This is a genomic window from Cellvibrio sp. (genome assembly GCF_039207905.1).
In the GTDB taxonomy this organism is placed as follows: domain Bacteria; phylum Pseudomonadota; class Gammaproteobacteria; order Pseudomonadales; family Cellvibrionaceae; genus Cellvibrio.
The window spans coordinates 1-57,671 of sequence record NZ_JBCECX010000003.1 but is presented as its reverse complement, the minus strand read 5'-3'; the positions used below and the strand labels follow the sequence as shown (position 1 = coordinate 57,671).

The window sequence follows — 57,671 nt, the reverse complement described above, 5'->3', positions numbered from 1 at the left end:
ATACGATTTAAAAAACGAATACTGCCCCACATACGATTTAGCTGAGGTTGGATATGCTCCATTTTTCCTGCAAGTGTAGAAGCACTAAGAACTATGAGTTTATTTTGTGAATTTAGTCCAACAAACACTTTGTTACTGAGCTCGACACCATCTTTATTGAAAGTTGATACCTGTTCATAACCGTTTAATTCTCCGTAACTAACGTATGCTAATTCCCGAAATTTAATAAACACATTCGGGTTGATTCGTTTTTGAACGTTTAAAATTGTAAAATAAGCTGTTTTATGAAAATGAGTTTTACGTTGTTCTGCATGATGTTTGCTATATCGAACTTGTATAACTGATGGCGGGTAATAATATTCCGGTGACTCCATCACAAACACATCGTAGTATTTTTCATCCAATGAAAACCATGTCCACTCTGGATTAGACTCAACACCAATTTGAAACCCCGAAGGGAGCCATAAGTTCTGGAGCTGCCGGTTTTGCTTTAACACCTCACCAAATGCTGGTGTAGAACAGCACAAAATCAAAAAAGCGGCAAATTGCAACACACGAGCATTCATATGTAACTTCCTGTTTCAGCAAGAATAGGTAGGATAAAAATCACCGCCATCGATAAGTAGCCCCATTTGCTATGGGTTTTACCAACAGCTACACCATAGTTAAATTTGCTGAAAACCCAATGAAACAACCATACCAACAGATAGCACAGTAATAACCGACCTATAATGTTTCCTATTAAAAATTCCATACCTAACCTCGTTACTGTCCAGCACGAATTTCAACGCGTCGATTCAATGATCGACCATACTCAGTACTATTTTTTGCTACGGGAAATTGCTCACCTAAAAACTTAATATTGAACTGGGAGGATGCAACTCCCAGCTCTTGGGACAAATACTCCAACACATTAACAGCCCGCTCTTTCGCTAACTTTTCATTCAAACTAGTTACACCTACATCATCGGAAAAGCCTATTATGGTTAACTTTTTACCTTCTGCGGCTAGAGCAGGTTTCAAAGCGTTCAAAGAAGCCTTTTGATCTTCACTCAAAGTGGAGCTTCCACTTTGAAATAACACGGTATGTAATGGAGATTCCTGAACATTATCTATTTGTGTAACCATCACTCTCGGTTGTTCACTAAATTCATTAATATAGATAGCAATCACTGATTTCCGCCCTACTGTTTTCTCTCTTTCAGCAAGGACATAAAACTGGTGGCTTTCATCACCCTCTATCAACCTGCCAAGATAAAGCTTCCAACCAGGAACCTCTCCGCATTTTGTTCTCTCACATGAGAAAATCACTTTATATTTGTTAATCTGCAATTGATTTAAAAGATTCTCATGGAGCTGTTCAGCAGAATAACTCTCTTCGTAATCATACGTACGTTGTAACAATTTCCCCTTAAAAGTATTAACTTTTGGAGCAAAATAGCCTTCATTACCGTCACTGTCTGTACGATATTCAATAGGCGCCGCGATTACATCCTGAGATACATGGTGCTTTTCAACCTTATTGAATAGCTGCCCCTGAAAATAAATGTCATTTGCAAATATTGCATGGGAGTAGAAAAACATACTGGCCAGAAACATAGCATTGGTAAAAATTTTCGTTTTTTTATTCATAGTAAAACCGTATTCCATAAATACTAATTCAGGTTTATACACCTAGCTGGTCGCCCAAGCGTCTCATCGCCTTGACAACGAACAGGAGATTGCATTCTCACGACGGTATCAGAAGATATCGGGATATAAAGCGTCCTGACTGCCTTCCCATCTTTGCTTAGCAAAGCATTTGCATCTGTCCTTGCTTTACATACACTCCAATGTGGATGGGTGTTCCCTCCAAGATCTGCATAAAGCGATGCCCATGTTTTCTTCCATTGATATAACGCAAAACTACCAAATGGAACAATAAGTGGAGCGCACCAATATGCTCGTATTTTAAGAAGATTGGCATCCTGTATATTCATTTGAACACTTTCACCAGCCACCACAACATTCTTTTGCCATGACAAAGTTTCCGTAGGTACATAACTTTCAAGAGCGGCATTAGAAATTTGTTTATAACGCATTTCACCGCGAGTCCGACAACGAGTTCGATCAAAACCGTTGGAGACGGTTTGCAAATCCTGCTCACACCCATCTTGCAATTCATACATAGTGGAACTAAATGCAGCAAAAACACTTCGATTCGGCGATAGTACTTCAATTTTAATTCCAGACTTCAAACCAAGAGTATGACCGGTGAGTGGGTCTATAGCATTATCGGAGTATGCCTTCGCAAGTGAATCGTAATAAACCCCTTCAGTGGCAGCACTTTTTTGGTAAAGTGGAACCAATCCTTCAACAAGCTTTTTATTCATAGAAGTTATGTAAGCATGGTTTAAAGCACCTTCGCGGGCAGCGCGAAAGACTGCATCATTAAATACCGCCTTATCGCGATATAAAAAGGCCATTTGAACAGCTCCCAGTGTTAATAACACCAAAACCGGCCATAAAATAATTTGCTCAACTATGGCTTGCCCTACCTGACTTCTAATCCTCAGCACACCTAAGACTCCTTGACACTAATAACTTTAGCTAGCTTTTCGTAGAGCATATTAAGCTGTTCATATTGATCATCCTTAATATCGACTTGGGACGTTCCTGTTTCGAGAACTTTCATTGCTTGTTTAATACGGGCTAATGCAAGATTATTCCAGCACCGTGTTTCTTTTTGATCTATATCTATACACTTTTCATACATTCGAACAGACGCATCCAAATATCCGGTGCGAACATAAATATTGCCCAACTTCATCCAAACCTCAGAAACATTAGGAGATAACTTACTCAGCTTCAAATAGCTTGCTTCTGCCTCTGACAGCAAACCTTTTTGATAGTAGTCCTCTGCCTGTTTGAATAACTGAACTGTCTCGCCACCACCTTTCGGAGCGGTCGCACAAGAAAGTAAAAATATGGATAAAAATATCATTAACACTTTCATTTGATGTCTCGCATGAATAATTGGCACCCAACAACTATACCGATAATATCTATACGACCTGCAGGCAACTCAAGTACAGCATTAGCATTTCGATTAAATGCCACCCTCCAGGGTTGTATATTTCGCACAACCTTTGTAACCACTAAATGCTTGTTAACAAATACAACGTCAATTGCATAACACATAAAGAATGTATGTATTGAGCTGCACTTCGTAATAAATAAACCTGAATCTTCAGTCAGTTCTTTCGTGAAAAGCAAACCAATAGCTCTACTCAGAAAATGACCTGCAATTCTACTATTAGCAACTGGCACTGATTTATCATCAATAACTATAAAAATATTTTTAGAGATCATGAAGAAGCTTCATTACGATAGGGAAAGCTAGAATTAAAAATGTCATTGGAAAAATAAAAGCAACCAATGGAAAAATAAGCTTTACCGGTGCCTCCATTGCCAGCTTTTCTGCTTTTTGAAATCTTTCTACGCGACGCTGGTCAGCCTGAACTTTCAAAGCTGTGCCTATACTTGCCCCAGTCTTCTCAGCCTGAATGACAGTGGTGGAAAATGCATTAATTTCTCGAATATCCAGTCGATCAGCCATACTGCGAATTGCATCTACCCTAGACATACCTGCCCTGATATCGCGAATGACTTTGCTAAATTCAGCTTTCAGAGGACCATCAGGGCCTTTATCTACAGCTTGGTGTATGGCGCCTGTAAAATTCATTCCCGCTTGTACAGCCATAGTTAAAAAGTCAAGATACACCGGTAGAGCTCTAACAATGGCCAATTCTCTGCTCTTTTTTCTATCGTTAAGCTTCATTGTGGGCAGATAGAAGCCCAAAATGGCACCCAGAAGAAAATAAAACCAACTAAAATCTTCCAGCAAAAGCATTAACAGCAAAACAATAATGCTCCACAAAATGGAACTCACTATTCTCAAACCAACATATTGCTCAGGTGTCATCAAGTAAATGAGGCCGCTCTGTTTTAATTTTTTATTATAATTTTCAAGCATATCGACCGGAATAACTTCCCCCACATAGTGAGAAAAAAACCTTACCATAGGCCAGATCTTGCTCAACAAACCAGGTAACGGGTCCATGTATTCGCGCTTTTCAGCTGGCAACTCGCTTCTAATCCCATCGATTGATAGGAAATACAGGATGCCTGCGAAGAAAATACACAAAACTACAAAAATTTTTATATAGATATCCATTTTTTAAACATCTATTGAAACAATTTTTTTGATGAAGAAATAACCCAAATAAAGAAACAGGCAAAACAAAAAGCACACTACCCATCCAATAGGGTCAGTAAATAATCTTCCCATAGCTTCTGGCTCCATTTGATAAAGAACCACTGTCAAAAAAACAGGTAATAATGACATCACCCATCCTTGAGCTTTCCCTTGAGCAGTTAGCGACTTTATCTTTCCGTCCATTTCAATTTTTCTACGCAAAGTATCAGCCAAACGATATAAGACCTCAGCCAAACTTCCTCCGATCTCGCGATTAATTTTCATCCCGGCAACAACAAGACTAAGCTCCTGAAGCGGCATTCTCTTCGCAAGGTTATCCAAAGCTTGGCTGTAATCTACGCCCATACGCAGTTCTTTCAAAAACAGTCCAAATTCCTGCGTTATTGGCCCTCTGGACTCTGCAACGACAACCTCAAGGGCAACACTTAAGTTAGTCCCAGCTTTCATCATTGATGAAATTGACATTAATGCGTCAGGCAAATCCAGCAAAAAGCGATTTTCCCTTTTATTTTTTATATATGTCAGCAACTTTCGCGGGGACAAACTAACAACCACCGCCACTGCGGCAGCTAACCAAAGCACCCCGGAAACAATGTATGTAATACAAAAAGCTACAAAAATAATAAGCAAATTTAAAGCAAAAAGCTTTTTTGGATCAAAAAATATAAAAATTTCCGATAAGCTTTGACCAGCAACAGATGTAAATTTGTTCTCATATTTATTAGCAGCCTTGAATAAATATGAAAACAGCAAATAAAATACAAACGCCGCCACCAAAAATACGAAAACAACTATAAAGAGATGCCCATTCATTTAAAAGCTGCCACTATCAAAGATACTCATGTCAACTTCAATTCCACGTGCACGCAAACTTTCATAAAATTCTGGAACAACACCGGTTGACATAAAGTGGCCAGTCACTTTTCCATTAAAATCGTACCCTGTTTGTTTAAATTTAAAAATTTCAGCCAATTGAACAACATCACCTTCGATACCGGTAACTTCAGCAATGCTTGTTACTTTCCTGCTACCACAAGCAAAACGTGTTTGCTGGACAATAATATTGACTGCCGATGATATCTGTTCACGAATTGCTCTGACGGGCAAATCCATTCCCGACATCAATACCAGTACTTCAACACGAGAAATGCAATCGCGAGGAGAATTGGCATGTATTGTAGTTAGGGATCCATCATGTCCCGTATTCATTGCTTGGAGCATGTCCAGAGCCTCACCACTCCGACATTCCCCAACTACTATTCGGTCAGGTCTCATACGTAAACAGTTTTTCACTAAATCCCTAATGGTAACCTCACCCTTTCCTTCCTGATTTACAGGTCTTGCCTCCAACGAAACAAGATTGGGTTGATATAACCGAAGCTCCGCCGCATCCTCTACAGTAACAATTCTTTCATCCGAAGGAATAAAATTGGATAATACGTTTAGCAAAGTAGTTTTACCTGAGCCAGTTCCACCTGATATCACTAAGTTCTGCTTTCTAACAATTGCCGTTTTTAAAAAATGAACCATTGGCTCACTAATTGAATCGAACCTTACGAGATCTTCAGATCCCAATCTATTCTTCATAAATTTTCGAATAGTAATTGAAGGGCCTTTCAGTGCTAACGGCGGTATAACAGCATTAACTCGGGAACCATCTTTCAGACGTCCATCCACCATCGGAGAACTTTCATCAATTCGACGACCGAGGGGCGATACAATGCGCTCAATCGCACTTAATACGGCTTTGTCATCCGTAAAGGTGATATCTGATTTTCTAAGCTTCCCTGACTTTTCAAAAAATATTTCATTGCTGGCATTCACCATTATTTCACTGACGCTTTCATCATCTAGTAGATCCTCCAATGGTCCTAAACCAACGGCCTCCGCCAATACCTGCTTGGCTACAATTCCCTTGTCTAAAATATCCGGTAAATCGGTGTAATTATTCAGAATCTCTTTAATAGCATCTGCCGTAAATGAACGAAGCTCCTGGTCGGACATCGAACCAACATTAACCCTACGAAGATCCATTACCGAGAGTAAAGATTTATGCACTCTGCTCCGACACTCTTCGCTCAATCTCTTTTTATATTCGCTAGTTTCGTTACTTTCATCGGATGAAGAAAAATCATCATCCATGGCTTGCTTAATAATTGAGGCATCCGGCATATCAGCTGAGAATTGATTAAGCTGTGGATTTTGTATCGCATGAGATATATCCGAAATCACCCGGGTAATTGATATCTGATAATCTCCAATCTCAATCAAATCGTTTTCATTCAATCTAGTTGGTTCGGCAATTCTTATTTTATTGATCAAAACTCTGCCATTACTTTTGGGGGCGATAAAAACTTTATCTCCAGTTGTATTAATTTCAGCATGAAGCCTATCAACTCGCCATCCATGAAGATTGATTACACAATTTTCTGATTTGCCAATAGTTAAAGGTTCAACTCCCCAATCAAAGCTATTGAGCACTGTTCCAGACTTGGTCGCTACTGAAAATCGAGGCATATATCTTTACTCCATCAATGCGTTATGAATTTTTGTTTTCTCATAACGTTTGGCAAATTCGTCGCTTATGTCAAGCAATGCTCGATTCTTCAGGCCTTTTGCATCGATAACTATTGGAGTTACGCTAATAATAAGCTCGCGAGAGCCAACTCGATCGCCTGTTTTTGTAAATAACTTTTTAATTCCAGGTATGTCCCCAAGTAGCGGAACTTTACTCTCATTATTACTAATCTCTGAATATGCCAAACCAGATATGACTAAAGTATCACCGCTTAACAGATTGATACGGGTTTCAGTATTTCTTGTTGTTAACCCTGGAACATCAAGGACTTCATTTGCAAAATCAATCGAACTGACCTCGGTGTAAACTGCAGTATCAATCACACCCTCATTGTCTATGGTCGGAGTAACATTCAAGCGTACTCCATACTCTTTAAAAGAAACTGTCATCTGTCCGTTTACATCTCTGTAGGGAATAGGAAATTCACCGCCAGAATGAAAGTCAGCAGTCTCACCACTTTTTACACTTAACTTCGGTGTAGCCAAAATGCTAGCGTCGCCATTCTCTACTAATAAATTGATTCTTGATGTGAATGCAGAAGTGAATCCACCATATGAATAGAAACTTGAATCATTTGATGGCCAACCCTCGATAAAATTATCGAGTAGATCCCCAGAATTGGGGTCATCCAAATAGCCACCGCCAGTAATACTGGGATCAAATGCTTTGTGAACAGCAAATACAGGACCGTTAATAACTTTTTGCCAATCAATACCCAATTCTTTCGCTGCAGATGAGTTCACCTCTATAATTCTTACATCCAGTCTGACTAAAGGAGCTTTATCGAATTGCCTTAGCTTTGCGATGTTCAAAGACCCCGGGAAAAACCCGATTACAGCGGCGGCGGTTGCTTCATCACTTTTATTAATTAATCCGGAAAATACTAATCTATTATCAATTTCCTGAACCTTAAGACCTGGAATTGAGGTAATCAGTTTTTGAGCACTTCTCAATTGAGTAGATATACTGACTGCAATTACTCTAACTGATAGTTTTTGTTGCCGTTCACCCTTCATCCATATATGAACGTCCGACACACCCTGCTCCCCCGCTGTAAGCAGTAGCTCACCGTTTTCAAGCGGTCGATACTGAATAACCTTATCGTTTCCAACAGCAATTCGCTCAATGTCTTTCGCCGGAAAAATATAAACATCCCCCGTATGCAAGGTAATGAACTTTTCAGCACCAGCCCAAGCAAGGGAATTTGAGATCATTAACGCCAGTATAAAAATAATACTTTTTTTCATTGTTATTTCCCAAAAAAACCATCTAAATAATTAAAGATCTACTTGGAGCTTTCACTATATTTAACAAATTTTCTATCTTTTAATTTTTGCTCAGATTCTGAATTAGCGTTTAAAAGAGTTAGCGTTTCTATAAGCACACCATCTTTGGATTTCCCCGCAGAAAAAACGCTAATGCCAGACGTCCCTACATCCATTCCATTCTTGGCTGCATATTTAGGACGAGTGCTATCATCCGAACGCTTCAACGCATATACAAAGATTCCCTTTTCTTTCGAAAGCAAAACCTTCGCATAGTCTTCTGTTTTCACACCTATAGTTACAGATGCATAACCGTCATACCCTTGTCCGACATAATCGGCAACCGTAGCGGTACCTGTCGCAAGAGCCTGTACATTTTCAAGCACCACATTAACTTCTGTTTCTTTATTTGCACCCTCCTTTAATAGCAGAAGGTCAAAAAAATCCCCTGGAACAAGCATATTTTCATTTGAATCCAGAGCACTCACTTTTAAACTTATTGCCCTCTCACCGGGCTTTAATAGCTCAGAGAATTTTTCAACTGCGCTCAAGCCTTGTAGCTGAGATCTAACAATTGTTTTTCCTTGGGTGATCGGGCTTTTAACTGTCATACCTACAACGTTATCAAAATCATCTGAAGTAAGAGCTCCGTCCGGGACATATTCCGCCGGTACTGGCCTGAGGGATACTGTGGCCGTTGATATAAGATCACCAACTTCCATATTCGCATTCGGCACCAATATCTGTCTGTAATTATTCTTTTCTTCGATTGCAGCGACAATTTCCTTTTCTTTATGGTCCATATATTTACTGACGCTATATGCTGCCAATATAGATAGAATCACAGCAACGGCCAATAAAATAATATTTCTATACTTTTGCATTCACTAAACTCATTATTCTTTAGATTGGAATAGATAAAGCATATAAAAATGCTTGATAGCTTCTTTTAAAGGCTTCGTACAAATACTCAACAAGACTTACCCCTTCAAAGGGAACATAAAACATGGCAAACATTAAAACAGCAACGCCTACGATATATTCCACCATGGCAGAACCTGAACCTTTCCGATAATTCATCTAAACTCCACTATTCTCGCGTCTCAACAGCAACTATATTTACCTTGTCATTTTCCGGTGAGATTGAAACATTCATTTCCCTACTTGCACGAACAAACATTAAAGCAATGCCTCGATTATCAGGCTGCAATTGTTCTGTTTGCTCAAACCATCCTTTGCGTTTCATCGTAGACCTGTAAAAACTCACCACTGATTTATAAGGTGCGTCAGATGTAGCCACGATAGTTCTGGATTTTTTCTGTCCATCTACAGCCTCTATGTCATTGATAAACTCCGTCCCAACCATAGCAGGGAAATCCTTTCCTAACTCAAATGCAGAACTTACCTCTCTCAACAACCTGCTAACAGCAAAATTACCTTTTACACTTTGACCTGATTCTGCTTTTTTAAGTTGAACGGTAATCATAAATTCACGATCTACTCGACTAATGACACAGCCCCCCTCTGCTTCTGTAATTTGAAACCCCGGTGCTCCGGGATTCAAACCTTCAGCTGGTAACTGCCAGTTACGTTGATAAAACTCCTTCACATTTTCGTATTCTGCTATGGCAGTAAATTCCCATATTTTCATAGGAACACCATTAAACTTCATTGTTTCAGCAATTACCTTTACATATGCATCATCAGGAAATAGCTCCCTAGGCCAATCCATATCTTTAGCCGATACGAGAGGGGCATTAACTAATAACACCAACAGTAGAAATATTTTATTAATCGCACTCACCATCAGCCCCTACCAAGCGTTGACATGGCACTCTATCTTCTTCAACTATTCCCGGTTCCAAACGGCTAACCTCTGGATGAAAAAAACCGATAGTAGCTCTGAACGCCTCAAATGTAGGTGTGTTCAGTGCCTCTGTAAGCAACGTTTTCTTTACTCTATCATCTACAAATTCAGGATTAGGGGCCGCCCAGGATTCCGCCAAAATTGCAGCCTTACCGTTAAACTCCAAATCTTTTCCGCCGCCCAAAGCATCAGAAAGCTCTTTTTTCAGAATACGAGGGATTGCAATGGCGTGTTTCAGATCAACCTCATAAACACCTTTTTCATTTAAACCAATCTTATCCACGGCCTCATTTACTTTTTCAGAAAGACCTCCAGCCGGCTTATGATCATCGATAGTTAAATGAGCCAACTCACCACCAGAGTAGGTTTTTAACAGCGCCGTTCTAACCTCTTCATTCCATATATATAAATTTGCGTCCAGTTCTGGCTTTGATAAAGAAGCACTCTTATCGGTTACTGAATTTATTGGCAAAGATGATTTACCATAAACTCTTACAGCGATTTCATTGTTAATTTCGGCGGTAGACTTTGAAACATAATTAGAACTTGAACCCTCTCTCCACACCGTTCGCTCCCATACTGCATATCGTGTTGCTTCGTGTGTTTTATGCTTCAAGTCACCCAGCTTTGCCAAATAATTAAGTCCAAGAAAAATTGGCACCAATACGAATACTGTTGCAACAATAAATGAAGCCATTCCCTGACCAGATTGTTTATACAAATTTTTCATATTTTCAGACTCTTAACCTTCAAAGCCATTTCATTCATTATCAAATATTAATTAGTATTTCTTTGAAATAGCTTGAAGCTTAATTTTTTCTGTATCAGATACTTTTTCCAATTTTGCTCGCCAATATGGATTGTACGCATTTGCATACTCCCTTATGCTGGATGGCCTGGACACATTTGGTGCATCATTTCGACGGAAAAAATAGGATGTTGCAGCCGCGAAGGAAGCAATATTGCCACCTTCCAATCCACCATATTTTTCAATGTCGAGAGAGCCTGTATTGACACCAATTTCTTTAGTCGTCTTTAACTTCTCTTCAGATTTGGAAAGAACCAATTTTATTCCTGGACCTTTGGTTAGCAATCCATCTACAGCAAGATCATAAAAAGCTCTTAACCCGAGATAATTACCAACTTCACTAGCATCAGAGTATTCGCTTGAGGCAGTTCTTGATGCTGTTCTGTTTCGATCCCAACTATTTCTGTAATTGATTGCACTACGATGCTCGTCAAATTCGATGTCTTCTTCAGAACGGGCGTTCTTCGCGGCTCCCCATCCAATCGGAGATATTTCACGCCAACTTCGCCAACCACAACCACTAAAGCTGCACCGCCAATTGCGCGTATGTACTGATAAGGTATCCATAGCAACCCAACTTCCGTATTGTGCGTTCGATTCCTCTCCCACAAGTGAGGTTCCGCCTCCCCTACGCAACTCTGCTTTAAATACAAGAAGATCTACTGCAGGTATGCCGGGAATATCATCATCGCGCCGCTGAACGAAACCATCCACGGAACTCATGGTAATAGCGCGAAAATTATCCATCCGAGCCTTATTACGATTATACTTTTTTGTACCGCCCGACCTTTTTCTGACGACTTCAGGATCAAAACGGCTAGTAAAACTATTGTGCTTACTGACAAACTCACCCATTAAATAAACATCGCCCAGTGAAATTGAAGTATCAACATCAGGATCATTTTTATTAACAATATCTTTAAGAGTTTCATCAGCAACCACTAAAGTCGCAGCATGCATAAGATGTTGCGACTCGCCCAAAAGGGTGATGACAACATCCAATCCAGTAGCCATCGCTTGCATTGCTGGCTCAAGCACTTCTTTAACACCGGCAACCGCCTCGCTAATTGCTGACGTAATAGCGCCAACAACAGGAATCCAACTTGTGACAGTCGCAATATTTTCAGTAGTAATATCGAGAAATCTAATCCATGACACAACACTAACAGCCTGTGCAATAGCAACCTGATTAGCTACCATCGCCCGATTTGTGTAGGCTTTGAAATTAAGGTCTTTAGCTTCCACCATTGCAACGCTATAAGCAGCAGCATCAACGGTATTCTGAAGGCGGGTTTTTTCGTTGACGATTTGGAAGGAATTAAACGCGTAAGCCACGGCCAGTGATATAACACCAATAAAGGCTACCAAATAAACAATCGCTTGACCTTTTTGATATTTTTTAAAAATCATGTATTAACCATCCGTAGCGCACATAAAATTCACCACTAAACGGGGAATTTTTTAGTGGTGAATAAATTTATAAAAAATGGAATTATTTAGACGTTGTAGTGTTTCCACCGTTGTAAGAACCCAAATTCTTCTCTTCCCCTTCTTTTTCTGCTGCATCAGCGGCATTTCCAGCTTCTTTTATCGCGTCGCCACCGTCTTTGCCACCGAGCTCCATAGCCATACCGCCCATTTGATTCCGCGCAGTTTCACCAAAAAATTTGAAAACGCCAATTGCTGCAATAGCAATCAACGCAACAATGATGATGTATTCAGTCATACCCTGACCGAGTACTCTTTTTTTAAAAGATAAACTTTTCATAAAAACTCCTATGTAAAATTGCTTCCTCACCTACAGGTATTAGGAAGAGATGAGTTACTCTATATTGAAGGCAGTAAATTATTACGGGCAGGCAAATCTTGAGAAGGGAAGTTTCATTCGACTCCTTTCGAATTGCAGCGAAGACAATTATCCATACAAAAGTTTTCATTTCATTACTTTATTTATAACTTTTACTTATTTTGTATACGGCGTCTCAATTAACTTCAATTGACAAGGTTGTCAATTGAAGTTAGAACAAAGGGTGTATTCGTTTTTTATATTTAAAAACCTTTACCTTTTTATTGAGAGAATAATGCAGCATTTATTTTTCACAATTATTAGATTATTTGAGGCTAAATATTTATGACTTGGGCACCGCACGTAACCGTCGCGACCATTATTGAGCGCGACAACCGTTTTTTGATGGTTTATGAAGAAGCCGATGGAAAAAAAGTTTACAACCAGCCTGCTGGTCATTTAGACCCTAACGAAACATTGAAAGATGCTGCCGTGCGCGAAACACTGGAAGAAACCGGTTGGACTGTATCCTTGACCGGAGTTGTTGGCGTTAACCTCTATACCGCACCGAGTAATGGCATCACCTATTTGCGCACCACTTTTATCGCTGAAGCGCTGAGTCATGACCAAACGCGCAAACTGGATACCGGGATTATTGAAGCAGTTTGGCTGACCTATGACGAGCTGGTCGCCCGCAAAGACCAATTGCGCAGTCCTATGACATTGCAAATCATCGAAGAATACCGCGCCGGACGCCGCTTTCCGCTCAATGTTGTGGGCGATACTGCTGGCTAAGGTGGCAGTGATGGGCTGGGGCGGGTAAAATGCCCGCCTTTCCCTTTTCCCAGCAGTTGTTCCTTATGTCAGATGCTATTCCCGCCCCCGCCCCCGCCTCAGGTATAGGCTCGGGCCCAAAAGTGATCGTTGGAATGTCCGGCGGTGTTGATTCCTCAGTTTCTGCCCTCTTGCTCAAACAGCAGGGTTATCAGGTCGAAGGCCTGTTTATGAAGAACTGGGATGAAGACGACGGCACTGAATACTGCACTGCCAAGGCCGATTTGGCCGATGCTGAAATGGTCTGCGAGCGCATTGGTATCAAACTACATACCGCCAACTTCGCCTCCGAATACTGGGATAACGTCTTCGAGCACTTCCTTGAGGAGTACAAAGCCGGACGCACACCAAATCCGGACATCCTCTGCAATCGCGAAATCAAATTCAAAGTATTCATGGAGTACGCGCGTATGCTGGGCGGCGAATTGATCGCTACCGGCCATTATGTGCGCCGCGCCGACCGCGATGGTCACGCACATCTATTAAAGGGGCTAGATCCAAACAAAGACCAAAGCTACTTCTTACATGCGGTCGGCGAAGCTGAATTTGCGAAATCCCTGTTTCCTGTGGGCGAGCTGGAAAAGCCCGAGGTGCGCCGGATTGCGGAAGAACACGGTCTGATCACTCACAACAAGAAGGACAGCACCGGAATTTGTTTTATCGGTGAGCGCCGCTTTAAAGACTTCCTGCAACAATACCTGCCCGCTCAACCGGGCCAGATCCAAACCCCCGATGGCAAGGTGATCGGCGAGCACATGGGCCTTATGTATCACACCATCGGCCAACGCCAGGGGTTGGGAATTGGCGGTGTAAAAGGTGCCAATGAAGAACCCTGGTTTGTTGTGCAAAAAGACTTAATCCGCAATGTGCTGGTAGTAGTACAGGGTACTGATCACCCTCTTCTTTACACCAATCATCTAATCGCCCAACAGGCCCATTGGATTAACGGCACTCCGCCCTCATCTACCTTTACCTGTACCGCCAAAACCCGCTATCGCCAACCCGACCAGGTGTGCACGGTAAATGTGCTGGCTGACGGTATTCTGGACGTGAGCTTCGCTGAACCACAACGCGCAGTGACGCCCGGCCAGTCAGTGGTGTTTTATAGTGATGATGTCTGTCTCGGTGGCGCGGTTATCGAATCCACCGACAACCGTTAATCCGTTGATAAGCCCTATTTCAAGTAGCTGAGAGATTTCGCGTGAGCAAAAACTGGCAAGATATTACCGTCGCCCTTGCAGGCGTATTTCAAGCGGCCGCGATGGTCGAACAGGTTGCAAAAACCGGCCATGTCCCGCCCGATGCTTATAAATGCAGCATAGAAAGCATGCTCGACCTGAGCCCGGAAAGCACGCTGGCGGTCTACGGCGGCAATTTGGAGAACTTGCGGACCGGCCTGGAAGTAATGCGCGAGTTGTTACGCCCTAACTCCCAAAAACATCGCGATGCACTGCGCTATGGTTTGGGTGTTTTGCATTTACAGAAAAAACTGGCAGGCCGCCGCGATATGCTCGGCGTAATCGGCAGCCGTCTGGAACAAGTCGCGCAGCAGGCGCAACACTTTTCATCCACGCACGAAAACGTCATCGCCAACCTTGGCACCCTGTATAGCGAAACACTCAGCACTTTCCGTTTTCGCATTCAAGTAAACGGCGACTACAATTACCTGCAGCAACAGCGCATCGCCAACCAGATCCGCGCCCTGCTGCTCGCATCGGTTCGCTCAGCCATCCTGTGGCGCCAAGTCGGCGGCAACCGCTTACAGCTATTGTTTTATCGCAAACACATTGCAGAACAAGTCGATAATTTATTACGCCGCATCTAACTGATTGGCGGTTTGACTCGCACAGAATTCGTATTTTATTTTTTAATCTTTAATCGAGAACCACAATGGATAACACCTTTAACACCCTATCCGCTCTTAATGCTGTTTCGCCAGTTGATGGTCGTTACGGCAGCAAAACAATTGCACTGCGCAGCATCTTCAGCGAATTTGGCTTGATCCGTTTTCGCGTAGAAGTTGAAGTGCGCTGGCTGCAGCAACTGAGCCGTCACGCGGGCGTACCTGAAGTACCTGCATTCAGCGCAGCAACTAACAAAGTGCTCGATGACATAGTGACCAGCTTTAATGAAGCTGATGCACAAGCCATCAAAAATATCGAGCGCACTACCAACCACGATGTTAAAGCGGTTGAGTATTTCCTCAAAAATAAATTTACTGGCAATGCCGAACTCGAAGCGGTATTGGAGTTTGTACACTTCGCTTGTACCTCAGAAGATATTAACAACCTTTCACACGCACTTATGTTGCGTGAAGGCCGCAAAGTTTTCCTGAAAGATGCAGAAGCCATTGTCGATGGCATTGCCAAGCTCGCACACGATTACGCGGAAGACTCCATGCTCTCGCGCACCCACGGCCAAACCGCATCGCCTACCACTGTAGGTAAAGAAATGGCTAACGTAGCGGCACGCTTGCGTCGCCAATTAAAAGCCGTTAAAGAAGTTGAATTGCTCGGTAAAATCAACGGCGCCGTAGGTAACTACAACGCACACTTATCTGCTTATCCCGATGTCGATTGGCAAACCAACGCTAAAGAATTTGTTGGAAGCCTGGGCCTGAGCTGGAACCCCTACACCACCCAAATTGAACCGCACGATTACATCGCCGAATTGTTTGATGCAATCGCACGCTTCAACACCATCGTGATCGATTTTGACCGCGACATTTGGGGTTACATCTCCCTGGGCTACTTCAAACAAAAAACTATTGCGGGCGAAGTAGGTTCATCCACCATGCCGCACAAAGTTAACCCGATTGATTTTGAAAACTCGGAAGGCAACCTCGGTATCGCCAACGCTATTTTCACTCACCTCGCACAAAAACTGCCGATCTCTCGCTGGCAGCGCGACCTGACCGACTCAACCGTATTGCGCAACATGGGCGTTGGTTTTGGTTACGGCATGATTGCTTATGCATCAACCCTGAAAGGCATGGGCAAATTGGAAATCAACCGCGCGCGCCTTGCAGAAGATTTGAATAACTCATGGGAAGTATTGGCCGAGCCAATCCAAACCATTATGCGCCGCTACAACGTTGCTGAACCCTACGAGAAACTAAAAGCGCTGACCCGCGGCCAAACCATCAACCGCGAAGTGTTAGCTGCATTCGTAGAGACATTGGATATCCCAGAGCACGCCAAACAAACCATGCGCGATTTAACTCCCGCCAATTACATTGGTAATGCGGTAGATCAAGCCAAAGCGATCTAAACCGTGCAAAAATAAAAGGGCTCTTCAAGAGCCCTTTCTTATTTTGACTCCCACTTTTTCCAGGTAATAAAAATGACCGCACCACTCACTCATCTCGGCGATATGCCAATCGAAGAATTTCTGCGCGATTACTGGCAGAAAAAACCATTGCTTATTCGCAATGCATTTCCCGGTTTTGAATCGCCACTGTCACCCGACGAACTGGCCGGCTTGGCATTAGAGGAGGAAGTTGAGTCGCGCATTGTGTTAGAGAAAGGTGCAACTCCTTGGGAATTGCGCAATGGCCCATTTGACGAGAAAACATTTGAAAAGCTGCCAGAAACCCACTGGACGTTGTTAGTACAAGCGGCTGACCAATTTGTACCGGAAGTAAACCAAATGCTGGATGCATTTCGTTTTATTCCCAATTGGCGCCTCGACGATATCATGATCAGCTACGCACCGGATCAAGGTGGTGTCGGCCCACACTTTGATTATTACGATGTTTTTTTGCTGCAAGGTTTGGGTAAGCGCCATTGGAAACTAGGCCAAATGTGCGACAACAATTCGCCGCGCGTTGAAGGCACTCGCTTGAAAATCCTGAGCGAATTTCACACCACAGATGAGTGGGTAGTTGAACCCGGCGATATGCTGTATATCCCACCGGGAATCGCTCACTGGGGTAATGCCCAAGGCGATGATTGTATGACCTACTCGATTGGTTTCCGTGCACCGAGCCACGCCGATATCATTTCGGAAGTCGGGCAAGAAGTCGCACTGTCGGTAGTCGACGATTTGCGCTTTAGCGATCCAGATTTAAAACTGCAAAACAATCCCGGCGAAATTGGTGTTGAGGCAATCGCGCAAGTGCAGAAAATTTTGCAGCAACACTTAACACCTGAAAATATTGCCCGTTGGTTCGGCAAGTTTATGACGGAGCGTAAATATCTCGACCATAGCGAAGAAGAGCCACTCGATATAGATGCAGACGAATGGCAATCAGCGCTGGCCGATGGCGAATTGCTTTGGCGTCACCCTTCCGCACGCCTTGCCTTTCATAGCGATGCAAACGGCACCTTATTGTTTGCTGATGGCGAAGCTATTTGCTGCTCGCGTGAATTGGCAGAATTAGTCTGTAAAGAAGTTGAGATCAGTTGGCGTGAACTGAAAGGATTGGTGCAAGAGCCACACAACCGCGCCGCGATAACGCAACTAATAAATCAGGAAACATTATTAGTCGATGAGTAAAAGAATGCTTCATACAATCCATCACGCTAACTGGCAAGATCACCAAGCTGATTTGATAAAAATCCGCGCCGAAGTGTTCATGCTGGAACAAGATGTTTCTGCAGCCGATGAATGGGATGGATTGGATGAGCAAGCACTGCATTTTTTGGTGTTATCACCCACTAATGACGCTTTGGGTTGTGCACGCATGTTGCACGAAGTCATCAATGGCAAGCCCTTCTGCCATGTCGGCCGCGTTGCTATCCTCAAGCCATTTCGCGGTTTGGGTCTGGGGCATGAACTGATAGCATTTATTATCAAACATTGCAAAAAAGCCGCGCCAGAGAGCGGAATCTATTTACATGCACAAACTGACCGTCGCAGTTTCTACGAAGCTTTAGGATTTGTCGCTGAAGGCGAGGTATTTATGGATGCTGGCATTCCGCATATTAGTATGACGTTGATGCAAAAGGAGACCTAGAATGGCTGAACAATCATCTGTGAGCAGTGACCTATGGCTGCTTGATGGCGTCACTGATTTTCGCACCTACAGCGAACAACTGGTTGTACAAAGTCGACGTTCAATTGCGATACTCACCCGCGATCTTGATGCGCTTTTATATGCAACGCCAGAATTCGTCCAACACCTCTCAGACTTTGTGCGCAGCAGCCGCAATGCACAAGTGCAAATTCTCATCAAAAATACCAAACCTGCAATTGAGAGCGGACATACACTGGTTCGTCTTGCACAACGACTCTCCTCTAAAATTCTTGTCCGTAAAATGACGGTTGAACCCAACAATAAAGATATGGGCTACATACTGGGGGACACAGACAAGCTACTTTATAAAAATGATGATGCCGTTCATCGTGGTTTTTTTAACGGCGCAGCGGCAAGTGAAATCAAGTCCTTACGTGAGGAATTTAATTACCTCTGGCAATACGGCGAACTTGAGCCGGAGTTTCAGTTGTTGCATATCTAAAGTCGACAACCCCAACCAAAACGCTTACCAAGCAGCACAACACGTAAAAAAAGCGGTTTTTACCGGAAAAGACGCGTGTTTTTTGTTGCTGATTACTTTTTTATCCTATATATATAGCGTCAATCCGCGTTTAGGGCTGTTTGAGCCTATAAATGCAGGGCTTTTGTTATTAAAGTTGTACGGGTTTTGTCAGGATCAACCAGACTCTGCAATTCACGCTGGTACTTAGATTATTAGTACTGAGGTTATCGCTACACGAGCGTCTTTGTTCAAAAGATAAACATACACACTCTTCATCAATATATAAAAGGAAATCAATATGGCCGCTGCCAAGAAACCTGCTGCTCCAAAAGCTGCTCCTGCTAAAAAAGCACCTGCTGCTAAAGCTGCCCCTAAAGCCGCACCAAAAGCTGCTGCTAAAAAAGCGCCAGCTCCAAAAGCCGCTGCTAAAAAGGCACCTGTTGCTAAAGCTGCTCCAGCAGTTGTTAAAGCAATTACCGAACGTCAAAACAAAACCCAAATGCTGCAACAAATTGCTGATGCAACCGAGCTGAGCAAAAAGCAAGTTCAAGCAGTATTGGACGAATTGACCAACGTAATCGAAGGCCATATCAAGAAGAAAGGCATCGGCGAATTCGTATTGCCTGGTCTGCTGAAAATCACCACCGTGAAAAAGCCAGCGACCAAAGCGCGCAAAGGTATCAATCCTTTCACTAAAGAAGAAGTTACCTTCAAAGCTAAACCAGCGAGCACTTCAGTAAAAGTACGTCCGCTGAAAAAACTGAAAGAATTCGCAGTGTAAGTTGCGATTTACTTTTCCATAAAAAAACCCCGCTCTGCGGGGTTTTTTTATTGCTGGCTCAGTTATTTACAGAACGCGAAACCCTTCACCAACCAATGCATTTTGCAAGCGCTTGATGCGCTCGGCAAACTCATCAGCACCATATTCTTTACCTGGCAACTTACCCCATATTGGCTGAGGCCAAGCGGGATCATCAGTAAAGCGCGCAATGTGATGGACATGCAGCTGGCGCACCACGTTGCCAAGTGCCGCCACGTTCATTTTGTCCGCATCAAACACACTGGTCATGACTTCCGACAGGCGGCAAGACTCACGAATTAATTGCAGCTGCTCCTCTTCGCTCAGATGGTGGATTTCAAATATATCCTCCCGCTTGGGCACCAAAATGCACCAGGGATAATTAGCATCCCGACTCAACAGTAGAAGAGACAAATCGAATTCACCGATAACGATGGAATCCTGCGCAAGACGAGGGTGAAGTTCAAACATAGTTGCCTTCCTTTTATTTAACAGGCTTTTATTCAACAAACTTTTATTTAGCAAGATGGGCGTCGGACCACCCGAGGCGCTATACCAATATCGCCAACCGCCGTAGAATAAGCGGCTTTGAAACCCATTATAGCCACCAAGAAGTCATAACTATGCGTTCCAGTCGATTTTTAATTGCCACTCTTAAAGAAACACCTTCCGATGCGGAAGTGATCAGCCATCAGCTGATGCTCCGTGCGGGCATGATCCGCAAAATGGCTTCTGGCCTTTACAACTGGCTGCCGCTGGGTTTACGCGTCCTGCGCAAAGTTGAAAAGATTGTACGTGAAGAGATGAACAAATCCGGCGCAATGGAAGTATTGATGCCGGTAGTACAACCTGCCGAGTTGTGGGAAGAGTCTGGCCGCTGGCAACAATATGGCCCGGAATTACTGCGCATGAATGATCGCCACGACCGCCCTTTCTGCCTCGGCCCAACCCACGAGGAAGTCATTACCGATTTGATTCGCAATGAGATCAGAAGTTACAAACAATTACCGGCGAATTTTTATCAGATCCAAACCAAATTCCGCGATGAGATACGTCCACGTTTCGGCGTAATGCGCTCGCGCGAATTTATTATGAAGGACGCCTACTCCTTCCATACCAGCACCGAATCTCTGCAAGAGACCTATGACGTAATGCATGCAACCTACTGCAGCATTTTCACTCGTTTGGGCTTGCAGTTCCGTCCGGTATTGGCCGATACCGGCTCGATTGGCGGTGCCTTCTCCCACGAGTTCCACGTACTAGCCGAGAGCGGCGAAGATGATATCGCCTTCAGCAGCGCCAGCGATTACGCCGCTAACATCGAAAAAGCAGAAGCTCTGCCGCCATCAACACCGCGCGCTGCAGCGCAGCACGTTATGCAGGAAGTAGCGACCCCCGGCAAACACAGTATCGATGAGGTTAGCGAGTTCCTGAAAGTTAGCCCACAGCAAACTGTAAAAACCCTGATTGTGCTGGGTCAAGTACGTGAAGACAAAACCCAGCCATTGGTGGCACTGGTGTTGCGTGGTGACCATGAGCTGAATGAGATCAAAGCCGAGAAATTAACCGGTATTGCATCACCTCTGACACTTGCTCCTGAGGCACGGATCAAAGCAGAACTGGGCGTTGGTATTGGTTCAATCGGCCCCGTCGGCTTGAAGATTGCCGTGATTGTCGATCACTCGGCAGCGCATCTTTCCGATTTTGTCTGTGGCGCGAATAAAGATGGCTTCCACCTGACCGGTGTAAATTGGGACCGCGATGCAGCAGCTCCTTTGGTAGCCGATATTCGCAATGTAGTGAGCGGCGACCCAAGCCCTTGCGGTAACGGCACCCTGGAAATCAAACGCGGTATTGAGGTTGGCCATATTTTCCAACTGGGCACCAAGTATTCCGAAGCCATGAAAGCCAAAGTGCTGGATGTAAATGGCAAAGAGCAAACCATGATTATGGGTTGTTACGGAATTGGTGTAACCCGTGTGGTTGCGTCAGCAATTGAGCAGAACTTTGATGACAACGGCATTATCTGGGCTGATTCAATCGCACCCTTCCACATTGCCATTGTGCCGATCAACATGAATAAATCTCCTGCTGTAGCAGCCAAGTGCGAAGAGCTGTATGCACAGTTGCAAGAAGCCGGTTTTGACGTGTTGTTTATGGATGAGGATAAAGCGCGCTTGGGCACCATGCTGGCCGATACCGATCTGATGGGCATTCCGCATCGCATCGTTGTTGGCGACCGTGGATTGGAAGCTGGCAGCATTGAATACAAAGGCCGTCGCGATGCTGAAAAGCAGGAAATCCCGGTAACCGATATTGTAAATTTCCTCAAAGCCAACGTTAAAGCCTAACCAATCCTATTGCGGCTCTCGGATATACGCGAGAGCCGCAACTCGCCCTCCTCGCTATTCTCTGTATAACTCTCTTTCTGTACTGTTATCGACCATCCCCGCAGTCTGGCTCAATGAAATTTTGCACGACAAAATAAAAGTCGAGCTGCATTCTTTATTGATGTTCCGTCTCTCGCTCGCTAAAACTGGAATGAGTTCTAGTTCTATGCTGGAAACACACGCAAACTTAAGATCAAAACTAATCGCTGTAAAAAAGAATTATTTCCGCACCGAGTTCACATAAAACCCTGATTTTTCGTTCCACTTCATAAAGTGGCAAGTGTTTAAAAAAATCGTACCTGCTCGTAAAAATTCCCACTTTATTTATTAACTGGCACCTTTTAAAAGCTGTGATGCAGGTTACAACGGCTGTTTTTCAATGAATGTTAAGTTTGCACCACTGCCCAGTGTGATTTTGCATTTCACGCAGGCATTGGGTCAATTTCTCCGATCAATGGGCGATCGGGAAATTGAATTCACTTCGCATTGATCGCACTCATCACATAATAATTGAGAGGAAATGCAATGAACTTTGATCGCGCCAACTTTACCCAATTCAAAAAATCTGCCAGAAAATTCTTACTGGTAGGCCTAACCAGCTGTGCACTTACCAACGTTGCGCAAGCGGCAACTGTAGACCTGTTGATACTCTACGATAACTACACTAAAAACTATTTCCAGGGCGACCCGCAAACGGCAATGAACAGCTGGGTTAACCAAATGAATGCAGCCTATGCCGACAGCCAGATTGATGTGCAATTGCGTTTGGTAGGTGTACGCGAAATGGAGCAAGCCGGTGCCGATATGGGCGCAGTGCTGGGCAACCTGCGTTTGAATAACGCTGCGATTGCTTTGCGTGATCAACTGGGCGCTGACTTTGTATCGCAGCTTCACCAAAAAGGCGCTTGTGGCGTTGGCTATGTCGCCGTTGATAAAAACTGGACCTGGAACGTCACCGCACCAAACTGCGGCCCAATCGTGATGGCGCATGAACTGGGTCACAACATGGGCCTGAACCATTCACGTAAACAAGGTGACACATCCGGTGCACGTTTCCGTTATGGCGTTGGCTACGGTGTGCAAAACGTGTTTGTGGATATCATGGCTTATGAAGGTGTGTTTAACACCACCCGTGTAAACCGATTCTCTAACCCAAATCTCACTTGCCGCGGTCTGCCGTGCGGTATTCCTGTAGGTCAAGGTGAAGAAGCTTACGGTGCACTCGCCATCCACAATGTGCGCGATGAAATCGCAGGCTTCCGTCCAACGGCCGGTGCGTCTGGCCCTGTTAAAGTTGCACAGCATTGCGACTACGGTGGCTATAACGTAGGTCTCGGCGTTGGCAGCTACAACTTGAGCCAATTGCAATCACGCGGAATTGTTAACGATGATATTTCGTCATTGCGTGTGCAAGCAGGTTACAGCGTGACGCTTTATCAAAATGATAATTTCACCGGCAACTCAATCACTAAAACGGCTGACGACAACTGCTTGGTTAACGAAGGTTTTAACGATACGGCCAGTTCGATTGTTGTATCCACTACCAGCAGCGGTTTTAACACTCTGATCCAGGCAGAAAATTATTTCGCCAATAACGGTGTACAAACTGAAGCTACTACCGATACCGGCGGCGGCTTGAACGTCGGCTGGATTGAGACGAATGATTGGATGGCCTACAACAACATCACTATTCCAACCAGCGGGACTTACACCATTGAGTATCGCGTTGCGAGTCCAAGTGGTGGTCGCTTATCAGCTGATTTAAACGGCGGTGGAATTCTTCTTGGTGAGTTAGCGATTCCATCAACCGGCGGCTGGCAAAATTGGACTACGATCAGCCACACCGTAAATATCAGTGCTGGCACCTACAACTTCGGTGTATTTGCAAAAGCAGGTGGCTGGAACTTGAACTGGATTCGAATCAGACGTTAATTAGCTGTAGTAATCGCACGCAAGGACGCGGCGCTTTTTAATCCAAAATAATAACCAGAGATACATCCTATGCAAACTCAACGACTCTTTTGGTTGAAAGCTTTGGGGCTCAGCGGCATTGTTCTTGTTGGTGTTTATTTTTTCACGCGCCCGGCAATAGACGTTGAAACATCGCAACAACCAGTGCAAACCACAGACAATAAAAGCATCGAATCCACAACCGCAAATAACAACATGGATGCACGAGACATTACTACAACAGAATCGAAAGCTGAGGAATCAACAGATACATTCACCAGCACACCGGAATTAGATGAGCGCATTGCCACCATCAAGCAGCGCAGACCAAATCTGGATTTCTCGCCGCAAGACGTTGCCGCCGCAGTTAGTCGCACGACCAGTTGGGCACCTACCGACGAAGTTCCCCGTGAGCTACCACTGGAGCAAGAAGAGTTTTCTGACGGGCGCCAATTTATTGATCTGGATACATTAAAAATTGAAACACTGGTACCAGGCGATCAAGTGAATGTGCGCGTTGATCAAAATGGAAAAGACTATAAAGTCACCATTGATAAAGTAGAAAAACACGATTACAACAGCATTAGCTGGCACGGCCACATCCAAGGTGATGACGGGCAAAAATACAGTGTGAGCTTTACGCGCGGCGAGCAACTTACCGTTGGCGGATTGGATACTCCTGATGGGCACTACGTGTTGCAAGCTCATGGAAATAAAGGCTGGGTTGCTTCCAGTCAATTACTATTCAAAGCAGACACATCTGTAAGCGATGCCATTCATCCTGCAGATGTCGATCCTAATTATGCAAAAAATCAGGATCGACACTCACACAATCATTAATGTAAATTGCCAATTCAATATTATTGAATTGGCAAAAATTCATCTGCACTTAAAGCTCGCGGACTAATTTTCACTTTCGCAATATCACCATTAAACCAATGTATCTGGTTCATTCGCGCACCAATTGAAGTTTTCGCATTGCTGGCGATAGGTAAATAATCCACCTGCCCCACCAACTCCCGTTTGCCATTCACATAAGATACAAATTCGCGCTTTTTATAGGTAATCGCGGCATGAGCCCACTGTCCAATTGGATGCACTTTTGTAGGATCGATTAACGTAAGCTGGGATTGTTCCGATTTTATATACGCATCCAGATACCATTGTTTTTTATCGTTCAAGCGCAACTCAATGGTAAGACGACGATTGGGGTTATCCGCAGACTCTATGTGAAAAAAGCGCGGCTCCACATTATTGGGATAAGCATCAGCAGGATTAAAGATAATCTCAATAGTAAATTCCGTTGCATCGCCCAACGGATTTGCATCCACCAACAACCGATCACCGTCTCCGTCAAAACGAACTACAGATCCTATTTCCGTTTTGACTAACTGCGGCTCACCTAAAATAGTGACCGGATGACCAGCGATCTGTTGAGTGGAATTAAGCACCCACAGAGCGGATTGCGAATCAGGATTGCTAACACTACTGCACGCAAGCAGACATAACGAAAAAAAACCTAGCGCAAAAAATTTCATACCATTTTCAGCAACAGAAGTTGCCGCCTCTTTTATTATCGATGAAGCAAACAGAAAAGGTACGACCGAATGGTTGGAATTACCGATATTTTAGCTTGGCATCTTAACTGACTTAATATCTTGTCAATTTTTATAATGTAAAAAGTTACGCACCTTTATAACTACAGGGTTACTATAGGTGCGTATTGAACTTAATCATCTTCACCACTGTAGCTCGCCTGCTCTTTCGTCAGATTTCTAGCCACATCACCAGGGGAACCGGTATTACGTGCGAGTAAACTGTAGGCGACTGGCACAAGGAATAAAGTCAAAACCGTTGCCACCAACACGCCAGAAATCACTACCACACCAATCACAAATCGTGTTTCAGCACCGGCGCCAGATGAAACAACTAATGGAATCGCTCCAGCTACCGCTGTCAAACTGGTCATAAGAATTGGGCGCAAACGGGCAGATGATGCCTCCAATAACGCCTCGGTAAACTCAATTCCCCTATCGCGCAACTGGTTGGCAAACTCGACAATCAAAATACCATTTTTAGCCGCGAGCCCAATCAACATGATTAATCCGATTTGCGAATACAGATTAAAACTACTCCCCGTTATATAGAGCCCAATCATGCCTCCCAACATTGCCAGCGGCACCGTTAGCATAATCACAAAGGGATGCACGTAACTTTCGAATTGCGCAGCCAATACCAGAAAGGTAATCAGGATACCCAGCAAAAAGATAAACATGACTGAGCTGCCGGCAGTTTGGAAATCGCGCGACAAACCTTTGTAATCAACAACCGCCGTACCGGGCAAGTGTTCACGCACCAATCCGTTTAAATGATCAAGAGCTTCACCTAGAGCAAGGTCATCCGCGAGGTTAGCTTCTATAGTCAACGAACGCATGCGGTTGTATCGATTGAGTTTGCTAGCATCAGCAATCTCTTTCAGCGTTACAAGATTAGCGAGAGGAATTAATTCCCCACTGCGCCCAGAGCGCACATACATATTTTGCAAACTGGTAGTAGTGCGCTGCTCATCGCGCTCACCTTGCATAATGATGTCGTACTCTTCACCGTCATCAATGTAGGTTGTCGCGCGTCGCGAACCGAGCATTGCCTCCAAGGTACGGCCGATGTTACTCACACTCACACCCAAATCTGCAGCGCGATTCGTATCGATGACGACTTCAACTTGTGGCTTGGTTTCTTTGTAATCCCAATCAATACCAATTAGCCCCGGATTATCCTGCTCAAGTTTTTCCAATAAAATATCACGCCATTGCGCAAGCTCTTCGTAAGTTCCGCCACCCAACACAAATTGCACCGGTTTCTGTGCTTGCGAACCAAAACCCTGCCGCATAACAACCGCAGTAGTCACACCGGGTAAATCTTTTAGGTCAGCACGAACATCATCCATGACTTCAAAAGAGTTGCGCCTCAAACTCCAGTCATTCATTACGACAATTACCATCCCGCTATTGAAACTTTCGGTAGTGCCAAATGAGCGTGGAGCGCGAACCATCATGCGCGAGATTTCGCCATTATGGACATACTTCATCAACCGATTTTCAATCTCGGTCATGTACTCTTCCATATAGGCATAGCTGGCACCTTCAGGGCCATTCACCATCACTTGAAAGTTGCCACGGTCTTCCGGCGGAGCATATTCAGATGGAATCAGTTGTGCGAGAAAAAACGCGCCCAGCAATAAAATCGCAAATGTTGCGATTAACACTTTAGCGCGCCCCAAACACCAACGAATACCCTCTTTGTAACTGACACGCATGCGCGCCATGCCACGATTTACTTTTTCAATAAAACCGTTTTTATTATCACTTTCTACTAGAATCTTGGAGGCCAGCATCGGTGACAGAGTTAGTGCGATCAATGCTGAAAATCCAACTGCTGCCGCCATGGTGATGGCAAACTCGGAAAACAATCGCCCAATATCACCTTTCAAAAATACAATCGGAACAAAAATAGCAATCAACACCAAGGTGGTTGCGATTACCGCAAACCCCACTTCGCGCGTGCCATCAAACGCGGCGAGCAATGGTTTTTTCCCTTTCTCTTCCATATGCCGCATGATGTTTTCCAACACTACAATTGCATCATCCACCACCAAACCAATTGCCAGAACTAACGCGAGCAAGGTCAACATATTTACCGAAAAATCCATTGCAGCAAGTACGGTGAAAGTCGCGATGATCGATACAGGCACAGCCACTGCAGGCACGAGCATTGCGCGCAAGCTGCCGAGGAAAACGTAAATCACCAACACCACGAGAACAATTGCAATGGCGAGCGTGATATAAACTTCGTGAATAGCGCGCTCTACAAAAACCGAACTGTCAAAGCTGTCTTCAATTTGCATTCCCTTTGGCAAAATTTCTTTGATCTTATCGCGTTCAACTTTTGCGCCACGCGCGACATCAATGGTATTAGCCGTTGATTGTTTGACGATGCCGATCCCGACTTGGGTAATGCCATTACCACGGAATAAATTTCGATCCTCCTCCGTACCTTTTTCCACTTTGGAAATGTCACCTAGCCGGATAAGATGTCCATCATCGCCGCGCTTCACCACCAGCTGATTAAATTGGTCAACCGTGCGATAGGTTCGCGCCATACGCACTGTAAATTGGCGCTCAAGGGATTCAATACTTCCTGCAGGTAGCTCAACGTTTTCGGCGCGCAGCGCCGCCTCAACATCATTAACGGTAAGATTGCGCGCTGCGAGTTCACGCCGGTCGAGCCAGACACGCATTGCGTAGCGCTGCTCGCCACCAATGCGTACGCGGGCAATTCCATCAATTACCGAAAACCGGTCAACAAGATAACGCTGGGCGTAGTCTGTAAGCTCCGGCACCGTCATGTTTTCGCCGGTTAAATTGAACCAGAGGATCACATCCTCATCGGAGCTAACTTTTTGCACTTCGGGCGGATCGGCTTCGTCTGGCAAATTATCGAGCGCGCCATTTACGCGATCGCGAATATCATTTGCAGCGGAATCCATATCGTGGCCGGTATCAAATTGCACCACGATATTGGATATACCATTTTCAGCAGATGATTCGATAAAACGAATTCCCTCAACACCAGAGATTCGATCTTCGAGGACTTTGGTAATACGGGTTTCAACAATACTCGCTGCAGCACCCGGATAAACTGTACGGATGGATACAACCGGTGGATCGATATTGGGATATTCACGCAACGTCAGGCGATCAAATGCAACCAGACCAAATGCGATAAGCAGAAGCGAGATAACCGATGCAAACACCGGTCGCTTGATAGATATATCAGAGAGTTTCATTTACGAATTATCCTCACTGCTTTTTCTTGGGTAACAGATCGGATAAATGGGTTGCTTCACCTACATGTTCAGCAATAGGCTTTTCTTCAGCGAGAATATTGATGCGTTGACCAGCGCGCACTTTTTGCAAACCGTGCACGACTACTTTATCACCAACGGCTACTCCACTTTTTACTTCAACAGCACCAGCAAGGCGCTCGCCAATCTGGATTTGTTTGCGTTCAACAACAAAACCATCTTTTTCCTTTTTAACCAGAAAAATAAAGTTATTACTACCCAACGGCACCAACGCAGATTCAGAAATTAAAACGGCATCGCGCGCACCCGCTTTCAAATCAACTTGCATCAACATGCCCTGCTTTAACTCATGGCTTTTATTATCCAGCAGCGCGCGGACTTTGATTGAACGAGTTACTTCGTCTATTTGGTTATCAATACTGTAAACCTCACCCTCAAACACCTTGCCGCCCAAGTCACCGCTTTGGGTAACAATTGGCAAACCGACTGTAAGACTTCTCAAATAAACGGCAGGCACAGTGAAATCCAATTTCATTTTGCTATCGTCATTCAAGGTTGTAATTGGATCGCCTGGCGATACCAAAGCTCCCACACTGACATTGCGCAACCCCACCACACCATTAAACGGTGCGAGGATAACAAGATCTTTCAAGCGAGATTCAGTCGCGTAATAACGGGCACGCGCCGCTTCGTATTCACGCACGCGCTGATCCAATAAAGATTCAGAAGCTGCGCCGTTTTTTACCAAAGCCGAGACACGATCTAATTGTTTTTTTGCTTCATCCGCAGTGAAGCGAGCTTCTTGCAGCAATGCAGATTCTTCGCGACTGGTGGTCTCCACCAATACGTCATCTTTTTTGACTCGCTGACCGTCTTCAAAATTAATACGCGTCACTTTCTTGGTTACGTTTGAAGTGAGCGTAATGGATTCATTGGCCCGCAAAGTGCCGAGGGCTTCTATCGTTGTTGTCAGATTTTTCACGCTTGCGGCCTGAACGATAACATCGACGGCAGCATTTGCTGGCGCTTGAGCGCAAGCATTGGATACGAAGACAAGCGCACACAGACCGCTCAATAGATGGCGGGGTAAATTCATGGAGATCTCCCTGGATTATTTTTCGCTTCGTTATAGTTGACTAATTCTGAAGCCTTGAATGATTACCGCAAGTTGTATTACTGCATATTATGACGAATGAACTGGCCTGCAGAATAAGGTCGCGATACAACAATAACGTGACTTTAACACTTGTTTACAAAATCAAACCTTTGGGATCAATAGTGGAAATAAAGTGCAAGTTAACGCCGGAGCTTGCTGCTCCGGCTTGAGATTTATTTTTCTTCGGGTGTAAACGAAATCGAGGCAGAGTTAATGCAATAACGTAGCCCGGTTGGTGCAGGGCCATCGGTAAATACATGCCCCAAGTGGCAATCGCATTTGCGGCATACCACCTCGGTGCGAAGCATGCCGTGACTGGTATCCATATGTTCGCGGATTACCCCTTTACTTGCAGGGGCATAAAAGCTGGGCCAGCCGCAGCCTGCATCGAATTTGGTATCGGCATCAAACAGGAGTTCGCCACAGCAGCGGCAGCGATAATCGCCCGCGCTAAACTCTTGCCAATATTCACCGGTAAAGGGGCGTTCAGTGCCCTTTTCGCGGCAAATCCGGTACTGCTCCGGGGTTAATTTTTCCCGCCATTCGGCGTCGGTCAGGTTTTCGTTATCAGCCATAAGGATTTCCTTGACAGATCAACTAGTTAAGGTCGATTATTCGAGTGTTTTTCAACCGCAATCACGCGTTACCGCAATCAAGGCATCTTACTGCAAATGAACCCGATTAAGAAATCCGACAAACTCGCTGGAGTTTGTTATGACATTCGCGGCCCGGTATTGGAGCACGCTAACCGCCTCGAAGAAGAAGGCCACCGAATTCTGAAGCTGAATATTGGCAACCCTGCCCCATTTGGTTTCTCGGCGCCGGATGAAATCATCCAGGACGTCATCCATAACCTCGCCAATGCCGAAGGTTATACCGCATCCAAAGGTCTTTTTGCCGCGCGTAAAGCGATCATGCACGAATGCCAACGACTGCAAATCCCCGGCGTTGAAATTGAAGATATTATTCTCGGCAACGGCGCCAGCGAATTGATCGTGATGGCGATGCAAGCATTGCTGAACAACGGCGATGAAATTCTTGTGCCTGCACCCGACTATCCGCTCTGGACCGCAGCCGTCAATCTGGCTGGCGGTAAAGCCCGTCACTACTTGTGTGATGAGCAGGCTGACTGGTTCCCGGATCTCGCTGATATTGAAAGCAAAATTACCGATAAAACTCGCGGTATCGTGGTGATCAATCCAAACAATCCCACCGGTGCGGTTTACAGTCAGGAATTGTTGGAAGCCATTGTTGAATTGGCGCGCCGTCATAACCTGATTATTTTTGCCGACGAGATCTACAGCAAAATCCTGTATGACGATGCCGAGTTTATCCCCATGGGCAAACTGGCGCAGGACGTACTTTGTGTGAGCTTCAATGGTCTGTCCAAAGCCTATCGCTTGGCGGGCTTTCGTTCCGGCTGGATGGTCATCAGCGGAGCCAAACATCGCGCACGCAGTTACATCGAAGGCTTGGAAATGCTCTCTTCCATGCGTTTGTGTGCGAACGTGCCGGCGATGTATGCCGTGCAAACAGCACTGGGTGGGTATCAAAGCATTAATGAACTGATTATTCCCGGCGGCCGTTTGCGCGACCAACGTGATACAGCATTAAAAGCTATTGCAGAGATCCCCGGCCTGTCGTGCGTAAAACCCAAAGGCGCTTTGTACCTGTTCCCCAAACTCGATTTGAACATGTACAAAATTAAAGATGACCAACAAATGATCCTGGATTTCTTACTGCAGGAGAAAGTGTTACTGGTTCAAGGGACGGCATTTAACTGGCCAGATAAAGATCACTTCCGTATTGTGTTTTTACCGCGCGAAGATGATCTGACCAAAGCAATCACTCGTTTCGGTGATTTCTTATCGCGCTACTCGCAATAATTTTTACGCAGTGGCGATAGCAAAAATAAAAAACCAGCCTTGTGCTGGTTTTTTTATACGCACGTTAAGAGGCAACAGCTATAAATTCCTTCGACGAAATAACGGTTTGGGTTCGATAACCGAGCGACCATAAGTAACACTCAAACCACGCAGTCCTTTAAGTGCATCTTCAACCGACTTGTCTTCACGTACCGCAAAACTATCAAACCCGCATTGGCGCATATGGCTCAACTGATCGCGCAACACATCACCAACCGCACGCAACTCGCCAGCCCACCCCATACGCACGCGCAGCATGTATGCTTGAGTATAACCTCGACCATCGCGGAAACTTGGAAATTGAATCGCAATTAAAGGCAACACACTCAACCAAGGGTACAATAAAGTTTCATCGTCATCAGGCGATAAATAAATTCCATCTGCGCTGGACTCCCGCCCCGCTAACACTTCTACTGATTGTCGTTGTTGCCATAAAGATAATGGCAAAATCACAGAATCCTTATCAACTGCTGTCTCTTCAGCTTCATCGTTAATTAATTGCCATCTATCATTCGTGACAATTTTTGCATCGCCATCGGCTACCGAAATAACGGACTTCATATAGTCGCCCCACTCGTACCGGGATAAATTTTTTCACGAAAAGGTTCTGCACCTATGCGTTGGTAAGTATCGACAAATAATTCTTCCGGTTCACGATAGCGGGTATAAATATCAATAATCTTTCCAATCACCGCAGGAACTTCATCAGCACCGAATGATGGGCCAATTACTTTACCTAACGCACTTTTTTTACCTTGCGCGCCACCAAGGGTGATCTGATAAAACTCGCTACCATTTTTATCGACACCAAGAATTCCGATATTGCCGATATGGTGATGCCCGCAGGCGTTCATACAGCCCGAAATATTCACGCTTAATTCGCCAAGGTCATGCACGAAATCGAGATCATCAAAGCGCTGCTGGATTGCTTGCGCGATAGGAATCGATTTAGCGTTTGCAAGCGAACAATAATCACCGCCGGGGCAAGCAATAATATCGGTGAGCAAACCGATATTCGGTGTTGCCAAACCACAGGCAACAGCCTTTTGCCAAAGTGAATACAAATCACTTTTACGTATGTCAGGCAGTACAATATTTTGCTCATGGGCAATGCGTATTTCACCAAATCCGTACTCATCAGCCCACTCTGCAACCGCATCCATTTGCGCAGAAGTTACATCACCGGGCGGCATATCAACACCGGGTTTTGTCGATAAAGCAACCGCAGCGTAACCAGGAATCTTATGTGCAAAAACATTGCGCGAAACCCAGCGCGCGAAATCATCATCCATGTAAAGATGAGTGTGATAATCCAGATCTTGTTCAGGTAGATTAAGATAATTGGGACGAGAAAAAGCTGCCTGCACTCGCTCATACTCTGCGAAGGTTAACTCAGCAGGCCCGGCTTTAATCTGCGTCCACTCTTGCTCAACTTCCTGCTTAAACGCATCGATACCAAGCGCTTTGACCAGAATTTTTATGCGTGCCTTGTATTTGTTGTCGCGGCGGCCGTAGCGATTATAAACTCGCAAAACCGCCTCAACATACGACAACAAATGTTGCCAGGGTAAGTCTTCGCAGATTTGCTGCCCAAGAATAGGCGTACGCCCCAAACCACCGCCCACTAACACTCGCAGTAGCATCTCACCCGACGACCCCGGATAAAGATACAAACCTATGTCATGCATTTGGATTGCTGCACGATCCTGCTCCGCAGAACAAATCGCAATTTTGAATTTTCGCGGCAGAAATAAAAATTCCGGATTGACGGTTGACCACTGTCGTAAAATTTCTGCTAACGGGCGCGGATCAATCATTTCATCTGCAGCAACACCGGCAAAAGCTTCAGTCGTAATATTGCGCACACAATTGCCTGAGGTTTGGATCGCATGCATTTCTACATCCGCCAATCGCTGCAAAATATCGGGGACTTGTTCGAGCTCAATCCAGTTAAATTGGATATTCTGCCGTGTAGTGAAATGGCCATAGCTGCGATCATAATCACGGCCGATAGCAGCAAGCGTTCGGAGTTGTAGGCTGGATAATGTTCCGTAGGGAATAGCGACGCGCAACATGTAAGCATGCTTCTGGTAATAAAGCCCATTTTGCAAGCGCAACGGCAGAAACTCTTCTTCACTCAATTCGCCGCTGATCCGCCGCGCAACCTGATCGCGAAACTGCTCTACTCGCTCGCGAACTAGCGCGTGATCATAAACATCGTATTGATACATAAGATATCACCACACTTACCCGTTAGAAATTCATGGATAAATTATGTGGCTCTGCATCTGTATTAAACAGATTCAGATGGATCATAAAAAAGCAGATCAGTTAATGCGAAAGGCTGCTATCACAAGGGGATAGCAGCCAAGCAAAATGGGCATCAGATGAATTGTGCGGCGGGAACTTTGTATACCAACAGCTTTAATTGTTGTTCTGGATCTACATCGGGGAAATCAGAATGGCCAGCGAGGCGTTCGATAAATTCTGCCTGCGGGCATTGCTCGGCAAATTGTTGTTTTAGAAAACCTTCTGGCAATTCCGGCGCATTCAAGCAGGCCAAAACCAGACCACCATCAGGCATCAACTCCGGCAAGCGGCGAATAACCTTGGCGTAATCTTTATCGGCAACAAAGCTACCCTTTTGGTAAGAGGGCGGATCGATAATTACCAAATCATAGGGCCCCGGCTTTTTGACCCGACTCCAGGATTTCAGGATATTTTCGGCAACATACTCACTTTTATTCTTCGCCAAATTATTTAGCAGGTGATTAGCCCTACCAAGGTTTAGCGCAGCACTACTCATATCGACATTAACTACTTTCTCCGCTCCAGCCGCTATAGCAACTACGGAAAAAGCACAGGTATATGCAAACAGGTTGAGCACTCGCTTGCCTACGGCATGTTGCTCGAGCCAAACCCGGCCAGATTCAATATCCAAAAAGAAGCCCGAGTTTTGCTGTTGTGCCAAATGCAAATTAAACAGAGATTTTCCACGGCGGGCATACATAGAATCAGGCAATGTGCCCCAAATAATTTCACTTGGCGCACCGGGTAAGTAACGACGCTGAACAACCATTACTGTTGCCGTGGATTTAAAGAGCGGCTCGGCCTGCAAGATCAACTCATCCAACCAGGATGCGGGGGGTTCAAAAAAAAGCGTTACCAAAATAGCCGGCTGGAAAAAGTCAACCGTGACAAAATCCAACCCTGGAAAAGTACGGCCACGACCATGAAACACGCGATGGCTATCAATTTCACTTTGGGTTTGGATTTTTTGGGCAAGCAACGCAAGACGATCAACAATAACCTGCATTAGCGCTCGCCTTCTGCTGAATAACCTACGGGATACATAATAGTTTCGCGATAGCCGGTAATCACCGGCCGATATCCACCGAATGCGATATCTAGTTCAGGATCATTAGTATCGACTAAAAGCGGCCGACCATTGAGTGCTAGAATTTTTCCGCGTGCGGCAATGATATGAATATTGTCTTTACCGACACGTCGCAAAATCGACGGAGTAAATTGTTGGTTGCCGCGACCAAGAATATGACCTTGACCACCAATGGCGGTAATAATCATTTTTACCGGACCAGAAAAATTATCCAGTTGCGCAAGGATTTGCGCAGCGCTGACATCAGCAGCAATTAATTCATTGTTCAATAATAAATCTACACCCAACAAGCTGCCTTCCAAACCCAGCTCCTGCAAAAAAAGATGAGTTGTGGAACCCGGCCCAACCAAATAAAGAGTATCGGGCTGCAATTGGTCAATCATTTCCTGAGCAACATCCAACTGCGCTAACTCATCGCGCTCAGTACCCGCATTTTTAACTTGCTGCAAGAATTGAGAATCTTCAGGAACCAATAAGGTACCGTAGAAACGGGCGCGCACCTGCCCATTGCGAAAAGCATCTTCATCAATGTCTTTTACATCGCGTTCGACAACATTAACCAAAGAGCCGGTTAATAATTGCTTGAGAATTTCCCCGGCTGCTTCTGGCGCATTGGCATAAACACCTGAGTGCATTTTTACACCACAAGGTACACCTAATACCGGTTGGGTTTTACCAACCACATCAGCAATTAAACGGGCGGTGCCATCACCACCAGCAAATAATATTAGATCTACATTTTGTTGCATTATCAATCTGGCTGCTGCGCAAGTATCCTGGGCATTACTGGGTTGTTGCTCTGCTTCGCCAATCACGTGAGTGATAAATCCTGCTGCGCGTGAACTGGCCTCACCCATATCACCAGCAAAGCAAAATGTCTCAACCTGATCTTTAAAATTACTGATAATTTGTAGCGTGCGCTCAATGCGTTGTAGTGCGCGCGGCTCTGCTCCGCGAGCAATTGCTTCGCTGCGAATTACGTCGCCATCAGAGCCTTTTAATCCAACGCTGCCGCCAAGGCCGGCATAAGGGTTAACGATTAAACCAAGTTTAAACACAGTGAAACCCTAATACTTTCAACCATTCTTTATCTGCATCGCTAATGCTTTCCAGATGTACTTGATAGTTATGAAATTCGCGGCGCTTCGGATAGTGTTTACGCAAGCCATCAAAACCTTCACCAAAAATAACGTTACCAGCAAGCGCTTGCGCAGCTTGGGCGCGCAAGCGGGCATCATCGGCGGCAATATCGTAAACCTGTTTGATCAGCGATTTGACGATCTGGAAAATATCGCCCGCATGAAGAGTATTTTCATCAACGCGCAATTCATTATTAGATAACGGCGGCACCAACGCGCCCAGTGAAGAGATTGGTGATTGATCAAGGTGGTTACAAAGCGCTTGATAAATCATCTCTGTGCCGTTTAATTTTCCATCGTAGCTGTAACCTGCGATATGCGGGCTGCCCAGTAATACTTTGTCGAGTAACTCAAGGGAAATATCCGGCTCGGGTTCCCACACATCCAGTACGATATTTAAATCCTGGCGCTCATTCAAAACATCCAGCAAGGCCTGATTATTGATAACCGCTCCGCGGCCACAATTAAGTAACACTGCTCCGCTTTTTAACTGCAGTAATTCTTTTCGCCCCAGCAAGTGAAAACTTGGATGTGGGCCAGTCGTAACCAGCGGAGTATGCATACTGATAATGTCGCAGGCTAATACCTCATCAAGAGAAACAAGATCAGGATTTTGCGCGGGTGTTAGATTAGGGTCGTAGCAACGCACATCAACGCCCTGCGCTTTGAGCCGCTTGTACAGCAAACCACCCACATTACCGCAGCCGATAATGCCAAACTTCACCGGTAACCAATTGATATCCAGATGGCAAAGCGCTGCATATACATACTCGACCACCGAATTGGCATTGCAACCCGGCGCGCTCGACCAGCGGATGTTATTGCCATCAAGGTAGTTCTGATCCAGATGATCAACCCCAATCGTACAAGTCCCGACAAACTTCACCTTACTTCCGGCCAGCAATAAGGGATTTACTTTGGTTACTGAACGCACAATAAGGGCATCGGCGTCGCGAACATCCGCAGCGGTCATATTGCGGCCGGGCAGACACACAACATCGCCCATATGACCGAAAAACTCATTTACCAGTGGGATATTCTCATCCGCAACAATTCTCATAAACGCTCGCTTAGTCCCGAAAAGGCTCCTATAGATTGAATCTGCGATAAAACTTGTCGTCAGAGAAACCTATGGAATAAAAAAGTTGCCCATAGCAGTTGTGCTTTGGATATTTAGCATATACTTTATATAGTGATGGTGACGTTAAAACCATTGTTCGGCAGCTGACTTCTGAATCAGGCCTGCCTCACTTTAGGGGGTGGTATTATGAAGACCTCGCACACTGGCCACAACATGGATAATGTGGTTGATCTCTTCACCAGGAAAACCTATTCAGCCCTTCATGATGAGCGCTTTATCCGTCTTGCACCAGAATTAGACGGACTGGAAATGCTCTACTCCAACGATACCAGCTCCGAAAAACTCTACAGCCTTAAAATCCTTTGCTGGGGCCTGCGTGCCAATGGCGAAGTGGTGGGATTAGTCCCATGGCTAAACGATATAGTCCCCTGCCCCGACCTATGTGACCCGCTGAATGGCCACTGGGAGGGATATTATGATCCAGGTATTGATGAGCTCTTCTTCGAGGCACCTATGCATAAGGTGATCGAACTGGAAACTGCCGCCGAGTATTACGAAGTTTTGTGCGAGAGCGGCGACGATGTGATCCAGGAGCTACCCGATACGATTGGTACTCACGCAGTATTAGCAGTGCCCGATAGCAAGCGCTTGTCGCTGGTTGAAGTGGTTAGCTGGAGCCTGCATTTTGACGGCAGCGTCTATGCGATGATCAGCGATCCGGCCAAAGTGGTCAGCACCCCGGTTTTACCCGGTGATGATTCTTTGTACGAGGCGCAAGCCAGTGAATCGTTCCGCTATTTTTTCCAACATCAGATTGCGAACAAAATTAAAGCAGAAGATCCGGAAGCCATGGCTGCAATCTCGCTACTGGTAGATGGCATACAGTAATTTTATCCGAGTATTCCGCTCAACAATAACGCCGCATTAGCGGCGTTATTTTTTTGCTCAAAATAAAATCAAATTTATAACTAAACGTAGCAAAAAATAAATTCCTAGCTTTTACGAATATAATAAAAGTAGTGAGTGTCCGCCTGCTTTTGCTCGATCAACTCATGACCAAGAAATAGACAAAATTTAGGAATATCCCGCACGGTAGAAGGATCTGTCGCAATCACTTCAATTACATTTCCGCTAACAGCTTCACGCATAATTTTGTGTAGCATCATGACTGGTTCCGGGCAAAGCAGGCCGGAAGCATCCAAACTTTTATCAATTGTTACATTCATAGTTTTAAATCGTCTATAAACTTTTCTACAAATAGCCAACTGGTTGCTATTCTTAGGTCAATGGAAAAATGTCCAGGAGAGTATTTAACCACCGAGGAACATTATTCAATGTCCCGGAAAATATTAAGCGATTATATGCCCACCGATTTTTTTAGTCGCCAAGCACTGGAGCTTACATTTCGCCTATTGCGAAATAATCATCCACTGCTTGCGCATGCTGTTAAACAAACTATCGATAATACTGCAACTGTATCCTATGAAGATTTGCAGTCTGCCTACACTGGCGAAATGCTGCTCAACTCAGAAGTGCTGGCCTCATTAAAAGCGCACACGATTGGAAAAATTGTATCTGTACTTACAACGATTGGTGAAGATGCATTAAAGCAAACTGATTTGCCGCCCAGCCATATGGTACTAATGCGCACACTCATTGAAGACTGGGTACTACTTACTGAATGGGTTTTAGATCACACAGCGGCCGATCAAAATGATCGCACCTCCTACCATTAGTAATTCACAAACAACCTATTAATACATCCAACAACCAATCGAATTATTAATTTAACTATTGGCTTAAAACCAATAGTTAAATTATTCGTTGTATCTATTTTTTTAAGAAACGCGCAGATGCCCCGTCACTTCTTCCCTATCGTGATACAACTGCTTGAATTGAATCTCAACTTTAAAGCCAGCCTTTTCCAACGCTAAACGAATGCGTTCTTCGCATTTTTTCACTTCCAGATAGCGCTGCTTCATTGGCAGTTTTAAATTAAATATGGCTTCGCGGCAATTAGCTTTGGTAAACCACTGGATGATCATGCTGGTTACGCGCGCGGGCTTATCAACAATATCGCACACCAACCATTGCACCGGCTTTTTGGGTTCGTATAAAAAACCATCGGTCAAAATATGCAGTACCTGACCAGTCTCAAGTAGATTCTTATCCATAGGACCATTATCTACTGCCTCAACATACATACCCCGTTGCACCAACTGCCATGTCCAGCCGCCTGGTGCAGCGCCTAGATCTACTGCACGCATACCGGATGCTAAACGCTTATCCCAGTCATCCGCTGGAATAAAGTGATGCCAAGCCTCTTCCAATTTAAGAGTTGCACGGCTAGGCGCTTCTTTCGGTAAACGCAATCGAGCAATTCCCATCGGCCAAGGTGATGAGTTGTAATTGGGAATAAAGCCCAAATAAGCTTGTGTGCCTGAAACAAAAACCAGATGCAAACGCATGTGGCTGCTTGGTTGAAATAATTTATTTGCCTTGAGTGCTTTCTCAAATGGCGCAGTAAATTTTTTACTCAAACCCGAGAGTTCTTTGCCTTCGTTGGTGTCGATAGTTTCAATGATCAACTCTCTTGTGCGCGGTAATGCTTCTGCTGCAGCAAGCAGTGGGGTTACGCGATCCGTTACCGGTAAATCATCAATCAAGCCTGCACTTACAAACCACTGGCGGGCAAAAATAAGTTTGCTAAACCGCAGCTGCTTGGTGATTAAATCTGCACCGTTTGGCTCATGAGTAATAAATATCACATAAGCGCTGTTATCTTTGGTTTTGCTATAACCGTAAATACCCAATTCACCGGCCAAGTCGGTAATTTCTGCCGCACACTCTTTTTCAAAACCGGCACGACAATGTAAAAATAAATGATTCACAGTTTTCTCATTAGGCTAATTAATCTTTAACATAACGAAGCATTATTGCTCCAGAAGTTCCGCATCGCGACGCGATAAAATACTGACCGACTCAGTAGCGGTATCAAACACCACTACAATTTCACGGCGTTTAAGTTGCTGTTTAATTTGTTCAACTTTAGTACTGAGCGATATTTCTTCCATACCGTAATCGGTACCCTCACGGGTAATAAACTCTTCAATCAATCCCTGCAATGCATCGCTCGATAATTGTTCAAAAGGAATAATCATCTACTTTATTTCTACCTGTATCCAAGGGAAGCTTGCTATGGCGCAATAGCTGTCTTGTCCAGTTGCGACAAGCAGGGTAATCTTTGCCTGATTATCACGCCTATCCAGCAGTACATTTACCCAACAATAAGGAATCAACGTGAATACACAACTGGTTTTAACCGTCCTCTGCGATGATCGCCCCGGCGTTGTTGAGCAGCTTGCACAGACGATTAGTGAACACCATGGCAACTGGCTAGAGAGCCGTATGGCGCAACTCGCCGGTAAGTTTGCTGGAATCCTTCAGGTTGCTGTCGCAGATGCCCACCAGAACGAATTACACACCGCCCTGAATGAGCTGGCGAGCAAGGGCTTCAAAATCGTTGTCGAGAACGCGGTTAGCACCAATAAACCGGAATGCCGCGAATTTAGCTTTAGCGTCGTAGGTAATGACAGGCCGGGAATTGTACGGGAAATAGCCCAAGCCTTTGCTGTCCGCCATATTAACATGGGTGAGCTGGAAACGGCGTGTTCGAGTATGCCTTGGTCCGGGGAGCCCCTGTTCGAGGCAACCGGTATTATTGAGGTACCCAAATCAGTCGATATGAATGAACTCTACGACTATCTGGATAAAATTGCCGATGAGCTGGCGGTGGATATCAGGCTGGAATCGTCAACTGAAAAGCCTTATGCATAATTACCGACTATCAAATAATCAGTCATATAAAAAATAAGTAGCTTAAGGCTGCTTATTTTTTTCCAGTAACTTCGCATCAAACTTTTCCAGCTCGATATTAATTGCCTTGGTTGAAATATTTACTTCATAAAATGAAAAGGTTAATGACACCACCAACAATAACAGACTCACAGCAAACAAAAACTGCCCTGTCAGATGCCAACCCAACAGTAACGAAAACATCGACATAGTGCATAACACAAATGAAAGCACACCATAAGCCTGCATCTGGCGGATAACCTGCACACGCAAACGTAAATTTTCTATCTGGCGAACAACCACATTTTTTGAATGCGCATCTTCCAAATTACTCAATTGACGGATGACATTCGTCAGTACCACAAAACGATTGGTGTAAGCCAGCATCAATAATGAAATTGCAGGGAATAATAAACTCGGGGTGGTGATGGTCATTTCCATGGGAATATTTTCTTTCTAACAGACTATAAAATTAAAACTGCTCACGCCAATAAATAACCCGGTCGTGTCCACGGTATTGACCGAATCCGAAGCGGGCGACAGGCAACATAGTATCATCATTAAGAGTTGAAGATTGATTCCAGTTGAATTGCAACCACGGATAGTTCGTTAGATTAACCCTGACTTCAAACGTTCCCGTTGCCCCATTCGTGGGTGCAGTGAAAAAATGCTTGGCATCCCCAGCAGAGAAGCCAATATCTGTTGTGCTCATCGAATTATAAGTACCAATACTTGTACCTGTAACTATACCGTCGGTGGTAACGGTAACTGATCGGTTCGCATCTGTTGCTATAGTGCCTTTTGGATAAGTAATCGCAGAACGTGCTATTGTGGTACAGCCGTCCAGCAAGTTATTAGTAAAGATTGTTCCGTTCCAAAACTCAGTAATAAATGTGACCGGCAGATTCATTGACGATGAGCCAAAGGCATCGTCCAACCGCAAGCGACCATACAATATGTTCAGTGGCGATGAAGAAAATAAAATAGCCGTGTTGGATAACATATCTTTAGGACTATTTGAAACAGCTCCGGTAGGATCAGCATAACTACCCGTCGGTACTGTCATTGCAGAAACACCGATGCGCGCACTGCTAAAAGGGCCATCCGGAATATGAGGAGTGAGTTTATTGCGCGAAAACTTCGCTGTTAAATCTTCACTATATACACCTGTATCCCAACGCCCCACTGTTACATCCAATCGATCCTGCAAGTTGGTGTTATTTGCATTATTTTCCACTGCGTAAACTGGACGAGCCATCTTCGGCGTACCGCCAGCGCCGTCTGCTTCATAATAAACTTTGGGGCTCACCAAGGTTTTATTATCGTAATTCAGCGTTCGCTCGCCGCCCAGCGCCTCCGCAATAATATTAGGTTTGATTTTAATACCCGGCTGATCCATGTAAGTAAATGATGAACATGTATTTGTATAAGTAGAACTGGCAGCATTTATCCTGAAGTGATGAGGATAGAATCGGCCAATAGTTTCACTGGTAATTAAATTTGGAATATCTCCCCCACCAATATAATCAGCATCTGAAAGCTTGGGAGCAATAGTGATGCTACCAACCTCATTCCATTTAATAGCAGAGTTTACATATGCACCAGAAGGTGTTGATGATGCAGCAACAAATGATCCCTGGGCCACCAATTCAGGTTTCACTCCCCCGGTAGGATGAATCAAGTCTTTTACATTCAACACCAGATCATTAGCCTGCGATGTTTTTTCTTGCCCAAAATTAGGCGTCGGGTTTCCATAATAATTACGCGCTTGCACGGTGACTTTGAATGGCTCGCCCGCTGCAATAAATCCCACACCAGACGTCGTGGTTTTAGGATTAACTTTATTGCTAGCATCAGTTACCGCTGAAACAAAAAGATTGTGTGGTTTCACCACAAATTTTTCACTGCCTCCGGTTAATGTAATAGCAGGATTATTACCCGATGCAAGCAGACTAAGGCGCGCATAGAGTTGCACTTCCCCTGCATCACTATACTCAATAGATACGTTTGCAATACCTTGACTATCAAATGTCAGGTTTGCAGGCTGGTAGCTCAAGCTGGTGGCGTTATCGTTATTGGACGCGACGTTCACCCCTGCCAATTTCATAGTTTGGCCTGAGATACAACTAACAGGATTGCGGCAGGTGTAAGCAAGGTCTACTGCACGAGTTCCTATTACTTGCGCAGCACAAGCACCCGTCTCAGGATTGGTACGAATAGCCCGCAAAATTGATGAGCCAGCCATTCCTGAAATTTGCGTAGGGATAGTGCTATTAAATGGCGCGCTTCCGTAAAATTTAATCGCAGTATCTGCAAATGTAATTGAACTGGTGCCAGTTGCCGAACCATCATTTGCATTAAGCGTCAGCGTACCTGGTGTTGTTTGTTGCAGTATTTTTACAAAAGATGTTTGGGAACCATCAAAAGTAAACTCATTGCCCCCCAACCATACACCTGTTGTTGGTGTAGTTCCCAAAGTAACCTTGGTACCACTTACAGGTGCAAATGGATTACCGGACGAATCCAACGCTGTAACGGTAATTTGCTCTCCGGCGCAGGTCACACCGGAACCGCTATGAGAGAATGAATACCCTGCAGGACGAGTAATACAACCATACAACCCAGCACCCGACACAGGAGTCGTACCTTTTGGAATTGTGACAAATGCAGATGATCCTGGTAGCTGCCAGCGCAGCTGTATTACCGCGAAACCACTATTTTCGTAGAACTCCAACCGAATAGGATAGACACTACCCGCCATTAGATTTACAACACCACTGGTATGTGTTGTGACTGAATGATCATTCCATTCATTGATAACGGCTTCGTCATTAACATACAAACGCACACCATCATCTGAATCAGTTTGAAAACGATAAGCACCTGTTTGTGTAACCTGTAAATAACCATTCCAACGTACGGAAAACCCTTCAGCAGGAATACCTGTTGGCCCAGGAACACCCGTTCCCCAATCGAAATTTATAGGCCCGTCCAGTCGCGTGTTGGTAGGCTGACCAGTAAGACTAGTATTAGTGAAATATTCGCCCGTAATACCTGCCGCAAGCGATGTTGGGCATGAACGCACAGGAGGCGTGTATATGGATTTACATTCATACAAACCTGCGCCCAATGTAGGTAAAGGACCCGTCGGTATCGCGACATAAGTCGTGGTTCCGGGGCGTAACCAACGCAAGCGCACTTCCGCAGAACCACCGCGCTCGTAATACTCCATCATGATCGATACCACCTGCCCCGCAGTCAATGTAATATCTGCAGTGGTGTCTGTAGTACTGGAGTGGTCATTCCAACGGCTAATAACCTGATTTCCATTGACATACAAACGAATACCATCGTCCGAAACAGTCTGAAAACGATAGATTCCAGATTGAGTCACGCGGACAAAACCACTCCATCGCACAGAAAAATTATCAACTCCAATACCAGTTGGACCTGGTGCAGCTGTGCCCCAATTAAAATCAATCGGTGCATCTACTCTTGTTGCAGTCGCAGGTTCGGCCAGATTGATGTTATTGAAATAATTTCCGGTGATACCACTAGAATATCCAGCTGGACAAGACGCTGTAAGAGAACCACCGCATGCATTCGCCGGTGTAGAGCCAGGAGTACAAGTCCCATACACCGCAGAATTACCATTTACATTTACTGTGGAATAGTTAGGTGCAGTCAAATTTCCATAAACTGTTGAATTATCCAAGGTAATAGGTCCACTGCTGCTATTAATCGTGATTGCAGATGTTGAGCTTCCCAATACGCTTCCATTTTGGATATTGACCATGCTAGCGCCACTAATACTACCGCTAGTCATAGTAACGCCAGACAACGTAACTTGATTGTAAGCTGTCATAGTAAAACTGCCGGCGATGATTCCACCGGTGATTGTCATTCCTGATTGAGCAGTAGCACCACCGCTCAAATCTGTATTCGTAGTAGTAATAGTGTTGCTAGAGCTAGTTACTCGTCCGCTGACGCTGCCATCGGTAAGAACAATATTCCCGCCGGTTGTTATAGCCCCCACCACATTGGTATTTGCTAACGTAATGACACTACTACCACCAGTGAGTGAACCGTAGATAGTATTAGCACCACTAGATGTAATAGTTCCGTAGCTGGAAGTCAGATTAATATTTGCGGTGGATGTGCCCACGGTACTGTTATTTAAAGCGAAACCGTTAGCCGCAACGATAGTGATATTGACACTGGAACGCAGGATATCACCACTCGCCAAGGTCACACGACCATCACCAGTACAAGTATAGGTAGTGCCAGACACACTCCAACTGGTATTACAGGGAGGATAAGTACCACTCGTTAAAGTATAAGTGGCAGCGTTTGCGACGGGAAGAAAGTATAAAGTGCAAATAACTATCGTCACACTGAGAAAAAAGTAGCGTGAAAAAAAATCAGCTCCAATAAGGCGCAATGCAGATACCATGATTACTCCTGATGAGCACCAACTTCAATTGTGCGTTCTGAGATAAACTCATTTTGACCGCACTGCCCTACACTGGTAATTCGATAAAATGTGGACACATTGGTTACATCTGCAGCAGCTACACAACGAACCTGGGCAGTACAACTCCGCAAACCATTTATTGTGTTTAAATTAAAGGTTTCATTTAAATTTGTGCAACGAGTGGTAACGCTGGCACGAGTGATATCCGTATTAAAAAATAGCCGTTGCATACCCCTTTGGGCACCACTTTCCGCCGCGTAAAACGCTTGCACGTTGGTATATTCCTGAATACTGGTATTTTGCGTCTGTATTGCTGTGCGCGAGATGGTTAAGGCCAACACGCCCATGACCACAATAATAAACAGCGCAAGTGGCATTAAAAATCCGCGCTGCGAATTAGTACTTTTTTTGTCAGGGAACATTGCGAATATTGACTCCCTGAGTATATTTAACAATTTCCTTATTGGCAGAAAAGTTTAGCGAAATCCCCACCCGGCTATTTCTGTTCTCTGCACCACTTTGAAGAGTAAATGGATCAGCTAAGGTCACATTGCGAGCAAGAACGGTGTAAGTGCTACCTGTAGCAAAAGTGTCTACATTGATAGCTATGTTTTCATAAGCGCGTAATTCAGTTCCAATCACACAAAATGCCTGCGACGTACTTACCAAATAAAAACGCCTGCTAATAGAATTTCTGTCCCACACTTTTGTCGAAAATGTCACCCGCCCATTATTAAATCCGGAAAACATAGCCTTGCTTCCTGTAGCCACCCCATATATATCTGCTGCACCCATAGCGCCAATTGTAATGAAGTCGGGTGTGCCCGTGACAATAACGGGCGAAGCTGCCACTCCCGATGACCCCGGAGCACCATTGGCTGTGTCTGGTACAGGTTCCAAATAAAAACCACCGGCCATCACTGGAACAAATTGAATGCAATTGCCGCTGTTAACAATACGCGCAGAATAAGGCAAGGATATTCGTAATTCTCTAGTCATACGTTCAATAGCCAAGCGTGCTGTATTGACCAATAACGCCCGCGATTGTGTACTTTGATAAGAATCTGTCACCCGCACCACAAAGCCAGTGCCAATTGAGGCCAGAACTGACAAAATCACAATAATGGCAATGAGCTCTACCAAGGTAAACCCGGCAGTTTTCCTGAAGTTTCGCGCAATAAAAAAGTATCTTTCCTCACGCAAACTATGCATTAGAAATTCGCTCGCTCGGATGCAAGAACTATCGTATCCCCAGTGGGAGCTTTGACCGTTACAGTAATCACTTTAATATTGCTGTTCGTCACTACAGTGACACTACGTACATAATTTGGATAAGGATTATCCGTACGATTATGGTAATCATCTACATCGTTATAATCGTCGTCTGTAAGATTATTGCATGCAGGAGCCGAACCCAATCCACAAGCAGGAATCCCTCCGGCAGGCGTCATAGCATCATATTGAAGCGCGATGATTTCATCGAGTTTTGATTGCGCAGCTTCTAGCGCACGGACACGAATAATTGGGTCTGCATTTCGAATGGTGGCTTGACGATAAACATTTACTAATGCAACTAATGCAACACTTACTACAACAATAAAAACAATCATTTCAATCAGACTGACACCGCGTTGAAACAATGTTCTTTTTAATCGTCCGTTAATTTGCAAAAGCATAGCCGCTACCTTCCAGACGCACAGAGGCTGTCACACCTGCACTATTACCAGAACCAGTAACCATAATATTTTGTGGAGTAGTCCTACCCAACTTGTCATAACTAAGTATCACAGCAGGAGTGAGCGTTGCGCCACGGGGCATAGCAATACTGTAAATGATCTTGGTGGATGCACCAGTTCCAATAACATTTTCTGTTACAGATATTTGACCTGCGGAAATTTGCAAACGAATTACGCGATTTTGCCCAGTGCGAGCCATAGCAGTTTGTTGCGCAAAAAACAAAGCCGCGATGAGGTCATCGCGGCCTGATTGGACTGCTGAAACACGAACTGAATCTAGACGAGAGAACAAGGCAACCGAAAGGATGCCGAGTAAAATCATAACAGCAATAAGTTCAATAAGAGTAAAGCCCCATGATCGAACATTCATAACATTGCATAGTGCATTTTTAATTAAGGAAGGGTAACACCATAGCCAACAAAATTAGCAAACACTGTTGTATCGGCTATAAGTTGTACTCTGCAAGTAGATGATCCATATTCAGCAGCAATACCAGTTGCCGGTGTTATGGGGGTTCCTGTACCAGTTACAATCTGATACCTATTATTTAGTCCACCATCCAGAGTATTCGCAACATCTTGGCATGTCGCAACAGCCACGCCAGCCGTGGGGGCAGTCAAACCAGCATCTCTCGCAATATTATTTGCATGGTTAAGTGCCGCAGCGGATGCCAATCCACCAGCTATTCCCTCTACCGCTGATTGGCGAGCAGCAGCTTGCAAGTTAATGTAACGAGGCAATGCTGTAGCCGCCAAAATCCCAAGAATCACGATAACAGCAATTAACTCGATTAAGGTAAAACCAGATTGTTGTTTCATAGGGCAGACTCCAAATCAACGAATAAACAGGAACATCTTCATAGTGACAGCATAAGCTCACATTGATATTTGTGATCTACTGCAAATGCTTTAATTACCGAAATATAGTCAACAGCAACAAAATTGCCAGTTTATTAAAAAATAAAATTATGATGAATTAAGGACTGAGTGGTGAAAACAACAATCGGCCAGTTACGGGGTAATAATCAAAATAAGCGTCGTCGACTATTAAACCATATCGACAGTGATCGTAATGCGCGAACGCACGATATTCCGTTTTTCCATCAGAAAACTGGCCTTGGATTATTGGGGCCGGATTTTGAAGAAAGGTAACCCATAAAAATGAACAGTCCTCATCCGTCGGTCTAAACTGGTCTTCGGGAATACTAGTCGAGAGCGGCCACCCTTGATCTGACATATAAACAAGCTTTTCACCGACCAAAAGGCTTTGATGCAGTATGGGAGCACCCACTTGGGAAACCAAAAACTCAGCCCGCATGTTAGCGGCAGCAGTCATAAAATGGTGCGATATAATTTCAAGGCGTAAAGCCCGAGCGTCTTTAATCATTAAGCTATAACGATCAATAGCAATAAGCGCAATCAATCCGACAACAATTGCAACTATAAAGATCTCAAATCTGTTCCGGTAATATCCTTGGATCAAATTGACCTCACTTTTGAATGCTATACATATCCCACATAGGCAGAAAAATACCCAACGCCAGCACCGTTACAAATGCAGCCATTATTACGATCATGATAGGCTCAATACGATCACTTAACTGCTTTACATCGTATTCAACTTCGCTCTCATAGAACATTGCGACCTCAGCAAGAAGCGTGTCTATCTGTCCGCTCTCCTCTCCAACCGCAATCATCTGTAACACAAGAGGTGTAAACATGCCGCTGACTGAATGTGTTTGATAAAGCCCTTCACCTCTCTCAATACCCGCTCGAATTGCACGAATTTTGTCACCCAAATAGGGATTATCTATCGCACGGGCACAAAGTTCCAAGGTAGTAGAAATAGGTAGACCCGCATGAAACATCAAGCCAAAAGATCGCGCATACCTGGCCAATGAGGCGCGTTCAATAATGTCACCAATAATAATGAGCTTTAATTTCTTTCTTCCCCAAAATCGACCTCCTTCGGGAGTATTTATATAGTGATAAATCCATGCGCTTAAACATGCGACTGCAGCAAATAAATACATCCAATAATTGACGAAAAAATCAGAAATACCGATAAGAATTCGCGTCGGCAAGGGTAGCTGTGCACCAAATTGGGAAAACATACCTGCAAACGCAGGAATGACTTTAATATTAACCACACAAAGAGCAATGGAGATTGCAATCAGTACAAAAGTTGGATAGCGCAACGCCGTTTTAATACTTTTCATTGTGTTTAAGTCACGCTCCATATACTCACTGAGTTGCTTAAACACCAAATCCAGACGACCAGAATTCTCGCCAACACTAACTAAGCTAATAAATAAATTATTAAATATCTTCGGATGAGCGCGCATTGCATTAGAGAGTTCCACACCAGCTTCAAGTCTCTCAATAATGTCAGTCAATGCTTTTTGGAAGGTATGATTACGTAAAGATGCAGACAATCCACGCAGGCCTTTGACTAGCGGAATACCCGCACGACTAATAGTATGCATTTGACGGCAAAACATAATCAGCTCGGTAGACTCTATCCGCCCTCGATCCGTAGAACGCTTTAACCTTTCGGACAAACTTAGTTTTTCAATAAACTCTTTTACGTCAACAGGCGTTAAACCTCGCCCCAACAATTGATTAACGGCAGCATCCTGGCTGGATGCATCCAGTTGCCCGGTAATTAAACGGCCTTCAGAGTTGCGTCCTTTAAATTCATAAATTGCCATAATCAATATTTACTCAACATTATCGCAATGTATTAAATCTCATCAATTTGAGCAGAGATGCTCATAACTTCTTCAAGTGTAGTAAGCCCATCTACCGCATAACCTAACGCGGCTTCACTTAATGTGACGTAATTTGGAACCTCACTGGCAGCACGGGTAAAACCATTTATATCATTCATACGTAACGCCTCGGCCATTGCTTGGTTTAATTCCAGCATTTCAAAAATACCTATGCGTCCACGATAACCGGTGTTATGGCAGTGCGGGCAACCCGATCCCTGTTTAAATGTGACATTACTAAAATCGCGCCCCTTACCGATGGTTGCTAACAATTGCTGCTCATTAGCATTGGGGGTATAAGGTAAAATACAGCTGGTACAAATACGGCGAATCAGGCGTTGTGCAACAATCGCTTTTAGCGCAGTCGCAACCAAATAACCATCAACACCGATGTCAATTAATCGAAGAGCAGATGTAACGGCATCATTGGTGTGAAGTGTAGATAACACCATGTGACCTGTCATAGATGCACGCAACGCAATTTCTGCAGATTCAGCATCGCGAATCTCCCCTACCAACAAAATATCCGGGTCTTGCCGCAAGGTAGCGCGCAGAACGTTGGCAAAATTTAAACCAATTTTTTCGTGCAACTGCACTTGGCTTATCCGTGGTAAACGATATTCAACCGGGTCTTCCACAGTAATAATTTTCTTTTCCGGTTTGTTCAGTTCAGAAAGCGCACCATATAAAGTAGTTGTTTTACCCGATCCGGTCGGGCCTGTAACCAATACCAACCCATGCGGACGAGTAATGACTTTACGGAAACGATCAATTAAATGTGGCGGCATACCAACGTTGCTTAAAGGACGAACACCATCTGTTTGATCAAGTAACCGCATAACAACCGATTCACCAAACTGCACCGGCATAGTTGAAATACGCACATCGATATTATGATGTTTTACTTTTAGGTTGAAACGCCCATCCTGAGGCAAGCGCTTTTCAGAAATATCCATTCCAGACATTAGCTTCAAACGCACCACCACTGCAGAGGCGATACGTTTTTCGTTCATTACTTGCTCTAGCAAAACGCCATCGATGCGATTGCGAATTCGCAGCACTTTTTCATCTGGCTCGATATGAATATCAGATGCCTTGGTATTAATAGCCTCTTCAAATATTTTCTGTAATAGCTTTACTACCGGAGCTTCATTATCAGTCGCATCGACCGCAAAATCAGCGAGATCCAATGCCGACTCTTGAAGTTCCTCATCCAACTCACCGGCAAGAGTGGCAATTTCACTCGCACGGGTGTAAGCAATATCAAGAATATCTAACAACTCAGATTCGCGAACCACAGCAGGTTTAATATTTTTTTGTAGTATGCGCTGCAATTCATCCAAACAAAAAATATCTGTAGGATCAGCCATTCCCAGCAGCAAACCATCGAAGTCTTCACGCAACAACATCACACGATAACGGCGCGCACTTGTTTCCGGAAGTTTTTGTACTAACTGGCGATCAAAACGAAACTGTTTTAACTCCACAAAAGGAATTTCAAGCTGGGCAGACAATAAACTCAATAAGGCATTTTCTTCAACATAGCCTAGTTCCACTAAAGTAGCACCAAGCTTGCGGCCTGTTTGTTTTTGCTCCTGCAAGGCATGCTGAAGCTGGGCTTCAGAGATCATATTCTTTTCGACTAGCAGATCGCCGATACGAATACGTTTTTGCGAAAAAGAATTCATCATAATATCAACCGATTATTACTGCTGAAGCGCCAAGGCTTGTAATGCAACAAGTCGTTTCTCTATATAACTGCGAACTTCGGGTTGCAACTCATATTGTGCAACACGCTGATATGCCTGCCGTGCAGTTTGAAATTGATTTAATGCATCTTGCGATAACGCCAATCCCAGCCAATAAGTAGATTTTTCACCAAAGGTGCTTATCAACCGATGGTAATGATTGGCCGCCTCCAAATACCTGCCAGTTTGCTGGTAAAGCCCTGCGAGCAATGAACGATAATTTTCATCGTTATCTGCCTCAGCCAAATGCATTTCCAGCAGGTCAATCGCTTGCACGGGCTGTTGCTTAATCAGCGCTACTTTTGCCAAATAAAATGCGCGCTCATATGGATACAAATAATCAGCTGCGGATAAGTAGTGCTCAATTCTTCCTACATCCTCACGAGCAGAGTAAATATCCAAAAGCGTTTTGAGTGACGCTCGTGGCTGTTTAGCGTCAATTAAAAATTGTTGCAGCAGGACAACTGCCTGCTCCCCTTTACCTTGTGCGAGCAATTGCTCAGCCGATTGAGCAGTTTGTTTATCTTGCGAACCAACATTCGGAGCAATATTTAATTGTGGTTCTGCCTTTTTTTGTGCGAGGTTTTCAGCCAGCTGCGAATCAGAGTCAGTTTCAATAAAAGGATCTTGAATACTCAAAGATGCAGTATCAACAATTGATGGACCTACAAATGAATCCTCATCTTCAGATCCTGTTGCAGCTAAATCACTCGCAATAGGCTCTCCTTGATAGGGAACTGCCATTGGCTCTTGGGCAACCTGATACGTAGATTCGTGAGTTATCACCGACGACAATTGATTGATAGCAGTTTCTAAAGCAATAAGCCGATCATTAAGATTAGGTTCTTCTGAAAAATGCTGTTGAGTAGTAACGCTACTATCTTTATTAGCTAACTCAGTTTTGGGTTGGACCTTTTCAGAAGTTGTATATTCAACATCTCCAGACGAAGCAACAGAGTTTGTTGATCCAGAAGCTTCGTCTATAGAATTTGGGTTGCTATCATTAACACCAACATCTGTTGCAAAGAATGCCCCCTTAAGAGCAAACAATAAAACCAGCACCACAATAAAAACCAAGAGACTGGGCAAGAATCTGTTAGGTATCGATTTGGCGATCCGTGTTTCATTGAAGAGATAACGTTGCTCACCTTCCCGCTCATTAACTGTTTCGCTAGCGCTTTGCTCATTTGGAATTTTTTGGTGCTGAGACAAGTCCCGCAACATATCATTGAGAAGGCTCATTAAACACTCCCCAACAGACCAGGAGCAGTCACAATGATGGCGGCAGCACTGGCAGCCAACATCGGCCATAACCAATAATCACGACGAGCTAACCAACGCCCCAGAGAACGGCTTTCAGCGGTATCCATAATAGCGCGAACCATATGTGCTCGATTTACGTGATCAGCACCTTGACCATAGGCAGCCAAGGTAGCCTTATGCGCAATAACATTAATCAAACGCGGTACGCCACCCGATGCTTTATATAACAATCGAATGGCCGAACGGGAGAACAATGAAGCTCCTCGATACCCCGCTGAACTCAAACGATAGGCCAGATAATCCGGTAAACTGGATTTAGAAATAGTTTGTAGATATTCAGAGAAAACAATTCTCTGTTTTAACTGCCGCAAATCAGGACGAGCCAATAAATCATCCAACTCCGGTTGACCAAATAGAACCACCTGTAACAGCTTGCTTTTTTCAGTCTCCAGATTGGTCAATAAGCGTAAGGCCTCAATCGTCTCCCGAGGCATCGCCTGAGCTTCGTCAACAATCAATACTACTTGTCGTTTTTGTTGTGCCAACTCAACCAGACGCATGTTGATTTCTTTCAACAATTGGTAAGAGGGAATTTCCGGAGAATAGTGGATACCGATTTCCTCAGCCAAAAACCACTTAAGCTCTTCCGGAGTCAGATAAGGATTAGGAATGTACGCAGTGATGAAATTATCACCCAAGCTTGCCAGTAGCTTTCGGCTAAGCAATGTTTTTCCCGTACCGACTTCTCCCACCACTTTAATAAAACCTTCGCTGTGACGCAGCGCCAACAGCAAAGTACTCAGCACTTCACGATGAGTTTGGCTGTTAAAATAAAACTGTGTATCAGGGGTCAGTGAAAATGGATGCTCCTTCAATCCAAAATGTTGGCGATACATGGAAACCTCACCTGTAAACACAATACGTGTTCACGTTTTATGCCAGCGATATATTCAATATTCGCAAAAAAATCTCGAGTTTTATTTGCTGCGGTATTCATTCCCCAACTGTTGCATTGTGCTTTGCGCCTCTTCCAATTGAGCGGCCCAAGTATTGTCATCAACTACAATCGGGCGCAGCAAAATAACAAGCTCTGTTTTGGAACGAGTTTTGTTTTTAGTTCTGAATAATGCATTTACCAAAGGAATATCACCCAACACAGGGCGCTTTCCATCTACGTTATTACTGGACTCTGTCATTAATCCGCCCAGCACAATAACTTGCCCATTTGCGGCTTTAACGATGCTGTCAGATTCACGCACACCGCGCAACGCCAAGGGCAATGCAAACGCCTCATTACCGACGGTAAAGACTTTTTGTTGATCAGTAACCTCACTAACAATCGGGTGAATATGGAGAATTACTTCCCCCTTATCAGAAATTTGCGGAGTAACATCGAGTGAGATCCCACTAAAAAAGGAAGATAGTTCTATATTAGGAGTACTGGTAACAGACGCTGCATTGGAGGTGGTATTACTGGAAATTCCGGTCACAAAATATTCATCAGACCCTACACGAATAACCGCTTTCTGATTGTTAACCGTTGATACCCTGGGACTGGAAAGCACCTGAACAGTACCTTGAGTTTCCAACAAAGATAACAATTTAGTTATATCAGTTACTTGAATCAAGCCTGCTATGGTACCGGCTATTTTTTCACGTGCTGGTACCTGCACTGATTGAATAACTCCATTGGCATCAGTGTAAGTGTAAGTTCTGGTCAAATTTCTGAATTCCCCCACAGGAGCAGTACCATCCGTGTTCAGCATAAAACCATCTTGCAAATTTTTTGTAGCTGAGATCTGACCACTGATTGCATTCCAATTAACACCAGCTTCAAAACCTTCATTCAGTCGAACCTCAATGATTTTCGCCTCAAGAATAACTTGACGCTTTACACTCAATTCCGAGCGATCCAAAAAGTCGCGTACTGCGCTCAACTCATAGGGCATAGCCTTTACAACAATCATTCCGGCTTGCGGGGTGACAATAACAGAACGATTTTCAGTTGCACCACCAATAATCGAGACAATGGTTTTTTCCAGAGAGGTCCAAAAATCTGTGCGATTTAAAGTTTGTACACGCGAGCCTGGTGACAACGGTGAACCACCCGCCCCTCCTTTTTGTTCCTCTGCGCTTTGAATCATACCCAACAAATTTGCGTTTTCATCGCTGGTATTATTCCCACCACCACCGCCACCTGAATTACTGCCAGAACCGGATTGTTGCCCCCGCCCAATCATCACACTGGTATCTGAAACACCCACACGCTGCACGTCAAGGTAATTAATTTGAAATACCTCTGTGCGCACTGCATTAGCATAAATAGTGTAAATATTGCGATCCTTACGGAATTCGTAACCATAAATATCACGTGTAACACGCAACACATCTTCAACTGTCACGTTCTTTAAATCTAAAGTAACCTCGCCGCTAACATCAGGATGAACAACAACGTTTACACCGGTTCCATTCACCAAGCCAAGAAAAAAATCCCGAGCAGCTACATTGCTCACAGACACATCGAAACGCTCGCTACTTTTTAGTGTATTTGTTGTATTACCCGATGGCGCCGGGTTTCCCAGTAGGGCTTTATTTACAGCGGGAGGAACAGCTTTTTCCTGTTGCTGGCGCTGATCGGCGATAGCTTTTTCCAACGCTTCCTCACCGGACAAACGTTTATCACTATTAGAACTGCAAGCTACCAGCAGCCAGACCGGCACACTAAAAATAAATACAGCACGAAGTATCTGCATAAAAGTATTAGGCTCATTTGCTGTATGAGAAATTTTCTTGGAATAGGTGAACATGTCACTGCCTCAATAATTTGGCCACTCGATTAATGCTTTTTCACAACACTGGGAGAAATTCTCAATACCCAGGTTTTATCTCCGCCCCGCAGGACAACGGCTTGCGCCAAAATTTGTTGAACTTTAATGCCATTAGTGCCTGGCACAATTTCTCCCTCACGCAATGTTTTCCCATTAATGATGGCGATTTTACGTTGAGATCCGATAAGCACTGAATTTAAAACGAAAGGCTTTTCCTCTGCTGAAAGTACAGTGGCCTGACGCCCTAAAGGCATTGTTGGATCGCGAATTTCCTCGGCCATAGTTGCAAGACTGATAGCAGCAAACATTAAAACCGGGAGGAAAGTTAATCTAGACACCAAGTAATCCCTCTTCCGAACTTAGTGTAAATACACGAATATCAATTTCCGCACCGGGATATTGTTTTACTGTGTAATCCAGCGACTCCCAGTAAAATTTATATTGTAGAGCTTCTATTTCTGTCATCAGTTGAATGAGCTGGGCGTAGCTTCCGGCAACCCGGATCAACACCCCATGTTTGTAAACACCGGGGCTTCCAGCTGACGGCTCAGATCCAACACTTGCCTCTGTCTTGGCAGTCGCCAGTTGTAGCTCTGTTGCAGCCAAAGTCCGAACCTGTAACAGCCTGACACTTTTAGTGCGCTGCAATACTTCTTCCAATGCTTTTGGCAACTGAGCAGCACTTATAAGCCCTTGCGACAAACCAGCTAACTTGGTCTCCACCTCGCTTATGCTTGCATTGAGCTTGCTAACTTCTTGTGCCTTGGTGATAGCAGGATCCGACTGCAGAGCCGTAGTTAATGTAGATATTTTTGCGACCAATTCGGATTGCTCCTGATTTAAGCTGGTTTCTTCTGTTTGCTGTCTGGCACGTTCACTATCAAATCCAGACTGAACAAGCAGACTCCACACCATATAAACCAGCGCTAAAGCAGTAATAAAAATAAGAACCCTTTCTCGTAGCACACGGCTATCGATTTGTTCCATGAGTTTAGCTATTGCAGAGGACATTAGGGCGCACCCCGCACTTCTTCATTTAATTTAAGCAAATGCTGCACGGCGGTTAATGGAGCATCTTCTTTATCCGCTTCATTAACTTGCTTCGCTACTGAAAACTCAAAAATGCTGCTATTTGTTTTACCAGGTTGTATGCGCAACACACCAAATGCTGTCGGCGCAAAAACGGGTTCACCACGCAAATTTTGTATGTACAGAGGAATTTGATCAGCGGACTGTGTAGTGCCAATAAATTCTGTGTAGTTACCGCCCTGCTGAAGCGAAAATGCGGAGAGGCTGACGGTAGTGAGTGATTGGCGCCCCATTGCTTTGAGATGCTCGGAAAAGCCCGAATTGTTCCCAATATTTTTATTGACGATAATGTTAAAAATTTGGGTTCGCCGTTCAAGCTCTTTACCCAAC

The 57,671-nt window shown here is 44.5% G+C and carries 58 protein-coding genes and 1 pseudogene (1 of these 59 running past the window's edge); 15 read left to right on the top strand and 44 right to left on the bottom strand.

Translation table 11 applies throughout. The annotated features are described in order from the left end of the window. The 15 genes from AAGC78_RS02330 to AAGC78_RS02260 all read right to left on the bottom strand — a co-directional run. On the bottom strand, positions 1-566 hold the 5' portion of the coding sequence (locus AAGC78_RS02330; protein WP_435782419.1) for a hypothetical protein. Its footprint begins 13 nt before the window's first position; the window shows 566 of its 579 coding nt (coding positions 1-566); the start codon lies at positions 564-566; the stop codon falls past the left edge of the window. 199 nt (positions 567-765) lie between these two features. Continuing rightward, the gene (locus AAGC78_RS02325) at positions 766-1,632 is read right to left on the bottom strand and encodes an OmpA family protein (protein WP_435782418.1); all 867 of its coding nucleotides are present in this window, start codon (positions 1,630-1,632) and stop codon (positions 766-768) included. Positions 1,633-1,655: 23 nt separating this feature from the next. Beyond that, entirely contained in the window at positions 1,656-2,558 is a 903-nt protein-coding gene (locus tag AAGC78_RS02320) for a TadE family protein (RefSeq protein WP_435782417.1), read from the bottom strand. A 2-nt stretch (positions 2,559-2,560) separates the two neighbouring features. Then, positions 2,561-2,995 (bottom strand): tetratricopeptide repeat protein, encoded by a 435-nt coding sequence (locus AAGC78_RS02315; protein ID WP_435782416.1) that lies wholly within the window; start codon positions 2,993-2,995, stop codon positions 2,561-2,563. Further along, the gene (locus AAGC78_RS02310; protein ID WP_435782415.1) at positions 2,992-3,351 is read right to left on the bottom strand and encodes a DUF192 domain-containing protein; all 360 of its coding nucleotides are present in this window, start codon (positions 3,349-3,351) and stop codon (positions 2,992-2,994) included. Before AAGC78_RS02310 ends, AAGC78_RS02315 begins: the two co-directional genes overlap by 4 nt. Then, positions 3,341-4,216, bottom strand: coding sequence for a type II secretion system F family protein (locus tag AAGC78_RS02305; protein WP_435782414.1), 876 nt, complete (start codon positions 4,214-4,216; stop codon positions 3,341-3,343). The genes AAGC78_RS02310 and AAGC78_RS02305 overlap by 11 nt, the downstream gene beginning before the upstream one ends. Before the next feature lie 3 nt (positions 4,217-4,219). Then, complete coding sequence (locus AAGC78_RS02300) at positions 4,220-5,071, bottom strand: type II secretion system F family protein (protein WP_435782413.1); 852 nt, start codon at positions 5,069-5,071, stop codon at positions 4,220-4,222. Continuing rightward, positions 5,072-6,775 (bottom strand): ATPase, T2SS/T4P/T4SS family, encoded by a 1,704-nt coding sequence (locus AAGC78_RS02295; protein ID WP_435782412.1) that lies wholly within the window; start codon positions 6,773-6,775, stop codon positions 5,072-5,074. Positions 6,776-6,781: 6 nt separating this feature from the next. Further along, positions 6,782-8,083, bottom strand: coding sequence for a type II and III secretion system protein family protein (locus tag AAGC78_RS02290; RefSeq protein ID WP_435782411.1), 1,302 nt, complete (start codon positions 8,081-8,083; stop codon positions 6,782-6,784). Between the two features lie 38 nt (positions 8,084-8,121). Beyond that, complete coding sequence (cpaB, locus tag AAGC78_RS02285; protein ID WP_435782410.1) at positions 8,122-8,985, bottom strand: Flp pilus assembly protein CpaB; 864 nt, start codon at positions 8,983-8,985, stop codon at positions 8,122-8,124. A 19-nt stretch (positions 8,986-9,004) separates the two neighbouring features. After that, positions 9,005-9,181 carry a hypothetical protein gene (locus AAGC78_RS02280; protein ID WP_435782409.1) on the bottom strand — a complete coding sequence of 59 codons (177 nt, stop codon included), beginning with the start codon at positions 9,179-9,181 and terminating at the stop codon, positions 9,005-9,007. Between the two features lie 10 nt (positions 9,182-9,191). Next, positions 9,192-9,908, bottom strand: a complete 717-nt coding sequence (locus AAGC78_RS02275) for a hypothetical protein (protein WP_435782408.1) — start codon at positions 9,906-9,908, stop codon at positions 9,192-9,194. Next, positions 9,892-10,698: a hypothetical protein gene (locus AAGC78_RS02270; protein WP_435782407.1), complete on the bottom strand. Its 807-nt coding sequence runs from the start codon at positions 10,696-10,698 to the stop codon at positions 9,892-9,894. Before AAGC78_RS02270 ends, AAGC78_RS02275 begins: the two co-directional genes overlap by 17 nt. A gap of 51 nt (positions 10,699-10,749) precedes the next feature. Next, entirely contained in the window at positions 10,750-12,186 is a 1,437-nt protein-coding gene (locus AAGC78_RS02265; RefSeq protein WP_435782406.1) for a Tad domain-containing protein, read from the bottom strand. An 82-nt stretch (positions 12,187-12,268) separates the two neighbouring features. Then, complete coding sequence (locus AAGC78_RS02260; protein ID WP_435782405.1) at positions 12,269-12,544, bottom strand: pilus assembly protein; 276 nt, start codon at positions 12,542-12,544, stop codon at positions 12,269-12,271. 363 nt (positions 12,545-12,907) lie between these two features. Between AAGC78_RS02260 and AAGC78_RS02255 the strand changes: the two genes are divergently transcribed. From AAGC78_RS02255 to AAGC78_RS02220, 8 genes are all read left to right on the top strand, one after another. After that, positions 12,908-13,357 carry an NUDIX hydrolase gene (locus AAGC78_RS02255; protein ID WP_435782404.1) on the top strand — a complete coding sequence of 150 codons (450 nt, stop codon included), beginning with the start codon at positions 12,908-12,910 and terminating at the stop codon, positions 13,355-13,357. Between the two features lie 65 nt (positions 13,358-13,422). Further along, a complete protein-coding gene (gene mnmA, locus AAGC78_RS02250) occupies positions 13,423-14,556 on the top strand; it encodes a tRNA 2-thiouridine(34) synthase MnmA (protein WP_435782537.1) in 1,134 nt (377 codons plus the stop codon). 41 nt (positions 14,557-14,597) lie between these two features. Next, positions 14,598-15,221: a high frequency lysogenization protein HflD gene (gene hflD, locus AAGC78_RS02245; protein WP_435782403.1), complete on the top strand. Its 624-nt coding sequence runs from the start codon at positions 14,598-14,600 to the stop codon at positions 15,219-15,221. 65 nt (positions 15,222-15,286) lie between these two features. Beyond that, positions 15,287-16,666, top strand: coding sequence for an adenylosuccinate lyase (gene purB, locus AAGC78_RS02240; protein ID WP_435782402.1), 1,380 nt, complete (start codon positions 15,287-15,289; stop codon positions 16,664-16,666). Positions 16,667-16,738: 72 nt separating this feature from the next. After that, positions 16,739-17,893, top strand: a complete 1,155-nt coding sequence (locus AAGC78_RS02235) for a JmjC domain-containing protein (protein WP_435782401.1) — start codon at positions 16,739-16,741, stop codon at positions 17,891-17,893. Between the two features lie 4 nt (positions 17,894-17,897). Beyond that, on the top strand, positions 17,898-18,353 hold the full coding sequence (locus AAGC78_RS02230; protein WP_435782400.1) for a GNAT family N-acetyltransferase: 456 nt from the start codon (positions 17,898-17,900) through the stop codon (positions 18,351-18,353). Position 18,354: 1 nt separating this feature from the next. After that, on the top strand, positions 18,355-18,855 hold the full coding sequence (locus AAGC78_RS02225) for a hypothetical protein (RefSeq protein WP_435782399.1): 501 nt from the start codon (positions 18,355-18,357) through the stop codon (positions 18,853-18,855). A 319-nt stretch (positions 18,856-19,174) separates the two neighbouring features. Then, positions 19,175-19,657 (top strand): HU family DNA-binding protein, encoded by a 483-nt coding sequence (locus tag AAGC78_RS02220; protein ID WP_435782398.1) that lies wholly within the window; start codon positions 19,175-19,177, stop codon positions 19,655-19,657. A 66-nt stretch (positions 19,658-19,723) separates the two neighbouring features. Here AAGC78_RS02220 and AAGC78_RS02215 read toward each other — a convergent pair whose 3' ends face one another. Beyond that, complete coding sequence (locus tag AAGC78_RS02215; protein WP_435782397.1) at positions 19,724-20,146, bottom strand: HIT domain-containing protein; 423 nt, start codon at positions 20,144-20,146, stop codon at positions 19,724-19,726. Positions 20,147-20,298: 152 nt separating this feature from the next. Here AAGC78_RS02215 and AAGC78_RS02210 point away from each other — a divergent pair, with 152 nt between their 5' ends. From AAGC78_RS02210 to AAGC78_RS02200, 3 genes are all read left to right on the top strand, one after another. Beyond that, entirely contained in the window at positions 20,299-22,026 is a 1,728-nt protein-coding gene (locus AAGC78_RS02210; RefSeq protein ID WP_435782396.1) for a proline--tRNA ligase, read from the top strand. Positions 22,027-22,590: 564 nt separating this feature from the next. Continuing rightward, complete coding sequence (locus AAGC78_RS02205; RefSeq protein ID WP_435782395.1) at positions 22,591-23,997, top strand: carbohydrate-binding protein; 1,407 nt, start codon at positions 22,591-22,593, stop codon at positions 23,995-23,997. 69 nt (positions 23,998-24,066) lie between these two features. Then, on the top strand, positions 24,067-24,855 hold the full coding sequence (locus AAGC78_RS02200) for a hypothetical protein (RefSeq protein ID WP_435782394.1): 789 nt from the start codon (positions 24,067-24,069) through the stop codon (positions 24,853-24,855). 20 nt (positions 24,856-24,875) lie between these two features. Here AAGC78_RS02200 and AAGC78_RS02195 read toward each other — a convergent pair whose 3' ends face one another. From AAGC78_RS02195 to msrB, 4 genes are all read right to left on the bottom strand, one after another. Continuing rightward, positions 24,876-25,553, bottom strand: a complete 678-nt coding sequence (locus AAGC78_RS02195; RefSeq protein ID WP_435782393.1) for a LamG domain-containing protein — start codon at positions 25,551-25,553, stop codon at positions 24,876-24,878. A gap of 191 nt (positions 25,554-25,744) precedes the next feature. Beyond that, complete coding sequence (locus AAGC78_RS02190) at positions 25,745-28,861, bottom strand: efflux RND transporter permease subunit (RefSeq protein WP_435782392.1); 3,117 nt, start codon at positions 28,859-28,861, stop codon at positions 25,745-25,747. Between the two features lie 13 nt (positions 28,862-28,874). Next, on the bottom strand, positions 28,875-29,975 hold the full coding sequence (locus AAGC78_RS02185; RefSeq protein WP_435782391.1) for an efflux RND transporter periplasmic adaptor subunit: 1,101 nt from the start codon (positions 29,973-29,975) through the stop codon (positions 28,875-28,877). Between the two features lie 233 nt (positions 29,976-30,208). Further along, on the bottom strand, positions 30,209-30,610 hold the full coding sequence (gene msrB / locus AAGC78_RS02180; RefSeq protein WP_435782390.1) for a peptide-methionine (R)-S-oxide reductase MsrB: 402 nt from the start codon (positions 30,608-30,610) through the stop codon (positions 30,209-30,211). Positions 30,611-30,706: 96 nt separating this feature from the next. Between msrB and AAGC78_RS02175 the strand changes: the two genes are divergently transcribed. Then, positions 30,707-31,921: a pyridoxal phosphate-dependent aminotransferase gene (locus AAGC78_RS02175; protein ID WP_435782389.1), complete on the top strand. Its 1,215-nt coding sequence runs from the start codon at positions 30,707-30,709 to the stop codon at positions 31,919-31,921. Between the two features lie 78 nt (positions 31,922-31,999). Here the strand turns inward: AAGC78_RS02175 and AAGC78_RS02170 are convergent, their stop codons facing one another. From AAGC78_RS02170 to AAGC78_RS02150, 5 genes are all read right to left on the bottom strand, one after another. Further along, positions 32,000-32,521: a DUF934 domain-containing protein gene (locus AAGC78_RS02170; protein WP_435782388.1), complete on the bottom strand. Its 522-nt coding sequence runs from the start codon at positions 32,519-32,521 to the stop codon at positions 32,000-32,002. After that, positions 32,518-34,191, bottom strand: a complete 1,674-nt coding sequence (locus tag AAGC78_RS02165; protein WP_435782387.1) for a nitrite/sulfite reductase — start codon at positions 34,189-34,191, stop codon at positions 32,518-32,520. The genes AAGC78_RS02170 and AAGC78_RS02165 overlap by 4 nt, the downstream gene beginning before the upstream one ends. Before the next feature lie 152 nt (positions 34,192-34,343). Continuing rightward, positions 34,344-35,276 (bottom strand): class I SAM-dependent methyltransferase, encoded by a 933-nt coding sequence (locus AAGC78_RS02160; protein WP_435782386.1) that lies wholly within the window; start codon positions 35,274-35,276, stop codon positions 34,344-34,346. Beyond that, positions 35,276-36,415: an ATP-NAD kinase family protein gene (locus AAGC78_RS02155; RefSeq protein ID WP_435782385.1), complete on the bottom strand. Its 1,140-nt coding sequence runs from the start codon at positions 36,413-36,415 to the stop codon at positions 35,276-35,278. The genes AAGC78_RS02160 and AAGC78_RS02155 overlap by 1 nt, the downstream gene beginning before the upstream one ends. After that, positions 36,408-37,556, bottom strand: a complete 1,149-nt coding sequence (locus tag AAGC78_RS02150; RefSeq protein ID WP_435782384.1) for a 4-phosphoerythronate dehydrogenase — start codon at positions 37,554-37,556, stop codon at positions 36,408-36,410. The genes AAGC78_RS02155 and AAGC78_RS02150 overlap by 8 nt, the downstream gene beginning before the upstream one ends. Positions 37,557-37,763: 207 nt before the next feature. Here AAGC78_RS02150 and AAGC78_RS02145 point away from each other — a divergent pair, with 207 nt between their 5' ends. Next, the gene (locus AAGC78_RS02145; protein WP_435782383.1) at positions 37,764-38,465 is read left to right on the top strand and encodes a hypothetical protein; all 702 of its coding nucleotides are present in this window, start codon (positions 37,764-37,766) and stop codon (positions 38,463-38,465) included. A gap of 104 nt (positions 38,466-38,569) precedes the next feature. Here AAGC78_RS02145 and tusA read toward each other — a convergent pair whose 3' ends face one another. Next, the gene (tusA, locus tag AAGC78_RS02140) at positions 38,570-38,803 is read right to left on the bottom strand and encodes a sulfurtransferase TusA (protein ID WP_435782382.1); all 234 of its coding nucleotides are present in this window, start codon (positions 38,801-38,803) and stop codon (positions 38,570-38,572) included. Between the two features lie 108 nt (positions 38,804-38,911). On the opposite strand from tusA, the gene AAGC78_RS02135 reads away from it, so the two are divergent. Beyond that, positions 38,912-39,313, top strand: coding sequence for a hypothetical protein (locus AAGC78_RS02135; protein ID WP_435782381.1), 402 nt, complete (start codon positions 38,912-38,914; stop codon positions 39,311-39,313). A 102-nt stretch (positions 39,314-39,415) separates the two neighbouring features. On the opposite strand, the gene rlmM is transcribed toward AAGC78_RS02135, so the two are convergent. Both rlmM and AAGC78_RS02125 read right to left on the bottom strand, forming a co-directional pair. Beyond that, positions 39,416-40,468: a 23S rRNA (cytidine(2498)-2'-O)-methyltransferase RlmM gene (rlmM, locus tag AAGC78_RS02130; protein ID WP_435782380.1), complete on the bottom strand. Its 1,053-nt coding sequence runs from the start codon at positions 40,466-40,468 to the stop codon at positions 39,416-39,418. A gap of 42 nt (positions 40,469-40,510) precedes the next feature. Beyond that, on the bottom strand, positions 40,511-40,738 hold the full coding sequence (locus AAGC78_RS02125) for a YheU family protein (protein ID WP_435782379.1): 228 nt from the start codon (positions 40,736-40,738) through the stop codon (positions 40,511-40,513). Positions 40,739-40,877: 139 nt separating this feature from the next. Here AAGC78_RS02125 and AAGC78_RS02120 point away from each other — a divergent pair, with 139 nt between their 5' ends. Next, positions 40,878-41,414 carry a glycine cleavage system protein R gene (locus AAGC78_RS02120; RefSeq protein WP_435782378.1) on the top strand — a complete coding sequence of 179 codons (537 nt, stop codon included), beginning with the start codon at positions 40,878-40,880 and terminating at the stop codon, positions 41,412-41,414. Positions 41,415-41,456: 42 nt separating this feature from the next. Here the strand turns inward: AAGC78_RS02120 and AAGC78_RS02115 are convergent, their stop codons facing one another. The 16 genes and pseudogenes from AAGC78_RS02115 to AAGC78_RS02040 form a co-directional block, all read right to left on the bottom strand. Then, complete coding sequence (locus tag AAGC78_RS02115; protein WP_435782377.1) at positions 41,457-41,873, bottom strand: DUF2721 domain-containing protein; 417 nt, start codon at positions 41,871-41,873, stop codon at positions 41,457-41,459. Positions 41,874-41,904: 31 nt separating this feature from the next. Beyond that, positions 41,905-45,885, bottom strand: coding sequence for a DUF6701 domain-containing protein (locus AAGC78_RS02110; protein WP_435782376.1), 3,981 nt, complete (start codon positions 45,883-45,885; stop codon positions 41,905-41,907). Between the two features lie 2 nt (positions 45,886-45,887). After that, on the bottom strand, positions 45,888-46,283 hold the full coding sequence (locus tag AAGC78_RS02105) for a pilus assembly PilX N-terminal domain-containing protein (RefSeq protein WP_435782375.1): 396 nt from the start codon (positions 46,281-46,283) through the stop codon (positions 45,888-45,890). A gap of 34 nt (positions 46,284-46,317) precedes the next feature. Next, positions 46,318-47,118, bottom strand: a complete 801-nt coding sequence (locus AAGC78_RS02100; RefSeq protein ID WP_435782374.1) for a PulJ/GspJ family protein — start codon at positions 47,116-47,118, stop codon at positions 46,318-46,320. After that, positions 47,118-47,582, bottom strand: coding sequence for a type IV pilus modification PilV family protein (locus tag AAGC78_RS02095; RefSeq protein WP_435782373.1), 465 nt, complete (start codon positions 47,580-47,582; stop codon positions 47,118-47,120). The genes AAGC78_RS02100 and AAGC78_RS02095 overlap by 1 nt, the downstream gene beginning before the upstream one ends. Then, positions 47,566-48,012, bottom strand: a complete 447-nt coding sequence (locus AAGC78_RS02090; protein WP_435782372.1) for a pilus assembly FimT family protein — start codon at positions 48,010-48,012, stop codon at positions 47,566-47,568. Before AAGC78_RS02090 ends, AAGC78_RS02095 begins: the two co-directional genes overlap by 17 nt. Before the next feature lie 23 nt (positions 48,013-48,035). Further along, positions 48,036-48,461 carry a type II secretion system protein gene (locus AAGC78_RS02085; protein ID WP_435782371.1) on the bottom strand — a complete coding sequence of 142 codons (426 nt, stop codon included), beginning with the start codon at positions 48,459-48,461 and terminating at the stop codon, positions 48,036-48,038. 157 nt (positions 48,462-48,618) lie between these two features. Next, a complete protein-coding gene (locus AAGC78_RS02080) occupies positions 48,619-49,125 on the bottom strand; it encodes a hypothetical protein (protein WP_435782370.1) in 507 nt (168 codons plus the stop codon). Positions 49,126-49,132: 7 nt separating this feature from the next. Then, positions 49,133-50,353, bottom strand: a complete 1,221-nt coding sequence (locus AAGC78_RS02075) for a type II secretion system F family protein (protein ID WP_435782369.1) — start codon at positions 50,351-50,353, stop codon at positions 49,133-49,135. Between the two features lie 32 nt (positions 50,354-50,385). Next, on the bottom strand, positions 50,386-52,104 hold the full coding sequence (locus AAGC78_RS02070; protein ID WP_435782368.1) for a GspE/PulE family protein: 1,719 nt from the start codon (positions 52,102-52,104) through the stop codon (positions 50,386-50,388). 15 nt (positions 52,105-52,119) lie between these two features. Beyond that, entirely contained in the window at positions 52,120-53,403 is a 1,284-nt protein-coding gene (locus AAGC78_RS02065) for a tetratricopeptide repeat protein (RefSeq protein ID WP_435782367.1), read from the bottom strand. Next, positions 53,403-54,320, bottom strand: a complete 918-nt coding sequence (locus tag AAGC78_RS02060; protein WP_435782366.1) for an ExeA family protein — start codon at positions 54,318-54,320, stop codon at positions 53,403-53,405. Before AAGC78_RS02060 ends, AAGC78_RS02065 begins: the two co-directional genes overlap by 1 nt. An 81-nt stretch (positions 54,321-54,401) precedes the next feature. Further along, a complete protein-coding gene (gene mshL, locus AAGC78_RS02055) occupies positions 54,402-56,177 on the bottom strand; it encodes a pilus (MSHA type) biogenesis protein MshL (protein ID WP_435782365.1) in 1,776 nt (591 codons plus the stop codon). Positions 56,178-56,260: 83 nt separating this feature from the next. After that, positions 56,261-56,590 carry a hypothetical protein gene (locus tag AAGC78_RS02050; RefSeq protein ID WP_435782364.1) on the bottom strand — a complete coding sequence of 110 codons (330 nt, stop codon included), beginning with the start codon at positions 56,588-56,590 and terminating at the stop codon, positions 56,261-56,263. Then, a complete protein-coding gene (locus AAGC78_RS02045; RefSeq protein ID WP_435782363.1) occupies positions 56,583-57,263 on the bottom strand; it encodes an MSHA biogenesis protein MshJ in 681 nt (226 codons plus the stop codon). Before AAGC78_RS02045 ends, AAGC78_RS02050 begins: the two co-directional genes overlap by 8 nt. Continuing rightward, positions 57,263-57,671, bottom strand: a pseudogene (locus AAGC78_RS02040) (MSHA biogenesis protein MshI); the annotation flags it as partial. The pseudogene AAGC78_RS02040 and the gene AAGC78_RS02045, both read right to left, overlap by 1 nt.

Bases quoted from the DNA above. Each gene is read 5' to 3' on its own strand.
- AAGC78_RS02325 (WP_435782418.1), bottom strand. From the start codon at position 1,632: ATGAATAAAAAAACGAAAATTTTTACCAATGCTATGTTTCTGGCCAGT.
- AAGC78_RS02315 (WP_435782416.1), bottom strand. From the start codon at position 2,995: ATGAAAGTGTTAATGATATTTTTATCCATATTTTTACTTTCTTGTGCG.
- AAGC78_RS02310 (WP_435782415.1), bottom strand. From the start codon at position 3,351: ATGATCTCTAAAAATATTTTTATAGTTATTGATGATAAATCAGTGCCA.
- AAGC78_RS02305 (WP_435782414.1), bottom strand. From the start codon at position 4,216: ATGGATATCTATATAAAAATTTTTGTAGTTTTGTGTATTTTCTTCGCA.
- AAGC78_RS02300 (WP_435782413.1), bottom strand. From the start codon at position 5,071: ATGAATGGGCATCTCTTTATAGTTGTTTTCGTATTTTTGGTGGCGGCG.
- AAGC78_RS02295 (WP_435782412.1), bottom strand. From the start codon at position 6,775: ATGCCTCGATTTTCAGTAGCGACCAAGTCTGGAACAGTGCTCAATAGC.
- AAGC78_RS02290 (WP_435782411.1), bottom strand. From the start codon at position 8,083: ATGAAAAAAAGTATTATTTTTATACTGGCGTTAATGATCTCAAATTCC.
- cpaB (WP_435782410.1), bottom strand. From the start codon at position 8,985: ATGCAAAAGTATAGAAATATTATTTTATTGGCCGTTGCTGTGATTCTA.
- AAGC78_RS02280 (WP_435782409.1), bottom strand. From the start codon at position 9,181: ATGAATTATCGGAAAGGTTCAGGTTCTGCCATGGTGGAATATATCGTA.
- AAGC78_RS02275 (WP_435782408.1), bottom strand. From the start codon at position 9,908: ATGGTGAGTGCGATTAATAAAATATTTCTACTGTTGGTGTTATTAGTT.
- AAGC78_RS02270 (WP_435782407.1), bottom strand. From the start codon at position 10,698: ATGAAAAATTTGTATAAACAATCTGGTCAGGGAATGGCTTCATTTATT.
- AAGC78_RS02265 (WP_435782406.1), bottom strand. From the start codon at position 12,186: ATGATTTTTAAAAAATATCAAAAAGGTCAAGCGATTGTTTATTTGGTA.
- AAGC78_RS02260 (WP_435782405.1), bottom strand. From the start codon at position 12,544: ATGAAAAGTTTATCTTTTAAAAAAAGAGTACTCGGTCAGGGTATGACT.
- AAGC78_RS02255 (WP_435782404.1), top strand. From the start codon at position 12,908: ATGACTTGGGCACCGCACGTAACCGTCGCGACCATTATTGAGCGCGAC.
- mnmA (WP_435782537.1), top strand. From the start codon at position 13,423: ATGTCAGATGCTATTCCCGCCCCCGCCCCCGCCTCAGGTATAGGCTCG.
- purB (WP_435782402.1), top strand. From the start codon at position 15,287: ATGGATAACACCTTTAACACCCTATCCGCTCTTAATGCTGTTTCGCCA.
- AAGC78_RS02235 (WP_435782401.1), top strand. From the start codon at position 16,739: ATGACCGCACCACTCACTCATCTCGGCGATATGCCAATCGAAGAATTT.
- AAGC78_RS02230 (WP_435782400.1), top strand. From the start codon at position 17,898: ATGCTTCATACAATCCATCACGCTAACTGGCAAGATCACCAAGCTGAT.
- AAGC78_RS02225 (WP_435782399.1), top strand. From the start codon at position 18,355: ATGGCTGAACAATCATCTGTGAGCAGTGACCTATGGCTGCTTGATGGC.
- AAGC78_RS02220 (WP_435782398.1), top strand. From the start codon at position 19,175: ATGGCCGCTGCCAAGAAACCTGCTGCTCCAAAAGCTGCTCCTGCTAAA.
- AAGC78_RS02215 (WP_435782397.1), bottom strand. From the start codon at position 20,146: ATGTTTGAACTTCACCCTCGTCTTGCGCAGGATTCCATCGTTATCGGT.
- AAGC78_RS02210 (WP_435782396.1), top strand. From the start codon at position 20,299: ATGCGTTCCAGTCGATTTTTAATTGCCACTCTTAAAGAAACACCTTCC.
- AAGC78_RS02205 (WP_435782395.1), top strand. From the start codon at position 22,591: ATGAACTTTGATCGCGCCAACTTTACCCAATTCAAAAAATCTGCCAGA.
- AAGC78_RS02200 (WP_435782394.1), top strand. From the start codon at position 24,067: ATGCAAACTCAACGACTCTTTTGGTTGAAAGCTTTGGGGCTCAGCGGC.
- AAGC78_RS02195 (WP_435782393.1), bottom strand. From the start codon at position 25,553: ATGAAATTTTTTGCGCTAGGTTTTTTTTCGTTATGTCTGCTTGCGTGC.
- AAGC78_RS02190 (WP_435782392.1), bottom strand. From the start codon at position 28,861: ATGAAACTCTCTGATATATCTATCAAGCGACCGGTGTTTGCATCGGTT.
- AAGC78_RS02185 (WP_435782391.1), bottom strand. From the start codon at position 29,975: ATGAATTTACCCCGCCATCTATTGAGCGGTCTGTGTGCGCTTGTCTTC.
- msrB (WP_435782390.1), bottom strand. From the start codon at position 30,610: ATGGCTGATAACGAAAACCTGACCGACGCCGAATGGCGGGAAAAATTA.
- AAGC78_RS02175 (WP_435782389.1), top strand. From the start codon at position 30,707: ATGAACCCGATTAAGAAATCCGACAAACTCGCTGGAGTTTGTTATGAC.
- AAGC78_RS02170 (WP_435782388.1), bottom strand. From the start codon at position 32,521: ATGAAGTCCGTTATTTCGGTAGCCGATGGCGATGCAAAAATTGTCACG.
- AAGC78_RS02165 (WP_435782387.1), bottom strand. From the start codon at position 34,191: ATGTATCAATACGATGTTTATGATCACGCGCTAGTTCGCGAGCGAGTA.
- AAGC78_RS02160 (WP_435782386.1), bottom strand. From the start codon at position 35,276: ATGCAGGTTATTGTTGATCGTCTTGCGTTGCTTGCCCAAAAAATCCAA.
- AAGC78_RS02150 (WP_435782384.1), bottom strand. From the start codon at position 37,556: ATGAGAATTGTTGCGGATGAGAATATCCCACTGGTAAATGAGTTTTTC.
- AAGC78_RS02145 (WP_435782383.1), top strand. From the start codon at position 37,764: ATGAAGACCTCGCACACTGGCCACAACATGGATAATGTGGTTGATCTC.
- tusA (WP_435782382.1), bottom strand. From the start codon at position 38,803: ATGAATGTAACAATTGATAAAAGTTTGGATGCTTCCGGCCTGCTTTGC.
- AAGC78_RS02135 (WP_435782381.1), top strand. From the start codon at position 38,912: ATGTCCCGGAAAATATTAAGCGATTATATGCCCACCGATTTTTTTAGT.
- AAGC78_RS02125 (WP_435782379.1), bottom strand. From the start codon at position 40,738: ATGATTATTCCTTTTGAACAATTATCGAGCGATGCATTGCAGGGATTG.
- AAGC78_RS02115 (WP_435782377.1), bottom strand. From the start codon at position 41,873: ATGGAAATGACCATCACCACCCCGAGTTTATTATTCCCTGCAATTTCA.
- AAGC78_RS02110 (WP_435782376.1), bottom strand. From the start codon at position 45,885: ATGGTATCTGCATTGCGCCTTATTGGAGCTGATTTTTTTTCACGCTAC.
- AAGC78_RS02105 (WP_435782375.1), bottom strand. From the start codon at position 46,283: ATGCCACTTGCGCTGTTTATTATTGTGGTCATGGGCGTGTTGGCCTTA.
- AAGC78_RS02100 (WP_435782374.1), bottom strand. From the start codon at position 47,118: ATGCATAGTTTGCGTGAGGAAAGATACTTTTTTATTGCGCGAAACTTC.
- AAGC78_RS02095 (WP_435782373.1), bottom strand. From the start codon at position 47,582: ATGCTTTTGCAAATTAACGGACGATTAAAAAGAACATTGTTTCAACGC.
- AAGC78_RS02090 (WP_435782372.1), bottom strand. From the start codon at position 48,012: ATGAATGTTCGATCATGGGGCTTTACTCTTATTGAACTTATTGCTGTT.
- AAGC78_RS02085 (WP_435782371.1), bottom strand. From the start codon at position 48,461: ATGAAACAACAATCTGGTTTTACCTTAATCGAGTTAATTGCTGTTATC.
- AAGC78_RS02075 (WP_435782369.1), bottom strand. From the start codon at position 50,353: ATGGCAATTTATGAATTTAAAGGACGCAACTCTGAAGGCCGTTTAATT.
- AAGC78_RS02070 (WP_435782368.1), bottom strand. From the start codon at position 52,104: ATGATGAATTCTTTTTCGCAAAAACGTATTCGTATCGGCGATCTGCTA.
- AAGC78_RS02065 (WP_435782367.1), bottom strand. From the start codon at position 53,403: ATGAGCCTTCTCAATGATATGTTGCGGGACTTGTCTCAGCACCAAAAA.
- AAGC78_RS02060 (WP_435782366.1), bottom strand. From the start codon at position 54,320: ATGTATCGCCAACATTTTGGATTGAAGGAGCATCCATTTTCACTGACC.
- mshL (WP_435782365.1), bottom strand. From the start codon at position 56,177: ATGCAGATACTTCGTGCTGTATTTATTTTTAGTGTGCCGGTCTGGCTG.
- AAGC78_RS02045 (WP_435782363.1), bottom strand. From the start codon at position 57,263: ATGTCCTCTGCAATAGCTAAACTCATGGAACAAATCGATAGCCGTGTG.